The organism is Microbacterium sp. A93, assembly GCF_051842835.1.
In genome coordinates this window covers 624,521-680,252 of the sequence record NZ_JBPXMT010000002.1, presented here as the reverse complement: position 1 = coordinate 680,252, position 55,732 = coordinate 624,521, and the positions used below count along the sequence as shown (strand labels likewise).

The following is a 55,732-nucleotide window of genomic DNA, read 5'->3' as shown; positions in this document are numbered from 1 at the left end:
TCCAGTCCGCCCCAGCATCCGGTCTCATCCCCACTGTTCCCCCACTGTTCCCTCACCGTGCTCGACAAGCTATCCGGTGACGGCCCGCGTGCCCAGCGCCGGCTGTCGGTGGAATGGCCGGCAGGGGCTGTGGAGGACGGGCCGTGGCCCGGGTGGTTCCGTAGACTGGAGGCCAGAGAAGAGCAGGCCGACCATCCCGGAGGGGAACCATGTCCGATCCGGACCCACACCAGCACGGCCAGCACGGTCAGTCATCTGAGTCTTCGGGCGACTACCGCCCCTTCAACGATCCGAAGCACCCGTCGTGGTACTCGGATGCGGCCGGGGCGGCACCGGTGCCGCCCGTTGCCCCGCCGGCGCCGCAGCGATCCGCGGCCCAGGACGCGGCCGCACGCAATCCCTATGCCGATCAGCCGCTGGCCGGCCCCTATGGCAACGGTCAACCGCAGTACCCGATCCACGGCCAGTACCCGGTGATCACCAACCAGCAGCGTCAGCCGGGGAACCCCTACCCGGCCTCCGGCCCGGGTGTCCACAGTGCTTACGGTGGGTCCGGCGCACCGGTCAACGGCATGGCGATCGCCGCTATGGTGCTGGGCATCGTCGGTGTGGTCTCCGGCGGCTTCCTGCTCGTGCCACAGGTTTTGGCGATCGTCTTGGGCCACCTCAGCCTGAACAAGGACCGGCAGAGTCGGGGATTCGCGATCGCCGGCCTGGTCATGGGTTACCTGGTCACCGGGTTCTGGGTCCTCGGGGTCATCGGCTTCATGGGGCTGCTGGCCACCTACTAGCACCGGCCTATGGCCCCGCCACCCGGCAACTCCTGCTCTGCACCCCGCCGCTCTGCCGGCAGGGCGGCCGGATGGCTCAGGGGGCCAGCAGCTGTTCCATCCGGGCCGCCAGCGCCAGCAGCTGCCCCTCGGTTCCCGGACGTCCGATGGCCTGGACGGACCAGTTCATCCCCTCGGTGTCCCGCAGCACGGGCACGGAGACGGCCGGCAGCCCCATCACGTTCACCATGGAGGTGTACGGGGTGAAGCGGCACTGGAATTCGTAGTCTTCCGCCGGCGGCAGCGCCGTGAAGGCGCCGATAGCCGGCGGCGCGAAGGCCAGGACCGGGGTGAGCACCACGTCATGGGCCGCCAGGTGCCGCCGGGCATCGGTGGCCCAGGCCGTGAGCCGCTCCACCGTCTCGGTGATGAGGGACGGGGAGTAGCCCCGGGCCAGTTCCAGGAAGTGCGTGGAGAGCGGGCCCAGCAGCGCTTCGGCTCCCTCCGGCAGCGGTACCCGGGTCAGGGCCGAGGTCCAGACCGTCCGGAAGTCCGAGTGGTAGCCGGGGGCGAAGGCGAGATCGGCCTCGACGACCTCGTGGCCGTCCCGGCCCAGGGCAGCGGCCGCGGCCGTCAGTGCATCCACGGCAGGCCGGGCCAGGGTGATCGCCAGGTCCGGGGAGAAGGGGGACGCGGTGGAGAAGCCGATCCGCAGCGGCCCCGGCTCCGCCTCCAGCGCGCGGGCCAGGCTGCGGCCCTCACCACCGGGGCCGTCCAGCATGGCGTCGTACAGCAGGGCCGCATCGGCCGCATTGCGGGCCAGCGGACCGGAGACCGTGAGGTTGCGCACCGAGTCCTCCTGCAGATCCGTGGGGACGGTGCCGCGGCCCGGTTTCAACCCGACCAGCCCGCAGGCCGCTGCGGGGATCCGGACGGACCCGCCGCCGTCGCTCCCGGGGGCGAAGGGGAGCATCCCGGACGCGACGGCGGCCGCGCCGCCTCCCGTGGACCCACCCGGCGTGCGCGTGGGGTCCAGGGGATTGCGTGCCGGCGCCGAGATCAGGTTCTCCGAGTGGCAGGGCAGAGCGAACTCGGGGACGGTGGTCTTGCCCGTGGACAGGGCGCCGGCGGAGTGCACCGCGTACACCAGCTGATCGTCCTCCTGGGCCGGGGGGGCCTCCGCGGCCACCCGCGAACCGAAGGTGGTGCGCATCCCGGCCACGTCCACCACGTCCTTGAAGGCCAACGGCATACCGTGCAGGGCGCCGGCGGGGCCGGCGTCGGCCAGATGTTCATCCAGTTCCGCCGCCCGCCGCAGGGCGGATTCCGGAGCGAGGGAGATGAAGGCTCCCAGTTCGGGGTTGCGTCGGGCGGTCACGGCCAGGAAGTGCCGGGTGACGGCCACGGCCGACTCCTGCCCGACCGCCAGGGCGTCGCGCAATTGCAGTGCGGTCAGACGGGCCAGATCGGGCCGTTCGGCGTCAGCATCCTGAAAGGTCATGCCTTCCACTGTAACGAGCGCGGCTACCGGCGGGCCCCAGCGGTGCCCGGCCACTGCATCACCAGGGCCACCGTCCGCAGGGACAACACGAAGCCGGCGAACAACACGATGTACCCCATGGCCGTGTACCAGCTCATGTAGCTCGTCATGGCCGGGCCGCCCTCGCCGAAGACGAGCAGCACGATCCCGCCGAGCACGCAGAAGCCGGCCAGGATGGACACCACCACCTGCTGGAACAGCCAGGTGACGTAGCGGCGGTCGTTCTCATGGGCCAGCAGCCGCATGTTGATCGAGATCCGGCCACCCTGCAGGTCGTCCGCGATCCGGTTCACGCGCCGGGGCAGCTGGGACACGATCGGTAGTGCCTCCAGCAGCGCCGTGGTGGCCGACTCCTTGAGGGAGCCCGGCGAGAACCGGCTCTTGAGCAGGTCCGCCCCGATCTCCCGGGCGGCGTTCACCAGCTCCAGGTCCGGATCGATCAGCCCGAGGGTGCCCTCCATCCCACCGAGGGAGCGCATGGCGGCGGCCACGGCCTGGGGGACCTCGAAGCGGTGGCCGAGGATCAGGCCCATCAGGGAGCCGAAGATCCGTGAGGCCGAACCACCCCGCGTCCCGCCGCGGTAGCGCACCAGCAGCTCGCCCACCTCGCGTTCCAGCCGGCGCTCGTCCAGGTCCTCCGGGCGTCCCAGCAGTTCGATGAGGGAGTCGCTGAGCAGCCGGGTGTCATTGCGGTCGATGGCGGCGAAGATCATCACCAGCTGTTGCTGGGACCGGGGGTCCAGCCGGCCGACCGCGCCGAAGTCCAGCAGGCCCAGCCGCGTGTCCTGGCCTTCGCCCAGCAGCATGACGTTGCCCGGGTGCAGGTCCGCGTGGAAGATGCCGTCATCCATGATCTGACGCATCACCGAGTTGGTCAGATCCTGGGCCAGCCGGCGGCGGACGGTGGGGGACAGGGCATGCAGCTGTGGTTGCGCCCTACCCACCGAGGCACCGGGCAGGAAGTCCATGACCAGCAACCGGGTGGAGGAGAATTCCGGGTAGATGGAGGGCACGGTGATGTTCTGGTCCGCCACGGCCGCCGCCATGTCCTGCATGTTGGCCGCTTCCACGGTGTAGTCCAGTTCCTCCTCCAGGGAGCGGGTGAAACCACGGCCCAGCTCCAGGATCCGCAGGGAGCGGCCCCACGTGGTGTTGTTCTGCAGCCAGCGGCAGATGCGGACCACGATGTCCGAATCACGCATGACCTCCTCGACCGCGCCGGGACGCTGGACCTTCAGGACCACCTCGGTGCCGTCCTTCAGGCGGGCCCGGTGGACCTGTGCCACGGAGGCGGCGGCCAGCGGGGTCGTCTCCACCGAGTCGAAGACGTCCAGCGGGTCGCAGCCCAGGGAGGTGGCCAGGGCCTGGCGGATGGACTCCCACGGCTCGGAGGCGACGTCCGACTGGAGGTGCGAGAGCTCCCGGACAAAGGGTGGAGGGAGCAGGTCGGGGCGGGCGGAGAGGTTCTGGCCGAGCTTGACGAAGGTGATGCCGGAAGCCTCCAGGGCGCGGCGCAGGGCTGTGGCCGTGCTGCCCCCGGCCCGTTCATCGGGGTGGCCGGCCTCCCCACGCCGGCCGAAACCGCGCAGGTTGGCGCCCAGCCCGTGGCGGATGAAGGTGGCCACCACCTGGCGGTAGCGGCGGTTGCGGGACCAGGTCTTGCGCAGTCCGGCCATCCACAGGAGGGGGTTCGGCAGGGTGCTGGTGGGCAGCACCATCTCCAGCACCATCAACAGGGCGGTGCCGAGGCCGAAGATCCACAACAGGGCGATGATGATCAGCACCAGCGCCGCCGGGACGGAGACGTCCGAGAGCGCCCCCGAGGTCCCGGCGATCTGGTGGATGACCGCGTCCATCACCACCTGGGTGCTCAGCACCATGATCAGGGCCACCGCCAGTGAGCGGAACCAGCCGACGGGCACCCCGAGGACCCGGCGCACCATGGTGGCGATGAGCCAGGCCATCGCCACGAGGATGACCAGTCCGATCAGCGCGCCGAGGGTGGATCCCACCCAATAACCGACCGTGCCGAGCTCTCCGAGAAAGTTCTCCACGCCGTCAGCCTATTAGGCTGGCCCCATGAGCATGTTCGAAACCGTCAGTGCGGGCGATGTCCCCGAGAACGCCACCATCCTCGACGTGCGGGAGGACGACGAATGGGTCCTCGGCCGCGCCGCCGGGGCCCTGCACCTCCCCCTGGGTGAGCTGCCCGATCGGATCGAGGAGCTGGACCCGGATACCGACTACTACGTGATCTGCCGGACGGGCGGCCGATCCAGCCGGGCCGCCGACTTCATGGTGGCCCGCGGGTATTCCGCCATCAACATCGCCGGCGGCTCCGGGGCCTGGCTCGAGTCCGGCCGGCCCATGGAGGCGGACGGCGGAGCCGAACCGACCGTCAAGTGAGCGTCTCCCGCCCCCGATACGTCTACCTCGGCCCCGAGGGGACCTTCACCGAGGCCGCACTCCTCCAGGTCCCGGGTGCCGAGGACGCCGAGCGGATCCCGGTGGGGTCGGTGATCACCGCCCTGGCACAGGTGCGCTCCGGCGAGGCCGACTTCGCGGTGGTCCCGATCGAGAACTCGGTGGAGGGCGGGGTCACCGCCACCCTGGATGACATCGCGGCGGACGACGACCTACAGATCCAGCGCGAGATCCTGGTGCCGATCAGCTTCGTGTTGCTGGGGCGGCGGAGCATGGAGCTCGCTGACATCCGCACCGTCTCCACGCACACCCACGGCTGGGCCCAGGTGCGCAATTGGGCCGCCGCGCACATCCCGCAGGCCGAGTTCGTGCCGGCCGGCTCCACAGCCGGGGCGGCCCGCGGACTGCTCGAGGACGCCACCTCCTATGACGCCGCCGTCTGTGCGCCCCTGGTGGCCGAGCAGACCGGTCTGCCCGTGCTGGTCTCCGCCATCGAGGACACCGCCGGGGCCGTGACACGGTTCGTCCTCGTCTCCCGCCCGGGCCCCGTCCCGGCGCCGACGGGCTCAGACAAGACCACCGTCGTCGTGCCCCTGCCGGAGGACCACCCCGGCGCGCTGATGGACATCCTGGACCAGTTCGCGACGCGCGGGATCAACCTCTCGCGGATCGAGTCCAGGCCCACGGGGGCCGGGCTGGGCAGCTACTTCTTCTCGATCGACTTCGAGGGGCATGTGGCCGAGGAACGGGTCAAGGCCGCGCTCGCCGCCCTGTACCGGCTGATCCCGGGCATCCGGTTCCTGGGGTCGTACCCGCGCGCGGACAAGATGAAGTACACCGTGCCCGGACATACAAGGGATGCCGCCTACCGGGCGGGCCAGGAGTGGGTGACGGGACTGCTCGGGCGGTGAGGGCCCGGGCTCTCAGCCCGTGCCCCGGCCTGTGACCTCAGGCCGAGACCTCGGGGGCGGCCTCCGGCTTCATGGCAGGGGCCGCCGCGGAGTCCGGCACGTCGGTGGCCGGCACCTGCACGCGGAGGGAATCCGGCTTGACGCGTGCGTCGATCACCTTGACCTCCATGATGGCGTCCCCGTCCAGCTGGGCGGTCATCGGCTCGTGCAGCACCACGCGACAGCGCGTGGCCTGATGGGTCTCCATGACGGGGATCGTGTGCTTGGACTTCGTCACGGTCTTCGCCGCGATCCGGAGCCAGTCACCCACGTGCCGGGGGGAGAGCAGGACCACGTCCAGCAGGCCGTCGTCGAACCGGGCATCCGGGACGAAGTCCATGCCGGCGGTCAGCTCACCGCAATTGGCGACCATGACGGAGCGGACCTTGCGCCTCTGGGGGGCGCCGCCGTCGAGGGAGACGGAGATCTCCTTACGCTGGCCGGGCAGGTGGCGCATGCCGGCCTCACCGTAGGCGAGCCAGCCGGCCTTGGCCTTGAGGTCATCGCGGGTGTCCCCCATGACGTCGGCGTCGATGCCGGCGCCCGCGATCACGAGCGAGGTGTTCTTGGTGACCTCGCCGTTGGTGCCCTCGAGCTTGATCGTGACGGTGTCGATCTCCCGCGTGGCGCCATGGATGGCCGTGTTGATGCTGGCCCGATGGTCGTCCAGGGGCAGCTTGAGGTTCCGTGCCAGCAGGTTGCCGGTGCCCATCGGCACGATCGCCAGGGTCACGTCCGTGCCCGCGAGTTCCTCGGCCACGAACCGCACCGTGCCGTCCCCACCGGCGGCGATCACCACGTCCGCCCCGTCCGCGATCGCATCCCGAGCCATCTGCGCCCCCGGGTCCTCCACGGTGGTCTCAAAGACGGCCAGCTCCGGCAGGCCGGCCTCGGCGACGGCGGCCGTGGCCTGGGCACGGATGCCCGCCGCCCCGGACTTGGACGGGTTCAACACCAGCGCGATGCGCCGGGGATGGTCCATGGCTCGGGCGATCAGGGGGGCGTCCGCGATCTCGCTGACCTGTCCGTCCAGGGCCTGAAGGTGCCCCGTGAGTGCGGCCATGCGCTCCGGCAGGGTGCGCACGTTCCCATGCAGGCTGGTCACCTGTCCGTCCAGGTGGTCCATGCGGCTGCGCAGGCGGCGGTGGCCGGTCCACAGGCCCGTGGCGAAGGCCAGGGCGGCCACCACCAGGACGAGGGCGATGATGGCCAAGGTCATGTCTAGGGGCATGGCGGCAGTCTACGGGCCGGTGATGACGGCGTGGGATGGGGCACGAGGTTAGGCTGGACCTCGTGATCGACGTCAAGCACCTCATCGAGAATCCAGACCTCTACACGGCCTCACAGCGCGCCCGCGGCGCGGACGAGTCCCTGGTGGACCAGATCGTGTCCGCCGACGCGGAACGCCGTGCCTCGATCACCTCCTTCGAGGAGCTGCGCGCGCAGCAGAAGGCCTTCGGCAAGAAGGTGGCCGCCGCGCAGGGGGAGCAGAAGCAGCAGCTGCTGGCGGAGGTCAAGGAGCTCTCCGCCAACGTCAAGACCGCCGAGGCCACCGCGGACGAGGCGAAGTCGCGTCTGGACTCCCTGCAGCGACGGTTCCCGAACCTCATCGAGGATGGTGTGCCGGCCGGTGGCGAGGACGACTTCACCACCGTCAAGACGGTCGGCACCGTCCGTGACTTCTCCGCCGACGGCTTCACGCCGCGCGACCACCTGGAGATCGGCGAGTTGATTGGCGCCATCGACATGGAGCGCGGGGCCAAGGTCTCGGGCTCACGGTTCTACTTCCTCAAGGGTGTGGGCGCCCGCCTTGAGCTGGCCCTCATGCAGATGGGCCTGGACCTGGCCCTGCAGAACGGCTTCGTGCCCATGATGACCCCCACGCTGGTCCGTCCGGAGACCATGCAGGGCACCGGGTTCGACGTGGAGCATGATGACGAGATCTACAAGCTCGAGCGCGACGACCTCTACCTGGTGGGCACCTCCGAGGTGGCCCTCGCCGGCTATCACGCGGACGAGATCCTCGAGTTCGGCGAGGAGCCCATCCGCTATGCCGGTTGGTCCACCTGCTACCGGCGCGAGGCCGGCTCCGCGGGCAAGGACACCCGGGGCATCATCCGCGTGCACCAGTTCAACAAGCTGGAGATGTTCGTCTACACCACCGTCGAGAAGGCAGCCGAGGAGCACGCCCGCCTGCTGGACTGGGAGGAGCAGATGCTCGCCAAGGTGGATCTGCCCTACCGCGTGATCGATACCGCCGCCGGCGACCTCGGCATGAGCGCCGCCCGGAAGTTCGACTGCGAGGCCTGGGTCCCCACCCAGGAGACCTACCGGGAGCTGACCTCCACCTCGAACTGCACCACGTTCCAGACCCGCCGGCTCAACATCCGGGAGCGGCTCGTGAAACCGGACGGCTCCAAGGGCGGGACGCGCATGGCCGCCACCCTGAACGGCACCCTGGCGACCACCCGCTGGCTCGTGGCCATCCTGGAGAACCACCAGAACGCGGACGGCTCCGTGAACGTGCCGGAGGCGCTGCAGCCCTACCTCGGAGGTCTCGAGGTCCTGCCGGTCCTCTAGGTCTGCTTGACTGGAGACATGCGCTTTTCACAGGACGCCGGCACCGAAGACCGGCACGAAGACCGGAACCCGATCACCGGTTCCCTCCAGGCCACCTACCGGCCCACCTCGGATATGACCTCCTCCGGCTCCCGGCCGAACGGGGACGGGGTACGCAAGATGGTCTGCCTGGACGTGGACGGCACCCTCGTGGACCACGACGGCCATATGGACGACGAGGTGCGGGAGGCCGCCCGCGCCGTGGTGGAGGCGGGCCACCACGTGCTGATCGCCACCGGCCGCTCACTGGGGGCCACCCTGCCGATCATCAAGCTGATCGGGCAGGAGCAGGGCTACAGCATCTGCAGCAACGGCGGTGTGACGCTGAGGCTCTCCACGGATCTGGAGGAGGGCTACGAGGTGGTGGACCGCCGGACCTTTGACCCGGGTCCCGCCTTGCGGGCCCTCCGCCACCGACTGCCCAGCGCCAAGTACGCCGTGGAGGACGACCGTGGCCGGTTCCTCTCCACCGAGCGTTTCCAGGACATGAGCTTCGGCGTCCAGGCCGAGGGCGTCACCTTCGAGGAGATGATGGCCGCCAGCGCGACCCGCCTGGTCGTCTTCTCCACGGATTCATCCACCGAGGAGTTCGGTGAGGCCGTGGAGTCCATCGGCCTGCAGGGTGTGACCTACTCGGTGGGTTGGTCCGCCTGGCTGGACATCGCCGCCGCCGGCGTGTCCAAGGCCTCGGGGCTCGAGGCACTGCGGGACCACCTCGGCGTCCACATCGACGACACGGTGGCGGTCGGGGACGGCCGCAATGACATCGAGATGCTGGCGTGGGCCGGCCGCGGGGTCGCCATGGGCCAGGCCCCACCGGAGGTCGTCAAGGTCGCCGACGAGGTGACCGGACACGTCAACGAGCACGGCGCCGCCACGGTCCTGCGCTCGCTGCTCGACTCCTGAGCCTGCCACTTTCAGTCGACTTGGCGTGGGTGGTTGCACCCAACATCCACGCCAAGTCGACTGAAAGCGGAGCCGCGCGGGTCAGCGGGGCAGTTCCACCGCGTCCACCAGGGCCAGCAGCCGCTCGGCCGCCGGTCGGCAGGCGTGCTCCTCGTTCCAGAACGAGCGCTGCACCGCCTTGGACACGGCCTGGGCGGTGATCCCCAGCTCTGCGGCCACCGGCTTCTGCTGGCCCCGCACCCCGGGCACCAGCAGGTCCAGCACCGCCCACTCGGCGTCCGTCCGGGTCAGCACCAGCTGCCCGATCAGCCGCAGCACGGACTGCGCCTCCTCGGCCACCTGCTCGTCGGGGCCGTCCACGGCCACCGGCACCCGCACCCCGGCCTTGGCCGCTTCCTCCACGGCCCGCCGCGCAAAGACCAGACCCGGCCCGCCGACGTCGTGCAGGTTCTGGGTGTCCGGCAGGACGCCTCCTCCACGGCTCGCCGACCGGTCCGGGTCCACCGGGCCCAGGGAACCCACGCCGATCCCCACATTCCAACGCCGGTGCCGCAGGGCAATCAGGGCGGCGTCCACGGCGGAGCGGGCATCCGGGACGACCCCGATCGCCTCGTCACCGACGGAGCGCTGGAAGGGCACCACGGTGCCCACGGGACGCAGGGAACGCAGGAGGTCGCCGACCAGGTCCCCGACCTCCCGCGAATCACGCTGGTTGATCGTCAGGACATAGTTGGGCATAGCCCCGATTCTGCCAGCACGGGAAGAGTCAGGAATCGCGGCCCTGCGGGGAACCCGAGGCGGCCGGATCATCCTCCTCGGTGTCCACGTCGCGGCCCTGCGGCTCGTCCTCGGGCTTCTCCTCACCGACGGCGGCGAAGCGCCGGATGGAGGCCTCCAGCTCGGCCTCGGCGGCCGCACGGCCCTCCCAGCCCTCGGCCTTGACCCACTTGCCGGGCTCCAGGTCCTTGTAGCGGGTGAAGAAGTGCTCGATCTCCTTCTTCAGCCACTCGTCGATGTCCTCGAGCTCCTGGATGTGGTCGAAGCGCTTGTCCGCCGGGACGCACAGCAGCTTGGCGTCCCCGCCGCCGTCATCGGTCATGTTGAACACGCCGATCGGGCGGGCCTCCACGATCACACCGGGCACCAGGTCGAAGCCGGGCAGGAACACCATGGCGTCCAGCGGATCCTCGTCCTCACCCAGGGTGTCCTCGAAGTAGCCGTAGTGGGCGGGGTACTGCATGGAGGTGAAGAGGATACGGTCCAGGCGCAGGCGGCCGGACTCGTGGTCGAACTCGTACTTCACGCGGGATCCGGCAGGGATCTCGATGGTGACGTCATGGATCATGGGAGGTGCTCCTCGGCGCTGCTTCGCGGTGGTCTGTCACTGGTCTGGAGGTGGTTGCCGCGCCGGATGGTGGTGCTGGGCACGGCGTCTAGAATCTAGGGTATCCCGCGCCCGATCAGGAAAGTCCCATCGTGAACCCATGCCCTGCCCCGCGCCGGCCCGTCCGCACCGCGGTGACGGCCCTGCTGGCGGTCACGGCGGCGGTAGGGCTGACAGGATGCACCGTCATCCCCGTCCCGGCGGCCTCCGGAGCACCGGTCGCCGTGAGCAGCCCGGTCACGACGCCGGCCGGCAGCTCCCAGCCCGCCGTCCCCTCGGCCGCGGCCTCCTCCACCAGCTCGCCGACCAGCTTGCCCACCAGCTCGCCGGCCGGGTCCCCCAGCTCGCCGGCAGGGTCCCCCAGTGGTACGGAGGGGCCGATGGCCGCTGTCTCCGCGGCCCTCACCCTGGCGGAGTTCGTGAACTTCCCGGACCTCTCACCCCTGCTGGTCCCCAGCCCGGACCCGGAGACGCTGGCCCCGCTGCTGGACGAGGCGCTGGCCCTGCACAGCGGCACCATGTCCGCCGCCGTCCGGGACAGCCTCACCGGCGAGCTGCTCTACTCCGAAGGCCCGGACCAGCCGGTGGTGCCCGCCTCCGCGGTCAAGATCCTGACGGCGGCAGCCGCCCTGCACACGCTGGGCCCGGACCACCGCTACACCACCGCGGCGGTGGCCCGGCCTCTGGGTGAGGGCCGGACCGCCGTGGTGCTGGACGCCGGCGGAGACGTGATGCTGGGCACCGGCGAGAATGCGGAGGACGCGAACGGCCGGGCCGGGCTGGGGACCCTGGCCGAACAGACCGCGCAGGCCCTCAAGGACCAGGGCGCCGTCGGCACGGTGGCTGTCGGTGTGGACGATTCCGGCTACGGGGGCCCCGGCGAATCCCCGGACTGGAGCCCGGACATCGTGTCCTCGGGCAATGCCTCCACGGTGCAGCCGATCGCCACGTACGGCGGCCGCGCCTACCCCGGCCGGGACACCAACCGGCTGCACGATCCTGCGGTGTTCGCGGCCGAGGTGTTCCGCAACGAGCTCGCCGCCCGGGCGGAGGCTCTCGGGCTGGATCTCGAGGTGGAGGCGGAGGTGGACCGCGCGGCACTGACAGGCGACGGCACGGTGCTGGCGGAGGTGGAGTCCGCGCCGCTGTCCGAGCAGATGACGTACATGTTGCGGACCTCGGACAACCAGGTCGCGGAAGCCACCGGTCGCAACCTCGCACTGGAGGCCGGTGAGGACGGCAGCTTCGAGGGGGCGTCCCAGGCGATCAAGGACGCCTTGGCGGACCTCGGCGTGGACACGGAGGGGTTGAGCCTCGTGGACGCCTCCGGGCTCTCGGAGGCCAACCGCGTCTCGGCCGCGCAACTGACCGCTACCCTGCAGGTCGCGAGTACGTCCCCGGACCTGGAGACCGTGGTCACCGGGCTGCCGGCGGCCGGGGAGGAGGGGACCCTGCAGGACCGGATGGTCGGCACCGCCGCCGTGGACGCGGTCCGGGCGAAGACGGGCACCCTCAGCTCGGTGGCCTCGCTGACCGGAACCGTCCAGACGGAGGACGGCCGGACCCTGCTGTTCAGCTTCATCGCCAACGGCCAGCCGGGCGTGCTGGACAACGCCCGCTTCGCCGTCGACCGTGCCGCCGTGGTGCTGGCCGGGTGTGGCTGCCGGTAGCGCCGCAGCCGGTGGAGACGGGCAGCCGCGGGCCGTAGCGGGACCAGCGGGACGAGGCGTGGGCGCCACGACCAGTCTCTGATGGACTTTGCCATAGCAAATAATCGGCTAGCATGATGGTCATGCCCTCGCCGGAAACCGACCAGCGCCTGGCCAGACAGCGGGCCATCTACGGGACCTCCCTGTCCGAACGCTTCGGCGACCTCATGGCGGCCTACCGGCTGAGTCAGCGGTCCCTGGCCCGCGTGCTGGGCCTGTCCGCCCCCATGCTCTCCCAGCTCATCAACGCCCAGCGCATCAAGATCGGCAATCCGGCGGTCTATGAGCGCTTCGTCATGCTGGAGGAACGCCAGGACGAGGCGGACCTGCAGCGGGTTCTGGACGAGGTCCAGGCCTCCGAACCGGTCCTGACCACGCACAGCACCCGCTCCCGCAGAGTAGAGGCCGGCCCGGCCCCGGAGGCGGACCCCGCGGCCCAGTTGGGACGGCTGGCCACCACCGAGCAGCTGCTGGTCACGGCGGAGGCCGCCCGGACGGCCGGGGCCACCGAACTGGGTGGCCTGTTGGAGCGGGCGGCGGCCGTCAGCGGCTGAGGTCCGCCCTGCGCGCCCTCTGCTGCGTGTGGTGGGATGGGTGCATGGAATCCACCCCCGTCCCAGGCTCCGTCTCAGCTCCCGTCTCGCCCGTGGACTGGGACCTCGCCGCCAGCACGGCGGGCCGGTTGTGCGCCGCCGGCCCCCGCTTCACCCGGCACCAGGCCGAACGTGAAGCCGCCGGGCTGCGCCACGCCGCCGAGGTCTCCGTGGACCACGTCCACCGGATCACCCGGCTGGAGGCGGCCCGGGACCTGCGGGACTCCGAGGTGCTCGTGGTGGACCGACCCACCTGGACCCGGGCCAACGTGCAGGCCTTCTCCACGCTGCTGAGCCCCGCCTTCGAGTACGTCCAGCAGTCCCGGCCGGAGGAGTACGCCCGCGCCACCAACGGGTTCGGCACCACCGCCACCGCCCTGGAGGCCGGGGCCGTGCTGGCCTTCCTGTCCTCGAAGGTCCTCGGCCAGTACGAGCCGTTCTGCGCCCTGCCCGGACCGGACGGCAGCCCCGCCGGCCCGGAGGGCGGCCGGCTGCTGCTGGTGGCACCGAACATCGCCCAGGTGCGCATGGAGCTCAACGTGGACCCGGAGGACTTCCGGCTCTGGGTCTGCCTGCACGAGCAGACCCACCGGGTGCAGTTCGCCGCCGCCCCCTGGCTGCGCGACCACCTCCAGTCCCACCTCATCGAGCTGGTCTCCGGCATGTTCGACAAGGCGGACACCCTGCCCGAACGCCTCTCGGCCCGGCTCCGCGCCCTCGTCCAAGGCCCCGAGGCGGACCCGGCCTCCGTGGAGCAGGGCCGCGGATCCGCCGAGCTCGGCACGGAGGGGCATCCGGCGTCGATGGGACTCGTCGAATTGTTCCAGGACCCGGAGGACAAGCAGCGGCTGGCCCGGATCAACGCCACGATGTCCCTGCTGGAAGGCCACGCCAACGTGGTCATGGATGCCATCGACTCCTCCGTGGTCCCCACCGTCAAGACCATCCGCCAGCGCTTCGACCACCGCACCTCGACCCGGTCCTCCCTGGACCGGTGGATCCGTCGCCTCATGGGCATGGACGCCAAGATGCAGCAGTACCGGGACGGCCAGCGCTTCGTGAAGCGGGCGGTCCGGGACCTCGGCATGGACGGCTTCAACGTGGTGTGGGAGGCCCCGGAGCACCTGCCGAGCGAACAGGAGATCCAGCATCCCGAGCAATGGGTGGCACGTATCCGGGGGTTGGGCTGAGCCCGGTCCCCGAGGGGCCCGCCTCCTGGCCACCGGCGACTCGCTGGCCACAGGCCCTGCACCGCGCCGTCCACGCGCTCGCCGCGGCCACCCACGGACGGACCCTGCCGCTGGTGGCCCTCTCCGGCGGGGCCGACTCCCTGGCGCTGAGCGTGGCTGCCGCTGAGGCCACGCGCACCCGGGCCGCCCCGGCACTGTCGGCCGGCGTGGGTGCCGTGATCGTGGACCACGGCCTGCAGCCCGGGTCCGCCGCCGTGGCTGACCGCGCGGCCGCCGTGGCCCGCGCCCTGGGATTGGCCCCGGTGACCGTGGAGCAGGTGGACGTGCCGACGACGGGGGAGGGCCCGGAGGCCGACGCCCGTGCCGCCCGTCATGCCGCCCTGGAGGACGCCGCCCGCCGGCTGGGCTCGGACGCCGTGCTGCTGGCCCACACCCGGGACGATCAGGCCGAACAGGTGCTCCTGGGCCTGGCCCGCGGCTCGGGCACCCGCACACTCGCGGGGATCCCCCGCAGCCGGGGGGTGCTGCTGCGCCCCCTGCTGGAGTTGACGCGCCCGGACACCGAGGCCATCTGCAGCTGGGCGGGTGTGCGCTGGTGGGAGGACCCCGCCAACGCGGATCCGGCGTATCTGCGCTCGCGGATCCGCACCCGCGTGCTGCCGGCCCTCGAGGACCCGGACCACGGCCTGGGGCCCGGGCTGTCCGCCGCCCTGGCCCGCAGTGCGGACATCGCGGCCGAGGACGCGGCCGCGCTGGAGGCCTGGGCTGGGCGGGAGTTCGACCGTCTCCGGGAGGAGCGGGAGCCGGGCGAGGCACCCGGTCTCCGGCCGGCGTCGGGCCCGGTGTCCCTGCCGATGGGGGAACTGGCCGCGCTGCCGGACGCCATCCGGTACCGGGTGATCGGCTATGCCGTGCTCGCCGCCGGGGGCGAGCGGCCCAGCCGGGAACGCGTGCTGGCCGTCGACCGCCTGGTGGCCACCCGCTCCACGGGGGGATCCTCGGCGGGGCCGGTCGAGTTGGCAGGCGGGATCGTCTCCCACCGTCGGGGCCCAGGCGGGTATGCGAGACTGGTCTTCAGCGCCGTCAGGCCCTGAGTCCGAGTGTGGACCGGGCCGGCCGGAGGCGCCTTCCCGTAGCGAATACACCCCGCAGGAGCAGCCCGCATGGAAGCACAGGACGTGCATGGCGACCTGGATCATGTGCTCATGACCAAAGAGCAGATCCAGGACACCGTCAAGGATCTCGCAGCGCAGATCGACCGAGACTACGAGGGCAAGGACGTCCTGCTGGTGGCGGTGCTCAAGGGGGCGGTGATGATCATGGCCGACCTGTCCCGCGCGCTGCGCTCCCACGTCACCCTGGACTTCATGGCCGTCTCCTCCTACGGCTCCGGCACCCAGTCCTCCGGCGTGGTGCGGATCCTCAAGGACCTGGACGCGGACCTGATGGGCCGGCACGTGCTGATCGTGGAGGACATCATCGACTCCGGGCTGACCCTGTCCTGGCTCAAGACCAACCTCGAGTCCCGCGGCCCCGCCTCCGTGGAGATCTGCGCCTTCCTGCGCAAGCCCGAGGCCATGAAGGTCGAGATCGACTGCAAGTACGTGGGCCGGGACATCCCGAACGAGTTCGTGGTCGGCTACGGCCTGGACTTCGACGAGAAGTACCGCAACCTGGACTTCATCGGGACCCTCGCCCCGCACATCTACTCCTGATCACGGCCCCCGGCCGGCCGCGATGGGGCTGGCCGGGATGGGACTGGCCGGGATAGAGCCCGTACGAGCCGAGGGTCGTGGAGGGTGCCGGCCGTGACGGGAACCCTGAAACGATTGGTCCACCGCCGCCCGAAGTTGCCGCTCTCAGAGTCCGAATCTGCGCTGAGAGCGGCAACTTCCGGCGTCTTGGGGCCGGGAGGGGACCAATCGTTTGACGCTGCCTCGAACGGTCTCGACCTCTGCCCCCAGGCGGTCCCGGAATCGGCCCAGGCCCGTAGGCAGATCAGCGCCCCTGCGCAGCGGCGACGGCCCGCCCGATGAGTTCAAGTGCCGTCCGGAAATCCTCTGCTGAGTCGGCCGAGCCGAAGCGCAGTACGGTCCACCCCTGCCTCAGGAAGGCCTGATCGCGTCGTAGGTCCTTGGCCAGTTGATTCCCCTCGCCGTGGTGCTGGCCCTCGTATTGGATGGCGATGAGCCACTGCGGGTAGCCGAGGTCAGCCGTGGCCGGGAAGTCTGTGGAGTATTGCGCGTCCCAACACTCAACCTGCAGCGCAGGCGCCGGAAGCCCGACTCGGTGCATGGCCAGGCGCAGGAGCGTCTCCTGCGGAGAGTCGGCCCCCACGCGGATGAGCTCCAGAGCGTTGCGTGCCCTGGAGATGCCGGGGACGCCCGGGTGCGCCTGAAGGCATTCTCGCAAGGCCTCCACGGTGGTCCACTGTGTCCTCCGGGTCTCAGCCCAGGCATACGGTTCGCGGACGAGGTGGTCGCCGAGGATGACCAGATCCTGCAGGGACAACAGGGTGGCACAGTCCAGCCAGGTCCGCTCGGGAGAGGTGACCCGGCGCCCGTGGACCAGGACGACCTCGTCCGCGGGCAGGAGTGACCGGTGCGTGATGATCCCGGGGTATCTGAGGCGATGGCGCTCGGGCTGACGGGTGACGTGCACCATGCGGGTGGCCTGGGATTTCTGCGGAAGCCACCAGTCTCGGACCAGGGCCGCGGTGAGGTGGGAGGCGCAGGCATCCGGAACCGTCGCGAGTACGGCCGCCGCGCGCGGGAGGGTCGAGTGGACCGATGGCGTGGGTTCGGATCCCGGACTCCCTGCCGTGTCTGCCGCGTCGACGACGTGTGGTTCGGCCTCCTGTTCGGCCTCCTGTTCGCCCGCTACCGCTAGGTCGTGAACCGGCGCGGTCGGCTCTGGTTGATCCGGGCGCTCCTCGAGCTCCTCCACCGGTGAGGAGCGGCCAGCCCACCGGTACCGGCCGTGGCCGACGCGCTCGATGTCACGCCGGCGGAGCCGTCCGGGACGCACCCCGAGAGCCAGGGCCTCGGCGCGGGTGAACTCGCGGTCCACCAGTGCTTCGGGCAACGGACGGGGGTAACGCACCCCTTCAGTCTCCGGTGATCCGCCGGAGCACGCAGGACTTATCCACAGGTGGTCGCCCCGGCTCCACAGGTGGTCGTGAAGGCGCCCAGCCATTCCTCCGGTTGCGAACGGTTCGGCCTCAGGACTCCACCGTAGACTGACGCCCGGTACCGTGGACGGGTACGGCTGTGCCCTGGTCCGGTGGCTCGCGTCAGTGACCCCGCGCAGCTCCGGCACGCCGCCGTATCCGAAGTGGTCACGCCGTGCCCACCGCGCAGGTCAAAGGTCAGGAGAGTTGTTGAAAGCCAAGAAGGTCTTCAAGGGCCCGATCATCTGGATCGTTTTGGCCGCCGTGTTCCTGATGCTGATCATCCCGGCGCTGACGCAGGGCTCCTCCGCCCGGGTGGACACCAACGTGGGTCTGGTGCTGCTGGATGAGGACAAGGCCGCCCAGGCCAAGATCCAGGACGGTGAACAGCGGGTCGACCTGACCCTGCGCGAGTCCTACTCCCAGGATGGCCGGGATCTCGGCAAGGACGTCTACTTCTACTACTCCACGGCCCGCGCCGAGAACGTCGTGACCGCCATCGACGAGTCCGGACTGGACGGCTTCACGGACGAGCCGGTGCAGAACAACTGGCTGCTGTCCATGCTGGGCTTCCTCGTCCCCTTCCTGTTGATCGGGCTGGTCTTCTGGTTCCTGCTGTCCAGGATGCAGGGCGGCGGTGGCAAGGTCATGCAGTTCGGCAAGTCCAAGGCCAAGCTCATCACCAAGGACATGCCGCAGGTGACCTTCGCCGACGTGGCGGGCGCCGAGGAGGCCGTGGAGGAACTCCATGAGATCAAGGAGTTCCTCGCCGAGCCCGCCAAATTCCAGGCCGTGGGCGCCAAGATCCCCAAGGGTGTGCTCCTCTACGGCCCTCCGGGCACGGGCAAGACCCTGCTGGCCAAGGCCGTGGCCGGCGAGGCCGGTGTGCCGTTCTACTCCATCTCCGGCTCGGACTTCGTGGAGATGTTCGTGGGCGTGGGCGCCTCCCGCGTGCGTGACCTCTTCGAGCAGGCCAAGACCAACTCCCCGGCCATCATCTTCGTGGACGAGATCGACGCCGTCGGCCGCCATCGGGGTGCCGGCGTGGGTGGCGGCAACGACGAGCGTGAGCAGACCCTGAACCAGCTCCTCGTGGAGATGGACGGCTTCGACGCCACCACCAACGTGATCCTCATCGCGGCCACCAACCGTCCGGACGTCCTGGACCCCGCCCTGCTGCGTCCGGGCCGCTTCGACCGGCAGATCCCCGTGGAGGCCCCCGACTCCGAGGGCCGCCACCAGATCCTGTCCGTGCACGCGCAGGGCAAACCCATGGCCCCCGGAGTGGACCTGCGCGCGCTGGCCAAGCGCACCCCCGGGTTCACCGGCGCGGACCTGGCCAACGTGCTCAACGAGGCCGCGCTGCTGACGGCACGGTCCAACGCCCAGCTGATCGATGACCGCGCCCTGGACGAGGCCGTGGACCGCGTCATGGCCGGCCCGCAGAAGCGCTCCCGCCTGATGAAGGAACACGAGCGCAAGGTCACCGCCTACCACGAGGGTGGTCACGCGCTGGTGGCCGCCGGGCTGCGTAACTCGTCCCCGGTCACGAAGATCACCATCCTGCCCCGCGGTCGCGCCCTGGGCTACACCATGGTGGTCCCCGAGGATGACAAGTACTCGATCACCCGCAACGAGCTGCTGGACCAGCTCGCCTACGCCATGGGCGGCCGCGTGGCCGAGGAGATCATCTTCCACGACCCCTCCACCGGCGCCTCGAACGACATCTCCAAGGCCACGGACATCGCCAAGAAGATGGTCACCGAGTACGGGATGAGCGAACGCGTCGGGGCCGTGAAGCTCGGCACCGGCAGCGGTGAGCCCTTCATGGGGCGGGACATGAGCAGCGGCCGTGAATACTCGGAGCAGGTGGCCGGGATGATCGACGCCGAGGTGCGCCAGCTCCTGGACGCCGCCCATGACGAGGCCTACTGGATCATCAACGCGAACCGGGAGATCCTGGACCGGCTGGCCTACGAGCTGCTGGAGAAGGAGACCCTGAACCAGGCGCAGATCGCGGAGATCTTCGCCCAGATCCGCCAGCGTGAGCCCCGCCAGGTCTGGTTGTCCAGCGAGGACCGCCCCGTCTCCTCGCAGCCCCCGATCCTGTCGCCGGCCGAGCGCCGCGCCCTGGCGGAACAGAACGGCGACGCCGGCCCCGGAGCCCCGGAGGACGGCTCACCGCAGGCGGTGGACCCGGAGTCCACCTCGGACTCGCTGAGCCCCACCGTGGACCCCAGCCCGGGCAGCCAGCTGCCCGGCGAGCCGGACGGTGGCACCGGCCGGCCCGGAGGATCGGCGGGCCCCTCGGACCTGCCGCGCACCGACCTGCCGAGCACCGACGTGTCAGGGACCGACCTGCCACGCACTGACCAGGAATGACGAGGACCGGGACCGTGAATGAGAAGCAACGTCAGCCGGGCACTGCCGGCGTGGACCGCCCCCGCATCCAGGCCGCCGTCCGCGAGATCCTGGAGGCCATCGGCGAGGACCCGGACCGGGAGGGCCTGTTGGACACCCCCCGGAGGGTGGCCAAGGCCTATGACGAGTTCTTCGCCGGACTCGTGCAGGACCCGGCCGAGATCCTGGGCACCACCTTCGACATCTCCCACGAGGAACTCGTGCTGGTGAAGGACATCCCGTTCTACTCCACGTGCGAACACCACCTGGTGCCCTTCCACGGCACGGCCCACATCGGCTACATCCCGAATCCGGAGGGACGGGTGACGGGCCTGAGCAAGCTGGCCCGGCTCGTGGAGGTCTACGCGCGGCGTCCACAGGTCCAGGAGCGGCTGACCACGCAGATCGTGGAGGCCCTGATGACCCACCTGAGCCCGCGTGGGGCGATCGTGGTGATCGAGGCCGAACACATGTGCATGTCCATGCGCGGGGTGCGCAAGCCCGGCGCCAAGACGGTCACCTCGGCCGTCCGGGGCCAGCTGCGCGAGGCCTCCACCCGGTCCGAGGCCATGAGCCTGATCCTGCACGGCTGATCCTGCACGGCTGATCCTGCCCGGCTGTGCCCGGCACGGATCCCACCCGCTCCACGAAAGGACCACACCCATGGACTCGATGGCTGCATCGACCGGAACGGGCCCCAACACGGGGCCGATGACGGTGATCCGCAAGATCCGTCGCCGCACCCTGGCTGACCTGCCCACGGACCGCACCCTCGTGATGGGCGTGTTGAACGTCACGGACAACTCGTTCTCGGACGGCGGGGCCTATCTGGACACCGAGTCCGCGATCGAACAGGGTCTGCGCCTGCTGTACTCGGGGGCGGACATCATCGACGTGGGTGGGGAGTCCACCCGTCCCGGGGTGGAGGCCATCGACGCCGTCACGGAGCAGAACCGCGTCCTGCCCGTGATCGAGGCCCTGCTGAAGGCCGGGGCTGTCGTCTCGGTGGACACCATGCACGTGGCCACCGCCGAGGCGGCGCTCAAGCTGGGCGAGGTCATCATCAACGACGTCTCCGGGCTGAACCATGAGCGCCAGATGCCGGAGCTGATCGCCCGCACCGGCGCGACGTACATCCTCATGCACAACCGCGGCAATGCCCAAACCATGGACTCCCTGACCGACTACGAGGACGTGGTCGAGGACGTGGTGCGCGAACTGACCGAGCTCAAGGACGCCTTCCTGGCCGCCGGTGTGCAGCCCGAGCAGCTCATCCTGGACCCGGGCCTGGGCTTCTCGAAGGCCGGTGCCCAGAACTGGGAGCTGTTGCGCGGTCTGGACCGTCTGCAGGCCCTCGGGTTCCCGGTCCTGGTGGCCGCCTCCCGCAAGCGGTTCCTGGGCACCCTGCTCGCCTCCGACTCCGGGGCCGAGCCCGTTCCGGCGGAGCGGGACCACGCCACCGCCGCCCTCACCGCGTTGTCCGCCCAACACCGGGTGTGGGGCGTGCGGGTACACACGGTGGAGCCCTCCCTGCACGCGGTCAAGGCCGCCCGCGCCTGGCTGGGGCCGGCGGCCACCACTGGCCGGACCGGGGCCTGAGGCATGGGGGGCACTGCGGAGTCCCGGGTCGCTCACCATGACCGCATCACGCTCACGGGGCTGAGGGCTCGCGGCTACCACGGTGTGTTCGAGGCGGAGAAGCGGGACGGCCAGGAGTTCACCACGGACGTGGTGGTGCACCTGGACGCCGCCCCCGCCGCCGCCGGTGACGACCTGGCGCACACCGTGAACTACGCGCAGGTCGCCGACACCGTGCTGCGGGTGATCACGGGGGAGTCCCTGGATCTCATCGAGACCGTGGCGGACCGGATCGCCCGAGCGCTGCTGGCCGAGCAGCCGGTGGCCACCGCCGTGGAGGTCACCGTGCACAAGCCGCACGCGCCCATCGAGGCGGACTTCGCCGACGTCGCCGTCTCGGTGTACCGGAGCCGGCCGTGACCGCCACCGGACCGTCCTCCGGGCCGAACGCTGGGCCGAGCGCCGTGCTGGACCTCGCCCCACAGACCCCCGTGGATGCCGTCCTGGCCCTGGGTGCCAATCTCGGGGACGCGGCCGCCACCGTCCAGCAGGCGGTCCGCCAACTGGGGCAGACGCCGGGGATCGAGGTGACCGGGGTGTCCCCGGTGGCCCGGACCCGGGCGGTGGGCGGACCCGCGGGGCAGCCGGACTACCTGAACCTGGTGGTGACCGTGGCGACCCGGCTCTCCCCGAAGGAGCTGCTCGCCGCGGGTCAGGGGATCGAGCAGGCCCACCACCGCACCCGCGACGTCCGGTGGGGTCCCCGCACCCTGGACATTGATGTCATCACCTACGGAGATCTGAGATCTGACGATCCGGTGCTGACCCTGCCCCATCCGCGCGCCCACACCCGCGCCTTCGTGCTCGCCCCGTGGTCCTGGCTGGACCCGGAGGCGGTGCTGTCCGGTGCGCGTGTGGCGGACCTCGCGGGCCAGGCGGACGACGCCGGCTCCGTCACCCGGTTGCCCAGCGCCGAGGATGGTCACGGTGACGAGGTCAACGAGCACGGCGAGACCGGCGAGGCCGACGAGACCGCCGCAGGGCCGTCCGTATGACCGGGATCCGCCCGCTGTGGCTGCTGGTGATCCTGCTGGTGTCCGGCGGGCTGGGCTGGGTGGGCGCCTTGGTCGCGGCGGGTGCGGGGGTGGTGGCGCCGGTGCTGGTGCGGTCCTCCCTGATCACCCTGGGCGCAGTGGCCGTCCTCGTGCTGCTGCTGGGGATCCGCGTCCAGCGGGACAAGAAACGTCCCCTCGCGGCCCGGATGAACCCCCTGGTGGCCACTCGCACCCTGGCACTGGCCCAGGCCGGCTCCTACGGTGGAACCCTGATCGCCGGCTGGCACGGCGGGGTGCTGGTGCACCTGTCCGCCGCCACGGGTTTCGGCACCGCCACGGTGAACGACGCGCTGCTGATGGTGATCGGCGGATTGGTACTGGTTATCGTGGGGTACATCGTGGAACAGTTCTGCCGGGTGCCCCCGGATGACGGGGCGGACGACACCACGGACTCAGAACGCCGGAATGACAGGAACAGCGGGGACGGCGGGGGTCACCGGGGGCGCTCCGGGCCCTCGTACGGCCCCCAGGGGGAAGGCGGCTATGCCAGAGCGAAACGACCGTGACGTACGCGGCTTCGAGGACGTGGAGTGGACCCCGGTCTCCCCGAAGCTCATCTCCGCGCACTACGTGGTGACGGCCATCACCGTGGGAATCGTGACGGCCGCACTGGCCGTCCCGCTGATCCTGCTGCTGACGGGCGTCTGGCCCGGCTACCCGGCGTGGCTGGCCTGGGCGCTGCCGGCGGTGATGCTGGTGTGGGGCGTGGTGGAGATGATCCTCATCCCACGGCGGGTCCGTGCCATGGGCTACGCCGAGCGGGAGGATGACTTCCTCTTCAAGTCCGGTCTCTGGTTCCGCCGCGTGCTGGCCGTGCCCTACGGACGGTTGCAGTACCTGGACGTCAAGGAGGGCCCCGTGCAGCGCCGTTACGGGATCCGCTCCCTCGAGCTGCAGACGGCCTCCGCCTCCACCAACGCCACCATCGAGGGCATCCCGGTGGAGGACAGTGAACGCCTGCGGGACGCCCTGATGGCGCGCGGTCAGGCGAGGCTGGCGGGACTGTGACGGGCGGGCCGGCGGAGGATCCCGCGAAGGAGGCCACCGGGCCGGTGTCCGAACCGGGGGAGGTTCCGCGCGGACGGCCGGAGGCGGCCGACGGGCAGTGGCACCGCGTGCATCCCATCAGCCCCTGGGTCCGGGGCTGGGTGGTGTTGGTGGCGATGCTCTTCTTCGGCACCCAGTCCTTCGGCGAGGACGCCATCCGGGCCCTGCTGGGCCAGGGGGAGTTCCAGGCGGCCCGCGGCCTGTGGATCACCCTCGCCGCCTATGCCGGGGTCTTCGTGATCATGGTGGTGATCTACTACTTCTCCTGGCGCTTCACCAAGTACCAGCTGGCGGAGGAGCAGGTCCTGCTGGACACCGGGGTGATCTTCCGCCAGCATCGGCGGGTGCGCTATGACCGCGTGCAGGCCGTGGACATCCGCCAGCCACTGCTGGCCCGGATCTTCGGCTTGGCCGAACTCAAGTTCGAGGCGGCCGACGGCGGCACCACCGCCATGCAGCTCGCGTACATCAAGGAGGCCGAGGCCCGCATCCTGCGTGCCGAGATCATGGGCCGTGCCGCGGGTATCCGGGCCGGGGTGAGCCCCGAGACGGTGGCGGACCTCGGCCCGGCGGGGGCCTCCTCAGCCGTCGCCGCGGAGGGATCCGACGGGTCCGACCCAGCAGTGACGCCGGGGCCGGGTGCCGTGCGGGCCCCGGGATCCGTCGGTGGCCCGGCCGCCCCGCCGATCCCCGAGGCGCCCGAGCAGGTCATGCTGCAGGTGCCCGTGGGGCGGATGATCGGCTCGCTGGTGCTGTCCACGTCAGTGGTGGTCATGCTGTCCATCCTGATCGTGCTGGTGGCGGCAGCGGCCGTCCTGGACGCGGTGATGCCGCAGGAGGGTGAGGACAACTGGTGGGTGATCCTGTTGTTCACCCTCATCCCCTTCGTGTTCTCGCTCATCGGCGTGGTCTGGGGCGGGTTCAACAAGGGCTACAACTTCACGGTCGCCACCTCTGCCGACGGGATGAGGCTGCGCTACGGTCTGCTGGAGACCTCGCAGCAGACCGTCCCCCCGGGGCGGGTGCAGGCCGTGAGGATCAGCCAGGGCCTGCTCTGGAGGCCCTTCGGTTGGTACAAGATGGTCGTCAATGTGGCCGGGTATGGGCCGTCCCTCGAGGGCGGGGCGGCGGACAAGTCGACCGTCCTGCCCGTCGGGACGATCGAGGATGTCCTGCGGGTCCTCTCCGTGGTGGTCCCGGATCCCGGCCTGGGTCCCGAGCGCCCCGGCACGGGTGCGGAGGCCTCCGAGCGCGACGCGGGGGAGCGGGAGGGTGCCCCGGCGGAGTCCGAGGACGTGCCGGCGGTCATCCGCCAGGGGGTCGTCGGCCTGGGAGACGGGCACGGCTTCACCTGCGCGCCGCGGCGGGTCTGGTGGCTTGATCCGCTGACCTGGAAACGCAATGCCTACCGTTCCACCCGTACCCTGCTGATGCTGCGCTCGGGCCGCTTGGAGCGCCACCTGCAACTGATCCCCCACGAGCGGATCCAGTCCGTGGACCTGCAGCAGGGCCCCCTGTTGCGGAAGCTGTCCGTGGCCACGCTGCAGTTCCACTCCACGCCCGGCCCGGTGGGGCCCCGGCTGATCCACGCGGACGCCCAGGTCGCCGCCCGGCTGTTCCTGCAGGAGGCTGACATCGCCGCCGTCTCCCGGCGCATGCGGGACCGGAACCAGTGGATGCGCCAGGAGGAGCTCGAGCGCTTCGAACAACGGACCCGTCAGGTGGTGCAACAGTGAACCCCACCGCCGGCAGTCCCGGCAGTCCCGGCCGATCCGTCGATCCGTCCCGGTCGGCGCCGCAGAACCGCCCCGGTCGGCTCGGGGTCGGGGTGATCGGCGCCGGCAAGGTCGGCGCCGTGCTCGGAGCCGCCCTGCGCAACGCCGGGCACGCCGTCACGGGCGTCCACGCCGTGTCCGAGGCCTCCCGCACCCGGGCGGAATCCCTGCTGCCCGAGGTGCCGGTCCTCGAGATCCCGGAGATCCTGCGCCGTTCCGAGCTGGTGCTGTTCGCCGTACCGGATGACACCCTGCCGGAGCTGGTCGCGGGGCTGGCGGAGGCCGGCCACTTCCAGGCCGGCCATCTCGTGGTGCACACCTCGGGCCGTCACGGCGTCTCCGTGCTGGACCCGGTGCGTGCCGCCGGGGCCATCCCGCTGGCCATCCACCCGGCCATGTCCTTCACCGGGCTCACCCTGGACCTGGCCCGGCTGCAGGACTGCATGTTCGGTGTGACCGCGGACGCGGTGGTGCTGCCGGTGGCCCAGGCGCTCGTGGTGGAGATGGGCGGGGAGCCGGCGGTGATCCGCGAGCAGGACCGCGGGACCTACCACGCGGCGTTGTCCCATGCCTCGAACCACCTGGTGACCCTGACCGCGCAGTCGGCGCAGCTGCTGGCCTCGATCGGCGTGGAGCAGACGGACCGGATGCTCTCCCCCCTGATGTCCGCCTCACTCGAGAACGCCCTGACCAACGGCGACGGGGCCCTCACCGGGCCGGTGGCCCGCGGGGACGTGGGCACGGTGCGCCGGCACCTGCAGGTGCTGGACGGTCTGGCCGCGGAGGGGATCCCGGCCGACGTCGGGCAGGCCTACCGGGCCATGGCCCGGGCGACCGCCCAGCGTGCCCTGGCCCGTGGGGCCCTGTCAGAGGCCACCGTGGCCGAGCTGCTGGATACCTTGGGCGACTGACCCTCCTCGGGCGGCTCGCCCACGGCGGGCTGCGGACGTCCGGACCGGGTGCACCGGGTGGACCGGGTTGACCCCATCGCCCTGCTAGGTACAGACTGTATCCATTGCTAGGTACAGCGTGTATCGACTGCTCCCAGGGGGATCCATGTCAGCTACTGGTGACGGTTGGCCGGCGGCGTGGTCACGGACCGCGTTGCCGACGGCCATCCTGACGGTCCTCCACGGCTCAGCCCGGCACGGGTACGCCCTCGCCACCGAGCTGGAGGCCCGAGGTTTCGGCCGCCCGCGCGGAGGATCGCTCTACCCCCTGCTGGGGCGCCTCGAGGCCGAGGGGTTGATCGGGTCCACTTGGGAACCGGGCGGGACCGGCCCCGGCCGACGCGCCTACAGCCTCACGGCCAAGGGGCAGCGGCAGCTGGAGCGGGAGCGGACCCAGTGGGCGGCCCTGGCGGCCGCCCTCGGCGCGCATCTCGGGGTCGGGGTGCACCTTGACGCACCCACAGGCGCACCCACCACGGCAGGCATCACCCAGGAGGGGCCATGAAGGACACCACGGAGTACCTGGATCGGCTGGAGTCGGACGTCCGGGATCAGGGGCACACGGGAGCAGACCTGCAGTGGGCACGGGAGGCGTACTTCCGGCTTCTGCTGTCCCGGGTGAAGTCCTCGCCCGCGCAGGGGGAGGTCCGCCGGGCCGCCGCCTCGGCGCGCGAGGACGGACGGCCCGTGGAACAGTTCCACGGGCCTGCCGGCGCGTGGGCTGAGACCGTGGCGCGCGGATGGGTCTCCACGGCACCCGAGCGTTTCGCCGGGTCCACCGGTCCGGCCGAGCCGGCGTGGAACCTACGTTCGGCTGTCTGGGGGATTCCGGCGCTGGCTGCTGCGTTCTCCGTGGTCTTCGCGCTGGTGGGCCTCATCCCCGGAGGGGGGCCGGGGCAGGTGACCCTGGGGTGGGTCCTGCTACCGGGGATGCTCGCCGTGCCCGTGGTGATGGTCCATGCGGTCTATCACGTCACTCTGGGCCGGTTCGGCAACGCCCGGGCCGTGGCCGCGGCGGTGGGCGCCACCGTGGCCTCGGCGCTGGCCATCGCCTGGGCGCTGACTCAGGCCCTGGAGGTGCCCCTGCCCTCCGGTGCCGCGTGGGAGTGGCTCGCGGTGGCCGGTTATGCGGCCGTGGCGGTCGGCGCCTGGCAGCTGGCGAAGCGGGTGTCCGCCAGCGGCGCCGGGCCGGGGCCGGACACTCCGATCCGCGTCCACGAGGCCGGCAGCCCCGTGGACGACCCTGCGTGGGAACGGCAGTTCCGTGCGGCACTGTTCCTGCGCGGCGTGCGCGGCGACCGCGACGTGGACCGGGCAGTCCAGGAGGCCCTGACGCACGCGCAGGCCAGTGGCCGACTGGCCGTGGAGGAGTTCGGCTCACCGTGGGACTACGCCCGGACCCTGGCCGAGGACCCGGTGGTGGGGCCCCGCCGGACCACCCTGTTCCACGCGGGACTGACGCTGCTGTGGGCGGGCCTGTCCGTCTCCTACCTCCTCGATCCCAGTTCGGATATCACCTGGGTGGATGTGCTCTTCCGCGCGGCCATGGTGGTTCTCCTCCTGACCGCCACGGCCTTCCGTGCCTGGGAGTGGCGCCAGGCCGTCCGGATCCGGGCCGAGCGGAGGAGTTGAGGGGGTCGAGGCCTCTAGACTCGCACCGTGACCCCGCTCGACCGCGCCCCCGACCGCACCCCCGTCCCCACCGGCACCGGCCTGACCCTGGAGGACGCCACCGGACCCCTGGCGGCGACGCCCGGCACCGGCCCGCTGCCGGAGGTGCACACCACCCGCGCGGCCTTCCGGGAGGCGCTCGCCGCGAAGGTGCGCGCCGCCGTCGGGAACGGGGTCCTCAAACCCACCGTGGGACTGGTCCCCACCATGGGGGCCCTGCACGGCGGCCACGCCTCGCTGGTGCGTCAGGCTCGCGCGGAGAATGACATCGTCATCGCCTCGGTCTTCGTCAACCCCCTCCAGTTCGGGGACCCCGCCGACCTGGAGCACTACCCGCGCACCCTGGAGGCGGACCGTCAGATCCTCGGCGCAGCCGGCTGTGAACTCGTCTTCGCCCCGGACACCCAGGAGATGTACCCCGGATACCCGGACGCCCCGATCGTCACGGTGAGCGCCGGGCGGATGGGGGAGGTCCTGGAGGGTTCCTCCCGGCCCGGACATTTTGACGGCGTCTGCACCGTGGTGGCCAAGCTGTGGAACATCACCGCGCCACCGGCCCCGGCCCGTCTGCGCAGCTACTTCGGCCAGAAGGACGCCCAGCAGCTGGCCGTGCTGCGACGCCTCCAGGCTGACCTGGACATCGCCGTGGAGATCCGGCCGGTGTCGCTCGTGCGCTCGCCGGAGGGCCTGGCCCTCTCCTCTCGGAACACGCGGCTGTCCCCGGAGTCCCTGGAGGCGGCCCTGGTCCTGCACCGCGCCCTGGCAGGGCTGGCCGAGGACGCCGACGCCGGCCGGCCACTGGATCTCCACGGCGCCCGCGCGCAGGTGCGGGCCGAGCCGCTGGCGGCACTGGACTATCTCGAGGTCGTGGACCACGCGACGCTCGAGCCACTGAGTCCCGAACAGCTGGCCGCGCCCCTGGACCGGGAGGCCCTGGCGTTGGTGGCCGCCACCTTCGAGCCGGTCCGGCTCATCGACAACGTCATCCTGCCCGGTCCCGCGCGCTGAACGGACACCAGGCCGGGCCTTGACGGGGTGAGGCCGGGTGTGTCCAGAGTGGGGGATGACGATGAACGAGACCGCCCACGGCGAGAAGAAGCAGACCGTCACCCGGACCATCGAGGCACCGGCCCGGGACATCTTCCAGATCCTGACCCTGCCGGCCCGCCATCAGGAGTTCGACGGCTCCGAGATGGTCCGCGCGGATGAGAAGTCCCAGCGCATCCAGCAGGTGGGGGACACGTTCGTGATGAACATGCACAACGAGCAGGCCGGGGACTACCAGATGGAGAACCATGTGGTGGCCTATGACGCGAACAAGCTGGTGGGCTGGAAGCCCGCCGCGCCCGGTCAGGAGGCCCCGGGCTGGCAGTGGGTGTACCAGCTGCAGTCCGTGGACCAGGACACCACCGAGGTCTCGCTGACCTACGACTGGTCTCACGTGACGGACCAGGACCTGCTGGCGAAGAACATCTTCCCCGCCATCAGTGAGGAGCAGATGGACGTCTCCCTGGCCCGGCTGCAGTCCCTGGTCTGAGCAGACGGCAGAGAGGCCCCGGGCGGCACCGCTAGGATCGGGGGAACGCCGGACCGGCCCCTACCGGCCCGGCACCCACGGCGACCGGCCCACCCGGGCCGGGCGCCGCCGTCGTGCCCCGGACCCGCCAAGGAGCCCTTCTGTGACTGTGACCAGCCAGCCGACCGCCCGCGAGGACCTCTACCGGCACGTCAACGGTGCCTGGCTCGAGTCCCACACGATCCCCGCGGACCAGGGCGCCTACGGGGCCTTCATGGAGTTGCGGGACGCCTCGGAGCTGGCCGTGAGACACCTCGCCGAGGACGCAGCGGCCACCTTCTGGTCCGGTCCCGGCGCCGGTGGGGAATCCGGGTCCTTCACGGCCGGGGCCGACGACGCCGGCGCCCGCCGCCGCATCGGTGCCCTCTACGCCTCCTTCATGGATGAGTCCGGGGTGCAGGGCCGCGGACTGGAGCCGATCGTGGCCGATCTGGCGCAGATCGAGTCCGTCTCCACGCCGGAGGAGTTCATCAGGCTCTCCGGCCAGCTCCAGCGGGCCGGCGTCAGCGGGCTGATCGGCACCGGTGCCCTGAATGATGCCGGCAACCCCGAGCGGATGCTGCTGCACCTCATCCAGGACGGACTGGGACTGCCGGATGAGTCCTACTACCGTGAGGAGAAGTTCGCGGGGCTGGTGACGGACTACCGCCAGCACGTGGACAACCTGTTCATGCTCGCGGGGATCGGCGGGGACCGGCAGGAGGCCCAGCGGGACGCCGACCTCGTGGTGGACCTGGAGACGAAGATCGCGGCCGCGCACTGGGACGTGGTCAAGGTCCGGGACGCGGTGGCCCGCTACAACCTGATGGACCGCTCCGCGCTGCTCGAGTCCTTCCCGCTGGCCGGACCCTGGCTCGAGGGCGTGGGCGCCGCGGGCGCGCGCAGCGAGGAGGTCGTGGCGTGGCAGCCGGACTTCCTGGCCGCGATGCAGTCGCTGCTGGTGCAGGAGGATCTCGAGACGTGGAAGCGCTGGCTGCAGCTGCAGCTGCTGCGTTCCGCCGCGCCCTACCTCACCGATGCCTTCGTCACGGAGAACTTCGAGTTCTACGGCCGCAAGATCGCCGGCACGGAGGAGGTCCGGCCGCGCTGGAAGCGCGGTGTCTCCTTCGTCAACGGTGCCGTGGGGGAGGACGTGGGGCGGCTGTACGTGGCCCAGCACTTCCCCTCCGGCCACCAGGCCGCCATGGACGAGCTGATCTCCGCCCTGACCGAGGCCTACCGGCGCTCCATCGGCACGCTGGACTGGATGGGCGAGGACACCCGCCAGAAGGCCCTGGAGAAGCTGTCCATGTTCAACCCCATGGTGGGCTTCCCCGTGAAGTGGATCGACTACTCCGCCCTGACCGTGGACCCCGGGGACCTCATCGCCAACGTCCGTGCCGCGAACGCCTTCGAGTTCGAGCGGGACCTGGCCAAGATCGAGACCGGCCCGGACCCGGAGGAATGGCACATGACCCCGCAGACGGTCAACGCCTACTACTCCCCCCTGGAGAACGCCATCGTGTTCCCGGCCGCCATCCTGCAGACCCCGTTCTTCGATCCGGGCCGGCTGGCGGCCGAGAACTTCGGCGCGATCGGTGCCGTGATCGGTCATGAGATCGGCCATGGCTTCGACGACCAGGGGTCCCAGTACGCCGGGGACGGCTCCCTGCAGAACTGGTGGACCGACGCCGACCGCACCGCCTTCGAGGAACGCACCGCCCGGCTGGTGGACCAGTACGAGGTCCTGGTTCCCGCCGAGGCCCCCGGACACCACGTCAACGGCCAGCTCACCCTCGGGGAGAACATCGGCGACCTGGGCGGGCTCGGGATCGCCTACAAGGCCCTGGGGATCTGGCGGGAGGAGCACGCCGACGGCTCCGGCACGGCGGAGGGCGATGCGCGGGAACAGGACCGGGCCTTCTTCGCGTCCTGGGCCGAGTGCTGGCGCCAGCTGACCCGCACGGAGACGGCCATCACCCGCATCACCTCGGACCCGCATTCGCCGAACGAGTTCCGTTGCAACCAGGTGGTGAAGAACCTGGACGCGTTCCACGCCGCCTACGGAACCGAGCCGGGGGACGCCATGTGGCTGGACCCGGTTCAGCGCGTCACCATCTGGTAGACCCGCGCTCCGCGGGCTTCCGCGGGGGCACGTAGACTGGATGACCGTGAGCACGGACAATCCCATCAACAGCACCGACCAGCGCCAGGTGCGCCATGACAAGCGAGCCGAGATCCTGGACTCGGGCCGTGAGGCCTATCCGGTGTCGGTGGCGCGCACGCACTCGCTGCACCAGGTCCGCGTGGCCCATCCTGATCTGGAGCCCGGCGCCGAGACCGGTGAGACCGTGGGGATCGCCGGCCGCGTGGTGTTCCTGCGGAACACCGGCAAGCTGTGCTTCGCCACACTCCAGGAGGGCGGCGTGGGAGGCGTGGGGGACGACGCCGGCGCGGGGGTCCGCCTGCAGGTGATGGTCTCCCTGGCGAACGTCGGTGAGGAATCCCTCGCGGCGTGGAAGCGTCTGGTGGACCTGGGCGACCACGTGGCCGTGACCGGTGAGGTCATCGCCTCGCGCCGCGGCGAACTGTCCATCATGGCCGGTTCGTGGCAGATGGCGTCCAAGGCGCTGCGCCCGTTGCCGGTGCTGCACGCCGACCTCAACGAGGAGACCCGCGTCCGCCAGCGTTACGCGGACCTGATCGTCCGTCCGGAGGCCCGGAAGATGGTGCACGATCGCGCCGCCATCATCCGCTCGATCCGCTCCACGCTCGAATCCCACGACTACGTGGAGGTCGAGACCCCGGTGCTGCAGCTGATCCACGGGGGTGCCCACGCGCGGCCCTTCGAGACCCACCTCAATGCCTTCGACCAGGACATGACCCTGCGCATCGCCACCGAGCTGTACCTCAAGCGCGCGGTGGTGGGCGGGATCGACCGGGTCTTCGAGATCGGCCGGGTGTTCCGCAACGAGGGCGTGGACTCCACGCACTCGCCCGAGTTCACCACCCTGGAGTCCTATGAGGCCTGGGCGGATATGTACGTCATGGCGGAGCGGATGCAGGAGATGATCCTGAAGGCCGCTGACGCCGTGGGCGCCGGCCGGCTGCTCGAGACCCCGCAGGGCACCATCGACCTGGGCGGGGACTGGGCCTGGGTGGAGGTCTACCCCGGACTGTCCGAGGCGGTGGGGCGGGTGATCACCCCGGAGACCACCGTGGAGGAGCTGCGGACCGTGGCCGAACAGCACCAGGTGGGCTTCGACCCGTTCTGGGACGCGGAGAAGCTGGTCATCGAGCTGTTCGGCGAGATCGTCGAGCCGACCCTGATCAACCCCACCTTCGTCTACAACTACCCGCCGGCCGCCCAGCCGTTGGCGCGCCCGCACCGCGATCAGCCCGGCGTCATCGAGGCCTGGGACCTGATCATCGGCGGCATGGAGCGGGGGACCGCGTTCTCCGAGTTGATCGACCCGGTGATCCAGCGTGAGCGGCTCGTCTCCCAGTCCCAGGCCGCCGCCGCCGGGGACGATGAGGCCATGCAGTTGGACGATGATTTCCTACGGGCCTTGGAGTACGGTGCCCCGCCGATGGGAGGCATCGGCCTGGGCATCGACCGCCTGGTCATGCTGTTCACCGGAGTGGGGATCCGGGAGACCATCCTGTTCCCCCTGCTCAAGCCGGAGGCTCCCGGGGGCGCGCACTGATGGCCACCTTCTGGGATTACTTCTCCGTGCTGGCCCCCTCCGTGGGGCTGGCCCTGGTCTTCTGGCTGGTCATGCGCTCCGTGTTCCGGGTGGACACCGGCGAGCGTGAGGCCAAGGCCGTCCTCGAGGAGCGTGAGGCCCGGAAGTGGGCCAGCGAGCGGGCGGAGCGGGGGGCCTACGGGGCTCCTGCGGGCGAGCGGACCACCGCTGCTGGGGAGCGCCCCGCAGCCGAACAAGAATGAATAATACTGCTCATTTAATCTCGTATTGACTATCCTGTGAGTTTGCCGAGAATAGTTCCCTAACGGCCTCGCCGAGTTGAACATTTGCAGCGCGGTCGGAATACTCAGATTCTGAACTTGTAGCAGCGGATCGGATTCTGTATTGCGTGGTGGGGCACTGGAGTTCACCTCCGAGGTGAATGGTGCTCCCAGGTTGAGGAATGACAACAACGAGGGGGAACCTTGGCACAGAAGGTGGAAGTGGTCTTGGTGGACGATCTGGACGGTAGTCCGGCGGATGAAACCGTTCAGTTCTCCTTGGACGGACGCCATTATGAAATCGATTTGTCCACGGAGCACTCCAAGGAACTGCGTGCGAGCCTGAAGACGTACATCCGCAAGGCCCGTGCGGTAGCGCCGCCGGCCCCCGCTAATGAGGCAGCGCGGATCCGTGAATGGGCTGCGGACAACGGTTATGAGGTGTCCCGCCGCGGGCGGCTGCACCGGGACGTGGTCGAGGCGTACCGCAACGCGAAGAAGTAGTCGGCCCCGCGGTCGGCTCTGAAGCACCCGGTATCTGACACGGGCGGCTGTTCTCCCAGTGGCGAACAGCCGCCCGAAGTCGTCTGGCGGTGCGTAGCATCGACACCACAGCCAGCAAGGAGTGTGCCCACATGTTTGAGAGATTCACGGACCGTGCCCGGCGGGTGGTGGTGCTCGCGCAGGAAGAAGCGCGCATGCTCAACCACAGCTACATCGGCACCGAGCACATCCTGCTCGGTCTGATCCACGAAGGCGAAGGAGTGGCCGCCAAGGCGCTCGAGTCGCTCAACATCTCCCTGGGCGCCGTGCGCGAACAGGTTCAGGAGATCATCGGTCAGGGTCAGCAGACCCCCTCCGGTCACATCCCCTTCACCCCGCGTGCCAAGAAGGTCCTGGAGCTCTCCCTGCGTGAGGCGCTGCAGCTCGGACACAACTACATCGGTACCGAGCACATCCTGCTCGGGCTCATCCGCGAGGGGGAGGGCGTTGCCGCCCAGGTTCTCGTGAAGCTGGGTGCTGACCTGAACCGGGTCCGTCAGACCGTCATCCAGTTGTTGTCCGGTTACCAGGGCGGCGCCGGAGGCAAGGAGGCCGCAGGCGCCGGTGTCTCCTCCGGTGGCCAGTCCGAGGGGGCCCCCGCGGGGTCCGTGGTGCTGGACCAGTTCGGCCGCAACCTGACTGCAGCAGCCCGTGAGGGCAAGCTGGACCCGGTCATCGGCCGCGCCAAGGAGATGGAGCGGGTCATGCAGGTGCTGTCCCGCCGCACCAAGAACAACCCCGTGCTCATCGGTGAGCCCGGCGTCGGCAAGACGGCCGTGGTGGAGGGCCTGGCCCAGGCGATCGTCCGCAATGACGTTCCGGAGACCCTGATGGACAAGCAGCTCTACACGCTGGACCTCGGGTCTCTCGTGGCCGGCTCCCGCTACCGCGGTGACTTCGAGGAGCGCCTGAAGAAGGTGCTCAAGGAGATCCGCACCCGTGGGGACATCATCCTGTTCATCGACGAGATCCACACGCTCGTGGGTGCCGGTGCGGCGGAGGGGGCCATCGACGCCGCCTCGATCCTGAAGCCGATGCTGGCCCGTGGGGAACTGCAGACCATCGGTGCCACCACACTGGACGAGTACCGTAAGCACATTGAGAAGGACGCCGCCCTGGAGCGTCGGTTCCAGCCGATCCAGGTCGACGAGCCCTCGGTCGAGGAGACCACGGAGATCCTCCGCGGCCTGCGCGACCGCTACGAGGCCCACCACCGCGTCTCCATCACGGACGGTGCCCTGAAGGCCGCCGCCACCCTGGCCGCCCGTTACGTCTCGGACCGGTTCCTGCCGGACAAGGCGATCGACCTGATCGATGAGGCCGGTGCCCGCCTGCGGATCAAGCGGATGACCACCCCGCCGGAGATCAAGGAGTTCGAGGCCCGCATCGCCGAGGTTCGCGCGGAGAAGGAGGCCGCCATCGACGGCCAGGACTTCGAAGGCGCCGCCAGCCTGCGTGATCAGGAGCAGAGGCTCACGGACGAGCGCAACCAGAAGGAAGAGGAGTGGCGGACCTCCGTCACCGAGGGTGTCGCCGAGGTGGATGACGACCTCATCGCCGAGGTGCTCTCCGCCTCCACCGGCATTCCGGTCTTCAAGCTCACCGAGGAGGAGACCGACCGCCTGCGCAACATGGAGGACGAGCTGCACCGCCGGGTCATCGGCCAGAACGAGGCGATCGCGTCCCTGTCCCAGGCCATCCGCCGTACGCGGGCTGGGCTCAAGGACCCGAACCGGCCCTCCGGATCGTTCATCTTCGCCGGTCCCACAGGTGTCGGCAAGACCGAGCTGGCCAAGGCGCTGGCCGAGTTCCTGTTCGGTGACGAGGAGGCCCTCATCACCCTGGACATGTCCGAGTTCCAGGAGAAGCACACGGTCTCCCGGCTCTTCGGTGCCCCTCCCGGCTATGTGGGCTACGAGGAGGGTGGCCAGTTGACGGAGAAGGTCCGCCGCCGCCCGTTCTCCGTGGTGCTGTTCGACGAGGTCGAGAAGGCCCACGCCGACCTGTTCAACTCGTTGCTGCAGATCTTGGAGGACGGTCGCCTGACTGATTCCCAGGGCCGGGTGGTCGACTTCAAGAACACTGTGATCATCATGACCACGAACCTCGGGACCAAGGACATCTCCAAGGGGGTCATGACGGGCTTCCAGTCCGCCTCGGATACCCAGACCGGATACGACCGGATGAAGGGCAAGGTGCAGGAGGAGCTGCGCCAGCACTTCCGCCCCGAGTTCCTCAACCGCGTGGATGACGTGATCGTCTTCCCGCAGCTGTCCAAGGGCGAGATCGTGCAGATCGTGGACCTCTTCGTGGCCCGCCTGCAGAAGCGGCTGGACGATCAGGACCTCACGATCACCGTGTCTACTCCGGCCAAGGAATTCCTGGCGGACCGGGGCTACGACCCGGCGATGGGCGCCCGTCCGCTGCGCCGGGCCATCCAGCGCCTCGTGGAGGACCAGCTCTCGGAGCGGATCCTCTTCGGGGAGATAACGCCGGGATCCGCCATCAGCGTGGGCGTCGAGGGCGAGGGCGAGACCGGGAAGCTGACGTTCAGTGTGTCCCATCAGCCGGCGGCGCTGGACCCCGCTCCGGAGCACGGGGAGATCGAGGCCTCAGCCGGCGGTCAGTAAGGACCCGATACCGGGACGGTCAGGTTCGGATCAGTGGATTCCCAGCCTGAGGGGTTTGAACTCGAGGGTTCATGCCCCTTAGGTTGGGACTACCGCTCAATGGCGGAACGGAGGGGGACCGTTGAGGTCGTCCGCCGTGTTCCCGATCTAGGAGACGCTCATGTCCTTCGCAGACAACCTCGGAAACCTGGCCAACGAACATGGTGACAAGATCAACGAGACCGTGGACGGTGCTCAGGAGCAGCACGGCGACAAGCTGGGCGAGCACGGCGACAAGGTCAACGGTGCCGTCGATGGCGCTCAGGAGAAGTTCCTCGGCGGTCAGAACGACGGTGAGCAGAACAACGAGAAGTGAGGTGGCCCGGGCGTGAGCCCGGCCCGCCGACGGAACGGCACCTGCGTGCCGGAAGGACCCGTCCCATTCCATGGGGCGGGTCCTTTGCCGTCCGGGGACTGATACCGGTGTCACGGTTCTAGACTGAACCGATGGATTCCACCCAACTTCTCATCCGGCCGGCCCGGACCCACGATGTCCAGGCCATCCGTTCCCTCGTGGAGCCTTTGGCCCAGGAGCGGGTGTTGCTGCAGAAGGAGGCCGTGGCCTACTACGAGGCGATCCAGGAGTTCGTGGTGGCCGAGGCGCCGGACGGCTCGCTGGCCGGCTTCGGGGCACTCCATGTGATCTGGGAGGATATCGCCGAGGTGCGCACCCTGGCCACGGCGCGGGCCTGGCGGGGCCACGGGGTGGGCCACCTGATCCTGGACCAGCTGCTGGCGCGGGCTCGGGCCGTCGGGGTCTCCCGCGTGTTCTGCCTGACCTTCGAAGTGGAGTTCTTCACCCGGCACGGCTTCTCCGTCATGGCTGACCAGACCGCCGTGGACCCGGAGGTCTACTCCGAATTGCTGCGCTCCTTGGACGAGGGCGTGGCGGAATTCCTCGATCTCGCCCGGGTCAAGCCCAACACGCTCGGCAACACCCGCATGATCATGCAGCTGGAGGAATGACCATCTGCTCCCGGGGGGTGCCGCGGCGGCCCGGAAAGTGATTGACTGGCCGGGATGCGCCGGTGTCAGCCGAGCGCACACCGAAGCGAGGAGGATCATATGGGTACCGGAGACCGCTTTGAGAACAAGGCCGAAGAGGTCAAGGGCCAGGCCAAGCAGGGCCTGGGCGAGGCCACGGACAACGACCGACTCAAGAATGAGGGCCGCGCCGACGAGGCGAAGGCCGGAGTGAAGGAGAAGGTCGAGGACGTCAAGGACGCGGCCAAGGACGTCTTCGGCGGAGACAAGTAGACCACTGCTCCACAGAGGCCCGGGATCCCGGACTCAGCCAGGCAGGCTGAGCCGGGGTTCCGGGCCCTCGTCGTCTCGGCACGCCAGTCCGTCGGCGACCAGCCCGGCGGCGCACCGTTCGAACTGGGCGGCATCCGGGGTGTGCGCCCCCAGGGTTCCGGCCTCCGCGGTGCGCGCGGCGATGTCCGCCACGAGGACCCGCCCGGACTCCCGCAACAGGGCCATGATGGCACCCCGGACCTGACGGTCGGTGCCCGCCCACGCCTGGCCGGTGGGCGTGTAGTGCGGTGCGGGCATGCCGGCCGCCCGCCACGCGCACACCTCGGCCACGGGGCACTGTCCACACTGCGGGGACCGCGCGGTGCACACGAGGGCCCCCAACTCCATCACGGACGCGTTCCACCGGCAGGCCTGGTCCGGGTCCTCGGGCATGAGGTCCCGGGCCAGGGCCATCTCGGCCGCGGTGAGGGACTTCTCCGGCAGTGCGCGGCCGGAGACCAGCCGGGCGTGCACGCGGCGGATGTTCGTGTCCACCACCACCTCGGGGCGGTCGAAGGCGAAACAGGCGACGGCGGCGGCCGTGTAGGTGCCGACGCCTGGCAAGGCCAGCAACTCGGCAGCGTCGGCCGGGACCTCGTTCCCGTGCGCCTCGGCGATCTCCGCGGCGGCTGCCTGCAGCCTCAGGGCCCGGCGCGGGTACCCCAGCCTGCCCCAGGCGCGGATGACCTCGGCCGGGGACTCGGCGGCCAGATCCCGTGGGCTGGGCCAGCGGTCCAGCCAGGCAGTCCAGACGGGGAGCACGCGGACCACGGGGGTCTGCTGCAGCATGATCTCGCTGACCAGGATGCCCCACGGGCTGCATTCGGGGCGGCGCCAGGGGAGGTCCCGGCCCTGGGCGTCGAACCAGCTGCTGATGCGCCGGTGCAGCGTGGAGGTCAGGGCCGGCGCAGACATGCCGTCCACTGTAGTGCGCCCGCAGTCCCGGCGTGGCCGGTCCGGGGTAGGCCCTGCGGGTCCATAAGCTGGGGGTATGCCCGCTGAGCCCCGAACCAACGACCTGCTGCGTCCCCAATCCCCTGCGGTGTACCGCCGCCGTCGACTGGTGGCGGTGGTGTTGCTCCTGGTGGTGCTCGTGCTGCTCGTGGGCCTGGTCTGGTGGTTGGCCTCCCTGTTCCGCCCGGCCCCGGATGAGGCCGGAGCCGCCCCGACGGCGAGTGCGAGCCAGTCAGCTTCCCCGGCGGCCACTGACTCCGGGGGCACACCCTCGGGATCGGCGTCCTCGTCTGCTTCCCCGTCCGCCTCGGACTCTGCCTCATCCTCCCCCACCGCGGATGCCGCGGCAGCGGGTGACTGCCCTCCCGGGGACATCGTGGTCTCGGCGGCCACCGACCAGCCGACCTATACGGACGGTGAGGACCCCGTCCTCGAGTTGCGGGTGGACAACACGGGTCAGGAGCCGTGCGAGGCCAACCTCGGCACCTCGCAGCAGGTCTTCACCGTCTATTCGGGCTCGGACCGGATCTTCTCCACCGAGGGCTGTCAGGAGGGTGAGGACGCGATGGTGGAGATCTCCCCGGACGAGCAGGAGCGGGCGCGGCTCACCTGGCCGCGTGTCCGCACCGGTCCTGACTGTGCGAAGATCGACTCGGATCCACGCAGTGGCACCTACCGGCTCGAGGTGTCCCTCGGGGAGTTGAAGGCGCAGCCGGTCTCCTTCAACCTGCAGTGAGGGCCTAGGCGACCCACGCCTTCATGGTCTCCAAGGCCTCGGTCAGCGTGCGGACCTCTGCGACCCGCACCCCCTCGGGCAATTCGCCCAACGGCTCGGGGGACTTGGGCACCACGGCTCGACGGAAGCCCAGCCGGGCCGCCTCACGGATCCTGCGGCCGATGCCGGGCACGGGACGGACCTCTCCTGCCAGACCCAACTCCCCGAACGCGATCAAGCCCTTGGGCACCACCGCATTGAGCTTGGCGCTCGCGATGGCCAGCGCCGCGGCGAGGTCGGAGGCCGGCTCGGTCAGCCGGACCCCGCCCACGGTGGCCACATAGCAGTCATCCTGGTTCAGCGGGAAGCCGGCACGGCGCTGCAGGACGGCCAGGATCATGTTGATGCGGGCGGAATCCAGGCCGCTGACCGTCCGACGGGGACTGCCCTGGCCGGAGGGGGTGAGCAGGGACTGGACCTCGGCCACCAGGGGGCGCCGCCCCTCGAGGGTGACCGTGACGCACGTACCCTCCACGGGGTTCAACGTGCCGGACAGGAACAGCCCGGACGGGTCCTCCAGGGAGATGATCCCGGCGTCCCCGAGGTCGAAGCATCCCACCTCATCCGTGGGGCCATAGCGGTTCTTCACGGCGCGGACCATGCGCAACCGGGAGTGCCGCTCGCCCTCGAACTGGCAGACCACGTCCACCAGGTGCTCCAGCAGCCGGGGTCCGGCGATCGAGCCGTCCTTGGTCACGTGCCCCACCAGGACGGTGGCCATGTTGCGGGCCTTGGCCTCGTTGATCAGGCTCGCCGCCACCTCACGGACCTGGGTCACCCCGCCCGCCGTGCCGTCCACGGACTGGGACTGCAGGGTCTGGACGGAATCCACGACCAGCAGGTCTGGATCCGCCCTCTCGATCTGGCCCAGGGCCCGGCCCAGATCCGTCTCCGCAGTCAAGAAAAGGGTGTCCGCCACGGCGCCGATCCGGTCTGCGCGCAGCCGCACCTGGGCCGCGGACTCCTCCCCGGTCACGTACAGCACCGACCGCGTGGAACCCTCCGGGCGGCGGTGCCGGGCGACTTTCGCAGCCACGTCCAGCAGCAGCGTGGACTTGCCGATGCCCGGCTCGCCCGCCATGAGCACCACAGCCCCGGGGACCAGGCCGCCGCCGAGGACGCGGTCCAATTCAGACACCCCGGTGGTGTGGAAGCGGGCCTGGGAGGCGTCGACCTCGCCGATCGGCACGGCCGGGGTGGCCACGGTGGTGGCCGGGGTCCGGCCGGAGGAGGCATCCGCCCCTGCCTCGGAGACGGTGCCCCAGGACTGGCATTCACCGCACCGGCCCACCCACTTGGCGGTGGTCCAGCCGCATTCGCTGCAGCGGTAGCCGGGATTCGTTCGCTTGGTGGTCTTGGACGCCATGGACCAAGGGTAGTCGGCGGGGCGGACGCGTTAGGTGCCGGCCGCCGTCGTCTGTGGACGACCGGTCTAGAGCCGGGGCAGGTAGGCCACGGCCTCCTCATGGGGGGCTCCGGTGGCCTCGATCAGGTCCACCATCATGGGGCGCAACAACATCACCAGGGCCTCGGAATGCAGGGTGCCCGCACCCAGCTCGGCGGGATCGAGCCGGGCGGCGGCTCCGCCGAGGGCGCCCCGTGCCACGGACAGGGACTTGTGGCGCCCGCCCGCAGACGGCTCCCCGAGTGACCGGCCGAGGATCCCGACGGCGTCGGCGGCCTCGTCGAACCAGTCGGCCAGCAGGGTGGTCCCCTCCTCATCCAGCGCACCATTGTCGATGACGCTGATGACCCGCCGGGCCACGATGCGCAGGCTGCGGATGGCGAGGTCCGATTTCTCGACCGTCAGCGCGGTCTCCTCCAGCTCTGACTTGGACCGGCGCTGGATCGGCGAGAACGTCGCCACCTCCTGGGCATTGCGGACGTCCTTGCGCAGGTTGTCCACGGCCGTCTGCGTGCTGCGGCAGGCCACCAGTCCCATCCACGCCGTCCGCGACTCGTGGGAACGCAGTGCCTCCGAACAGTCGCGCAGTGTCCTCGTCAGGGTGGAGTAGAGGTCGCGCAGCCCGGAGGCGGCGTCCTTGTGCAGGTTGCGGGGTGACAGCAGGGTCACCAGCAGGGCGATGAGTCCGCCCACGATCGCGTCCTGGCTACGCGTGAACGGCCCGCCCTCGGCGGCGGGCAGGAGGACCACCAGGATCGACTGCAGGCTCATCTGCAGGGTGAAGGTGGCGCTGGGGTCGATGAAGCGGGCCACGAGGATCGAGGTGAAGACCACGAGCACCGCCTGCCAGTACCCCTGGCCCAGGGCGGCCTGCATGAGGTCCCCGATGAGGATGCCCAGCGTGCACCCCACGGCCACCTCGATGACCTTGCGGACCTTCGGGTCACGGTTGAAGCCCAGGGCGATGAGTGCGGCGGTGGCCGCGAACAGGGGGTCCTCGTGACCCAGGACGAGTTCGGCGAAGACGTACGCCAGGACCGCGCACAGGGAGCTGACGGCCGCAGGGATCAGGGCGGAGCGGACCCGGGAGGCGCCGGAGCGGGCTCGGCGTGTGCCGAAGGATCGCGCGCGGGTCCACCCCTGCCGGGTTCTGGTCTTGGTTCTCGTCCAGGAGGAGCCGGACGTGGGCTTCTGCTCCATGATCCCTAGCTTAGGCCGGGACCGCTCTGCGCTCCTCCACTTCTCCACTTCTGGCCACCGGGTGAGGTTGCTCACCTTTCCGACGTGGCCCGGGACTGGCCTGGGTAGTGCGACTTCCGCGCCGTTGCAGGGCTTCGGGGCCACCGCGCACCCGCCGACGGCGGCCGGGGTGGAGGGCCGTTAAGGTCGCGTTCACCTCCAACGGCCCCGCACGTCACCTTGCACCCATAGCTTTCTCGAGGAACGAGGTCAGCAGGATCCCTGCCTGCTTCACGCATCACCACCAGTATCGTGGGGGTGACGGCCTCGACCGCACTGTCATCCAACTCGAAAGAGGCACATCTGTGAAGGCTCTCCGCATCGGCCGCTCCGCCGCCGTCCTGTCTGTCGCCGCACTCGCCCTGACCGCCTGTGGCGGCAACGGCGGTTCCACCGACGATTCGTCGGCTGCCGGCTCCGAGGGCGCCTCGGCCGAGGTCTCGGGCACCCTGATCGGTGGTGGCGCCTCCTCGCAGGAGTCCGCCATGACCGCGTGGACCAACGGCGTCACCGAGGTCCACCCGGACCTGACGGTCCAGTACGATCCGGTGGGCTCCGGCGCCGGCCGCGAGGGCTTCCTGGCCGGCCAGTACTCCTTCGCCGGCTCCGACGCCGCCATGGACGAAGAGGAGATGGCCTCCGCCGAAGAGGTCTGCGGCCCCGAGGGCGTCTTCCACGTCCCGTCCTACATCTCCCCCGTCGCCGTCGCCTTCAACCTCGAAGGTGTCGACGAGGTCAACATGGACGCCGAGACCATCGCCCAGGTCTTCGCCGGCGAGATCACCACCTGGAACGATCCGGCTATCGCCGACCAGAACCCGGACGCCGAACTGCCGGACACCCAGATCACCGTGGTGCACCGCGCTGACGAGTCCGGCACCACGGAGAACTTCACCGACTACCTGACGGCCGCCGCCCCGGAGTCCTGGACCTACGACGTCGTCGAGGCCTGGCCCGCGGAGATCACCGCCGAGTCCGCCCAGCAGACCTCCGGTGTGGTCTCCCTGACCCAGACCACTGACGGTGCCATCACCTATGCCGATGCCTCCCAGATCGGCGAGCTCGGCACCGTGGCCGTCAAGGTCGGCGAGGAGTACGTGCCGTACTCCGCCGCGGCCGCCGCGGCCGCCGTCGAGAAGGCTGAGCCGGGCGAGGCCGGTGCGGTCGAGCTCGACCGCACCACCGAGGAGGCCGGCGTCTACCCGATCGTCCTGGTCTCGTACCACATCTTCTGCAACCAGTACCAGGACCAGGAGACCGCTGACACGGCCAAGGCCTTCGGCGAGTACGTGGTGTCCGAGGAGGGCCAGTCTGCCGCAGAGGCCTCCGCCGGCAACGCCCCGATCTCCGAGACCACCCGCGAGTCCGCACTGGAGTCCATCCAGGCCATCTCCGTCCAGGGCTGATCACCGTCCGGTTCCGGCCGGTGGTGAGCACCCGTTGACCCAGCCGCCGACCCTCTGAAGTAGGGTCGGCGGCTGTGTCATGCTTTACACGCCATCCATTCCCGGGATGCGGGGTCCGAGCCCGCACCACGAACTCCGAGGGGAGTCACCGTGACTGAAACTGCCACTGAGCCGGCGAGGGAATCGTCGCTCACGGCACCGCGCGGAGGTGCCGCAGGGGACAAGGTCTTCTCCGGCCTGGCCCTCGCCGCCGGCGTCATCATCCTGATGGTCCTGGCCTTCGTCGCGATCTTCCTCGCGGTGGAGTCGCTGCCGGCCCTGTGGCCGAAGGTCTTCTCGAACCAGGAGACCATCAAGAGTGCGGACACCTTCTGGCAGTACGTCTGGCCGCTCATGGCCGGCACGGTCATCGCCTCGCTCATCGCCATCCTGATCGCCACCCCGGTGGCCGTGGGCATCGCCCTGTACATCTCCCACTACGCCCCCGCCTCGATCTCCACCCCGGTGGGCTACGTGATCGACCTGCTGGCCGCCATCCCCTCCGTGGTCTTCGGCGCCTGGGGCATGACCACGCTGGCGGGTGGGATGGTGCCCATCTACGGTTGGCTGGGTGAGTACCTGGACTGGATCCCGCTCTTCGGCGGGGGCGCCTCGACCACCGGCCGCACCCTGCTCACGGCGGCCGTGGTGCTGGCCGTGATGATCCTGCCGATCATCACGTCCCTGTGCCGCGAGATCTTCATCCAGACCCCCAAACTGCACGAGGAGGCCGCCCTGGCCCTCGGGGCGACCCGGTGGGAGATGATCAGGATGACCGTCTTCCCGTTCGCCCGGGCCGGGATCATCTCCGCCATCATGCTGGGCCTCGGTCGCGCCCTGGGCGAGACCATGGCCGTGACCCTGGTGCTCTCGGGCGGCGCCTTCTCGTGGAGCCTGATCTCCTCCGGCGCCAACCAGACCATCCCGTCCGAGATCGCGCTGAACTTCCCCGAGGCCTTCGGCATGCGCCAGTCTGAGCTGATCGCAGCCGGCCTCATGCTGTTCATCATCACCCTCGTGGTCAACATGATCGCGCGCTGGGTCGTCAACCGGCACAAGGAATTCTCGGGAGCGAACTGATGACTACCCCCATGGCAACCGCTCCGAGGGGCACGGCACCCCGGCCGGGCGGATCGAAGAAGAACTCCCTGACCGCCGGCCAGATGCCGCGCTGGACCTGGATCGCCGTCCTGGTCGGAGCCCTGGTCCTCGCGGCGGGCCTCACCGCCCTGCTCGGCGGTGGCGCCTTCAGCTGGACCGGCTGGCTGATCTTCGCCGCCATCCTCTACGTGGTGGGCATGTACGTCACCACCTACGTCATCGAGACCAAGCGCCGGGCCACGGACGGGATCTGGCGCAACCTCGTGTGGGCGGCGTTCATCCTGGCGCTCATCCCGCTGGTCTCGGTGCTCTGGACCGTGGCCGCCAACGGCCTGCCCACCCTGGTGGCCCATCCGCAGCTGTTGTGGACGGACATGAGCGGGGTCACCGGCGCAGATGACATCGCCACCCAGAGTGAGGGGGCACCCGTGCAGGGCGGTTTCCTGCACGGCCTGGCCGGCACCCTGATGATCACGCTGCTGGCCACCATCATCTCCGTGCCGATCGGCCTGTTGACCTCGATCTACCTCGTGGAATACGGCCGGGACAACCTGTTCTCCCGGGCCATCGTGTTCTTCGTGGACGTGATGACCGGCATCCCCTCGATCGTGGCCGGCCTCTTCGCCTTCGCCGTGGTGGAACTGGTGATCACCACGTTCATCGGGGAGACGCCGCGCCACCTGCAGATGATCAAGATGGGCCTGAGCGCGGCCATCGCCTTGTCGGTGCTGATGATCCCCGTGGTGGTCCGGTCCACGGAGGAGATGCTCCGCGTGGTCCCGAACGAGCTGCGGGAGGCGTCCTTCGCCCTCGGGGTGCGCAAGTGGCGGACCATCTTCAAGGTGGTGCTGCCCACGGCCATGTCCGGCATCGCCTCCGGCATCACCCTGGCGATCGCCCGCGTGACCGGCGAGACCGCCCCCATCCTGGTGACCGCCGGATATGCGGCCGCCACGAACTGGAATCCCTTCAGCGAGTGGATGACCGCACTCCCGGTCTTCATCTACCGCCAGCTGATGAACCCCACCGCCCCGGCCGCCGGCATGCCGTCGGCGGACCGCGCCTGGGCGGCGGCCCTGGTCCTGATCGTCATCGTGATGTTGCTCAACCTGGCAGCCCGCATCATCGCCAAGGCCTTTGCGCCGAAGACCGGCCGCTGAGCCGAGCAGACCGAAAGTCAGAGGAACCCACATGTCAAAGAGCATCGAGGCCATCGACCTCAACGTCTACTACGGCAGCTTCCGGGCTGTGGAGGGCGTCAACATCAAGATCGAGCCGCGGTCCGTCACCGCGTTCATCGGTCCCTCGGGCTGCGGCAAGACCACCTTCCTGCGGACCATCAACCGCATGCATGAGGTCCTGCCCGGGGCGCGTGCCGAGGGGCGGCTGCTGATGGACGGCGAGGACATCTATGCCCCGGGCGTGGACCCGGTCACCGTCCGCACGCAGGTCGGGATGGTCTTCCAGCGTCCGAACCCCTTTCCCACCATGTCCATCCGGGACAACATCCTGGCCGGCCACAAGCTCAACGGACGGCGGATGTCCCGGTCCGAGGCGGACAACATCGTGGAGAAGTCCCTGCGGGGCTCCAACCTCTGGAATGAGGTCAAGGACCGCCTGGACAAGCCCGGCTCGGGACTGTCCGGCGGCCAGCAGCAGCGCCTGTGCATCGCCCGGACCATCGCGGTGGAGCCGGCCGTGATCCTGATGGACGAGCCCTGCTCCGCCCTCGATCCGATCTCCACCCTGGCGATCGAGGACCTGATCAACAACCTGAAGAACGAATACACCGTCATCATCGTCACGCACAACATGCAGCAGGCCGCCCGGGTGGCAGACCGGACGGCGTTCTTCAACATCGCCGGCACCGGCAAGCCGGGCAAGCTCATCGAGTACGACGAGACCTCGGTGATCTTCAACAACCCCGGTGACAAGCAGACCGAGGACTACATCTCCGGCCGCTTCGGCTGAGATTCCCCCCGGGACTGTGCGGGCAGGGACGAAGCGTGATGACTCGTGATCCCTGCCCCACCGTGCATTCGAGGCGGGGTGGGGTCAGAACAGGGGGCTGGCCGCCGCGGCCAGGATCAGCGCGGCCAGGGCGGGGACCACGAGGGTGGCCAGCCAATACCGGACCACCTTCTGGAACTGCGACCACCTGACCGCCGTGTAGCGCTGGTTCCCCCCGGCCCCGATGATGGATGCCGCGGCCGAGTGGGTGGAGGACAGGGGCAGGTGCAGGGCGAAGGAGCCCACGAAGAGCAGTCCCGCGCTGACGATCGAGGCGATTCCGGCGCGCAGGGGGTCGAGGCGGACGAGGGTGTCCGTCAGGGTGTGCGCGATGCGCCAGCCGCCGAACAGCGTGCCGATGGCCACGGAGAACCCGGCGGCGACCGGGACCCACCAGCCCAAGGCCTCGGGCCGGCCGACGGCGGCGACGGCAATGGCGATCATGAAGGTGAGGCGTTGTCCGGCCTGGACGCCGTGTCCCAGGGCGTTGGCGGCCCCGGAGATGGCCAGTGACATGCGGGCGGCGTGGTTGACGCCACCGGGGGCGGCGTCACGCGCGGCCCAGGTGGCGGGGGTGACGAGGACCCAGGACAGGAACCAGGCCAGCAGGGGGGTGAGGACCAGGCCCAGCAGGATGCCGGTGACCAGGGTGGGGGTCCAGATGCCCTCGAAGGAGGCGTGCCCGGTGATGGACAGGGCCAGGCCGGCGCCGACCAGCCCGACGATCAGCGCGTGCGTCATGGAGATGGGCATACCGCGCCGCCATGCGAAGTATCCCCAGGCGATCGCCACGGTGAGGGCGACGAGGGCCATCACCAGCCCGGGGGCGCCGTGGGGGACGACCGGGGGCAGCTCGCGCCACACCGCGGTCAGCAGACCGCCGGAGAGGACGCCGCCGATCAGGTTCATGACGGCGGCGAGCAGGAGCGCGGCCCGCGGGGTCAGGGCGCGGGTACGCACGGGCAGGGCGATGGCGTTGGGTGCGTCCCGCATGCCGTTGAGCAGGCCGTAACCGGCCGCGAGGAGGAACACCAGGCCCAGCAGGACGAGGTCGAGAGGGGGCACGCCGGTCAGGATTCCTGGACGAGGATGCTGCCGACGTGCACCGTGATCTGGCGGACGGCGACGATCGCTGCGTCCACGGCGTGCGCGGCCTCCCGCTGGCGGTTGTAGCTGCGTTGCAGCAGGTCGCCGGTCATGCCGGAGATCCACTCGATCATGACCCGCTCGGCGCGCTTGGAATTGCGTTGCAGCTGGATCCAGGTCTCCTCGAGGGCATCGAGGTCCCGGAACTGGATCACGGCCTCTTGAAGCAGTTCGGCCTGCCGGCCGAGGTTCTCGAGGACGTCCATGGCTTCTGCCGGGAGGCGGAACTGTTCCGTGGCCATGATCAGCAACCCGGCGTTGCAGACCTTCTCCACGGCGTTGTTCAGGCCGTCCGCCATCAGATAGAGGTCCTGGCGTGGCAGCGGGGTGATGTAGGAGCTGCGCAGGCTCGTGAGCAGGGCCATGTGACGGGCGCTGGCGGCGCTGTCGATGTCCTTGAGTTCGGCGTCGATCTCGGCGGCGGTGGCCCTCGAGGCGCCCATCAGTTGGGCCACTTGGTCCACCGCTCCGCCGAGGCCGTCCGCGAGTGCGGTCAGGTGTTCAACGCTTGCGGTGTCCGGGGCGAGCAGGGAAGACAGTGAGAAGTTCATCAATGCACAGGGTATCCCGCCCTGATCCCCGGCGGGAGGATGTGGGGCGGTGCCGGACCGGGAACGCCTCTCGGCGAGTGGCCGCTCAAGGCGGCAGAATATTGGAGCCCGGGGTTACCGCGGCCCGGCACCAGTATCCAGTGTGCGCGGTCCCGTCGGCCGATGTCCACTCCCGGACCCGGTGTCAGCCATCAGCACAAGTGGGGCCCAGCGGGAATATGCGGGAACAAGCGGGAACAAGCGAACAGCGGTGCTCTCAGTCGAGGGCACCCTGCCGCCAGGCGGTGGCGGCCTCCTCCAGCTCCTCGGCGGTTCCCAGCAGTCGCCTGGCCTGGCGGAGCATGGCGGCCGCCTGGGCGGGGTTGCCGGCCTCGAGGGCCTCGGAATGATGTGCCTGCCCCAGGCAGACCACGCGGCAGTAGGCGGCGGCCCGTTCCAGGGCGACTCCGAAGTCCCCTGTGAAGACCCCCGTCAGGATGTGGTCTGTCAGCTGCTTCAGTTCCCGGGCCCCCGGTGGTTCCACGGCGCCCGCCACGGCCCGGGCCACGTGCGCCTCGTGGCCGGCCCGGTACCAGGCGGCCCACTGCCGACCGTTGCGGGCGGTGGCCGTGCTCAGGGCGTACAGGCGCCAGAGGGCACCGCTCAGAGACACGGCGGGGGCATCGGCCCAGAGGCCGGCCACGGTGTCGATGCCCGCTTCGTCGACCAGGCCGACCAGCCGGCGGACTGCAGTGTCGTCCGCGCCGGCGTGTCCGCCGTCGATCAGGGCGCGGGCCAACAGGGCTGCCCCCTCCGCCGTCGCGGCAGGGTCCGCGCCACCCTCGAAGGCGGCGAATTGCTCCGGGGCGAAGGGGCGGGGCCTGTGGTGGCGTACCGTTCCGGCCGCCGTCGAGCTCGGGGACCGGCCGGAACTGTTCCGGAAGGAGGACACGGGGTGGATCACCTTTCCTGGGGGATCGGGAACGGGAGGCGCGCCGTCTGGCGACCTGGCGGCGCGCACCCCACGGTACGCCGTTCGGCCGGGCTGCGTCCGTTACCATGGAATGCGGCCACCGGCCGTTGCAGGGCCCTTAGCTCAGTTGGCAGAGCATCGGACTTTTAATCCGCGGGTCGCGGGTTCGATCCCCGCAGGGCCCACCGCACCGGCTCCCGTTCCGACCAGGGAACGGGAGCCGTCGTGTCTCCGGGCCCCGACCGCGGACTCCTTCCTTGAATGTTGCAGGGATGTCTCGCCAGCCCTTGAAAGATCAAGATTTGATAACTGCTTCGGGTCGGACGGGGGCGGTCGAGGGCGGAGCCGGCGCACGGAACGGCCCCCCTGCGGCGGCCGCGACACGCTGGGGTTCTGCGGTTCTTGCCGCGGTCGTCCCCCGTCGACGGGCTGATGGGACGCTCGATCGGTGGGGGAGACGGCCCCAGGGGCAGGCTTCCGAGAATGCCCCGCACATGCCTACGCTGGTAGGCATGAGTGCTTTCCCCCGGGTGCTCCGCCGCGTCATGATGCTCGGCGGTGCCCTTGTGCCAGCGGCCGCCCTGACGGCTCTCCTCGGCGCACCCGGAGCCATGGCCGCCCCCGTGGTGCAGGCCTCGCCTCTGACGGCCCCTATGATCACCCTGGATTTCGGCGATGCCCTCCCCTCCAATCCCGACCTGTTGCGCCAGATGATGTGGATCAAGTCGGGTCAGGTCCCCGCGGTCTCGGCGGACGGGTTGCGGGTCGCAACGTTCTCCGCTGGACTGAGCCGGTCCGCCCCGCAGGAACTGGCTGAGGACCTGTCCGAGCCGGGCGACGCCCAAGGCCTCCAGGTCGCGGAGACCGTGCAGCGGGCCGCACCGGACGTGGTGCTGCTGACGGACATGGATGTGGACGCCGGCGAGGACGTGGCCCAGTCCTTCCGCACCAACTACCTGGCCGTCGGGACGGGTGGCCAGAGCGGCATCGACTACCCCTATATGTACGTCTCCGAGGTCAACAACGGTGTGGACACCGGAGCGGACCTGGATGACGACGGCATCATCGGCGGCTCAGGCGATGCCTTCGGACCGGGTAGCTTCGCCGGTCAGCACGGGATGGTCCTGTACTCGAAGCACCCTCTGGACACGGACGGGATCCGGACGTTCACGGAATTGCCCTGGGCGGCCATGCCGGACAACGCCATCCCCGAAGGGGTCTACTCCGACCTCGAGCTCTCCGTGCTCCGACTGTCCTCCACCTCCCACTGGGACATCCCGGTGACCGTGGGCGGTGAGACCGTGCACATCCTGGCGGCCCAGCCGAGCCGCGCGGAGGACGGCCCGGCCGGGGCAGAACGCCACCATGACGAGATGCGCTTCTGGTCCGACTACCTGGCGGCCGGGACCGGCCGGGACGAGTACATCGTGGACGACGAGGGCCAGACCGGAGGCCTGTCCACCGACGCCCCGTTCGTGCTGGCCGGTGACTTCGGGCCGCTGACCGGAACGGCGCCCGTGGACACGGACCACCCCTCTGCCGTGGCCGAGATGCTGGCGGCCGAGGTCATCCAGGACCCCCTGCCGGTGTCCCAGGGGGCCGAGAACCTGCGGGCGGGCGAGCCCGCCGCGACCGAGGTGATGGGCCGGCAGAACGGTGAGTGGGTCCTGGCCCGCTCGGACTACCTGCTGCCCTCCGCCACGATCACGGCGGCGGCCTCTGGCGTGTTCTGGCCCGTGCCCGGGCAGCTGGGCTCGCAGCTGACCCGCGCGAACGCACCGGGCGGGAAGCCCGGGGAGCCGAACGAGACCACCCCGAGCGAGCACCGCCTGGTCTGGGCTGATCTGAATCTCCCCGGGATCTCAGACGGGACCGACTGACGGTGGGCGAGCGCGCAACCCTCTCCACCGGCCACCACGTGGTCTGGTCCCGGCCCGCCCCTGAACGCGCCGGCACCGATCTAGTCCTGGTGATCCACGGCTACGGGGCCAACGAGGTCCGTGCGGCCCAGGCCTATTTCAGCATGCTTCCCGAGGGGGCCACGGGCCTGGCGGTGCGTGGCGGTTTTGAGATCGACGCCGGCCGCGCCCCGGTCGCGGCGGGCTCCGATGACCGCGGCGGGGGACCCGGCGGACCCGAGCCGGGCGCCTGGGGCTGGTTCCTGCTGGACTACTTCCTGACCAACGACTTCGCGGAGGTGGTGGCCGCGGCCCACCGCGTGTTCGACCTCCTGGACGCCGAGGAGGTCACCCGCCATGGCTTCGCCCGGGTCGCGCTCCTGGGGCACTCCCAGGGCATGGCGATGGCCTCCACCGCGTACCGGCTGAGGCCGGAGGCCTTCGCCTGCGTGGTGGGGCTCAGTGGTTTCGTCCTGTCCAACCAGTTGCTGGAGACCTTGGACAGCCCGCCGGAGGGACCGGGGCCAAGGCCCTTCTTCTGGGGCCGGGACGTGGGGGACCTGGTCATCAACCCCGACGCCATCGCCTACACCTCCGACTGGCTGGACACCCACACCCGGCTCACGGCGCGGACCTATGAGGGCATGGGACACGGCACCAGCGCCGAGGAGGCCCGTGACGTGCGGATCTTCCTCCAGCACTCCCTGAGGGCGGCCGGTCAGTAGTCGCGCGTCTCATCCCGGCGGATCGACTCGCCGGTGTGCGGGTCCTGCCGCGTCCTCGACTCGCTGACGCGGCGGTTCGCCGAGTTGGCGACCCCCATCTGGATCAGCGACACGATGAACAGCAGGGCCCCGGCGGCGATGAGGATGTAACCCGCGATCGTCAGGTCGAACCCGGCGAGGGAATCCTGGACCGCGAAGCTCAGGATCGCACCCAGCGCCATGAGGATGATGGCAGAACCGAATTTCATGGGTCTCCTTCTGGCCGCTGGGGACAGGTCGGGGTGGTGGTGCTCCGCGTCACCCTACGTGCCGAGACCCGCCCGCTCAATGCGCCGCGCGTCGATGGACGGGTTCCGCTCTGAGCGGGACGACCCGGCGGTGGACCGCAGGAGGGCGCCCCGTGGTGTTTGATGGAGTCAACGCCGTGCCCCGGCGGGGCCGGGGTGCGCTGCATCGACCGGTCGGGACCAGACACAGGAGGGCACCAGCCATGGCCAAGAAATCGATCATCGCGACCGTCGCCGGCAAGAGGGCGACCGACTTCGCCATCACCCGCGCCGTCGACCAGCACGGGAACCCGACCCCGGCGTTCCAGAGGATCGTGCTGAAGGCCGTGGACGTCCAGCGCCCGCTGGTCCTGCGCAACTTGAACCGTCTGCGGCGCAAGCACCCCCAGGACACCCCGGCCCAGCTGGCCGAGCGGCTGGGGAACCAGTACCTGATGGCGGTCATGGGTGAGGGTGCCGCAGCCGGTGGGACGGCCGTGGTCCCGGGTGTCGGTACCGCTGCCGCTTTGGGCCTCTCCGCCGCCGCCACGGTCGCCTTCCTCGAGACCACCGCGTTGTACGCGCAGTCGGTGGCGGAACTGATGGGCGTGTCCACCGGAGACCCCCAGCGGGCCCAGACGCTCGTGATGGCCGTGATGCTCGGCGACGACGGCCGGAAGATCCTGCGTGACTTCTCCAGCCAGGCCAACGGCTCCGGTCCCGGCCCCCTGGGCGGCGCGGTGGCCGCGATCACCGGTGCCTCGGGCATGTCCGATGTGCTGTTCCAGCAGATGAAGCACATGTTCATGAAGAAGTTCATCATCAAGCAGGGCGCGGGGATGCTCGGCCGGCTGGTGCCCTTCGGGATCGGTGCCGTCATCGGCGGTGTCGGCAACCGCGCCATGGGCAAAGGGGTGATCAAGGCCGCACAGAACATCTTTGGGCCCCTGCCGGCGGCCCTGCCCGGCTCTTTGGCCGCCGAGTTGAAGGCCCTTCCGGTGGGGCGGAAGTCTGCGAAATCCTCCAAGGCCCAGGGGGAGGCCGCGGACGACCAGGCTGATGAGGGCGGCCCGGACCCGGACCTGAGAGAGCTGCTCGAGGAAGGCATCCGCGCGGACCTGGACGAGTTGCGGGCAGACGGCACCCTCGCGGAACTGAGGGATGAGGACCCGGAGGCGTTCGCGGCAGACGTGGAGGCGGCCCGCGCCGAGCACCGTCGGAACCGCGGCTGACCCGGACCGCCGGACTAACCGAAGACCAGGGTGGCCACCGTGTAGATGGCCAGCCCGGCCAGGGCCCCGACCACGGAGCCGTTGATGCGGATGAACTGCAGGTCCCGTCCCATGTACAGCTCGATGGTGCGGGAGGCCTGCCGCCCGTCCCAGCGCTGGATGGTCTCGCCGAAGATCCCCACCAGTTCCGGACCATAGCGCCGCGCCAGATACTGGGCGCCATCCGAGGCCCATCCATCCACCCGGGCGGCCAGACCCGGGTCCTCCTGGAGCCGGACACCCAGATCCATCAGGGCCGCGACCAGGGCCCGGTGCAGGTCCGAACCGGTGTCCTGCAACTGGAGGAGGAGCGCGGACTTGGTGGTGGCCCACGCCCGCCCGGCCCACTCGCGCATCCGCGGGTCGCTGAACAGGTCGTTCTTGGCGCGCTCGACCTTCGCCTGGGTCACCGGGTCACGGCGCAGATCGGCCACGAGGTCCGCGAGCCAGCCGTCCACCGAACGCCGCAGCTCATGCTCGGGATCGTCCCGCACGGCCGCGAGGTACTTCAGGGCCTCGGCGTGGACGCGTTCCGCCAACAGCTGGTCCACGATCTCCGGCACCCACTGCGGGGACCGCTGCCGGACACTGGTGAGGAAGAACTCCGGGTGCCGTGCGACCCAGTCCCCGGTCCGGGTCACCAGCAGGTCCACCACCTTGTCCTGATGCCGCTCGGCGGTCACCTTGCCCAGCACCTCGGAGAGCGTGGGAGACCACTCGGGCTCCACCATGTGCTCCTGGACGAGGTTGGCCAGCAGGTCCCGCACCAGGACGTCGTCCATCGCGTCCAACAGGCCCTCGGCGGAGGCGGTGACCTCGGCGGCCACCCGTTCCGCATTCGGCGCCTGGAGTAGCCACGCCCCCGCACGGCCTGCCAGCTTCAGCCCGGCCAGCTTCTCCCGGGCCACGTCCCCGTCCAGGAAGTTCTCCTGCACGAAGGAACCGAGGGACTCGCCGATCATGTCCTTCTTGCGCGGGATGATCGCGGTGTGGGGGATCTTCAGGCCCATCGGGTGGCGGAAGAGTGCGGTGACCGCGAACCAGTCCGCCAGGGCGCCCACCATGCCGCCCTCGGCCGCGGCCCGCACGTACCGCAGCCACGGGTAGTCCTCCTGCAGGGCGAAGGAGACCACGAAGATCACCGCCAACAGCACCAGCAGGCCGGTGGCCACGGTCTTCATCCGGCGCAGAGCCGCTGCGCGCTCGGCATCCGTGGTGACGGTGCCGGAGGTGTCCCCCACCGGGGGACCGGCGGACGCGCTGGGACGGCCGGGGCCGGCGTCGGGCATGGGGTTCTGCATGGGCCCTCCGATGAGGAGTCAAGGTGTCAGCACAAGTTAACCAGCCCGTCGCCCCGGGGACGGCGCGCCGGGCGGGATGGGCGCGTAACCTTCACGGTGTGTCCGTACTCCACGCTCCCGACACCGATCCGCACCTCTCCGGCTCACCCTCCGGCGCATCGCCGCGTGGACCCCTCGTGATCGCCCATCGCGGGTCCTCCGCGGTCTTCGCCGAGAACACCCGGGCGGCCTTCCTGCACGCCCTCGCAGAAGGTGCGGACGGGGTGGAGGTGGATGTCCACCTGACGCGGGACCGGCAGGTGGTGTGCCTGCATGACCGGACCCTGGAGCGCACGTCCAACGGCTCCGGGCCGGTGGCGGACCACACCCTGCCCCAATTGCGCCGCCTGGACTTCCACAGCTGGAAGGGGGCACGGATCCCCGGCCGCTACGGTTCCGCCTCCGCCCAGTTGCTGACGCTGCCGGACCTGATCGAGCTGCTGGCCGAGGCCGGGCGTCCCATGAAGCTCGCCCTGGAACTCAAACATCCGAGCCCCTACGGCCACGAACTCGAGGAACGGGTGGTGACCGTGCTGCTCCGCGCCGGGTGGGACCCGGAGACCTCCCGCCTGGGGGCGGTGGAGGTCTCCTTCATGAGTTTCTACGCGGGCTCGCTGCAGTACCTCGGGCCGACCGTGGACCCCGAATACCTGTGCCAGCTGCTGACCGTGGTGCCGGCGGAACCGGTGCCCGGCCGGTTCCCCAGGGGCCCGCTCGGCCGGGCCGCCGTGCGGGCCGCCCTGCGCCAGGCGGAGGCCGATGCCGAGCGGCTGATCTGGGAGGGTCGTGCCGGGATCGCGGGTCCCGGGGTGGACTACGTGCGCCAGAACCTGG

General features: G+C 70.1%; 55 protein-coding genes and 1 tRNA gene (1 of these 56 only partly in view). 41 read left to right on the top strand and 15 right to left on the bottom strand.

Going from position 1 to position 55,732, the window contains the following annotated elements; all coding sequences use genetic code 11:
• Positions 1–209: 209 nt before the first annotated feature.
• A complete protein-coding gene (locus ACSU1G_RS07445) occupies positions 210–791 on the top strand; it encodes a DUF4190 domain-containing protein (RefSeq protein ID WP_439279279.1) in 582 nt (193 codons plus the stop codon).
• 76 nt (positions 792–867) lie between these two features.
• Here the strand turns inward: ACSU1G_RS07445 and ACSU1G_RS07440 are convergent, their stop codons facing one another.
• Entirely contained in the window at positions 868–2,271 is a 1,404-nt protein-coding gene (locus tag ACSU1G_RS07440) for an amidase (RefSeq protein WP_439279278.1), read from the bottom strand.
• Positions 2,272–2,294: 23 nt separating this feature from the next.
• Positions 2,295–4,364: an ABC1 kinase family protein gene (locus tag ACSU1G_RS07435; protein ID WP_439279277.1), complete on the bottom strand. Its 2,070-nt coding sequence runs from the start codon at positions 4,362–4,364 to the stop codon at positions 2,295–2,297.
• A 25-nt stretch (positions 4,365–4,389) separates the two neighbouring features.
• Here ACSU1G_RS07435 and ACSU1G_RS07430 point away from each other — a divergent pair, with 25 nt between their 5' ends.
• Positions 4,390–4,716 carry a rhodanese-like domain-containing protein gene (locus tag ACSU1G_RS07430; protein ID WP_439279276.1) on the top strand — a complete coding sequence of 109 codons (327 nt, stop codon included), beginning with the start codon at positions 4,390–4,392 and terminating at the stop codon, positions 4,714–4,716.
• The gene (pheA, locus tag ACSU1G_RS07425) at positions 4,713–5,645 is read left to right on the top strand and encodes a prephenate dehydratase (protein WP_439279275.1); all 933 of its coding nucleotides are present in this window, start codon (positions 4,713–4,715) and stop codon (positions 5,643–5,645) included. Before ACSU1G_RS07430 ends, pheA begins: the two co-directional genes overlap by 4 nt.
• 37 nt (positions 5,646–5,682) lie before the next feature.
• Here the strand turns inward: pheA and ACSU1G_RS07420 are convergent, their stop codons facing one another.
• Complete coding sequence (locus tag ACSU1G_RS07420) at positions 5,683–6,915, bottom strand: diacylglycerol/lipid kinase family protein (RefSeq protein ID WP_439279274.1); 1,233 nt, start codon at positions 6,913–6,915, stop codon at positions 5,683–5,685.
• A gap of 62 nt (positions 6,916–6,977) precedes the next feature.
• Between ACSU1G_RS07420 and serS the strand changes: the two genes are divergently transcribed.
• A complete protein-coding gene (gene serS / locus ACSU1G_RS07415; RefSeq protein WP_439279273.1) occupies positions 6,978–8,264 on the top strand; it encodes a serine--tRNA ligase in 1,287 nt (428 codons plus the stop codon).
• A 114-nt stretch (positions 8,265–8,378) separates the two neighbouring features.
• Complete coding sequence (locus tag ACSU1G_RS07410) at positions 8,379–9,209, top strand: HAD family hydrolase (RefSeq protein ID WP_439279415.1); 831 nt, start codon at positions 8,379–8,381, stop codon at positions 9,207–9,209.
• 81 nt (positions 9,210–9,290) lie between these two features.
• Here the strand turns inward: ACSU1G_RS07410 and ACSU1G_RS07405 are convergent, their stop codons facing one another.
• The 3 genes from ACSU1G_RS07405 to ACSU1G_RS07395 form a co-directional block, all read right to left on the bottom strand.
• A complete protein-coding gene (locus ACSU1G_RS07405; RefSeq protein ID WP_439279272.1) occupies positions 9,291–9,947 on the bottom strand; it encodes a hypothetical protein in 657 nt (218 codons plus the stop codon).
• A 28-nt stretch (positions 9,948–9,975) separates the two neighbouring features.
• Entirely contained in the window at positions 9,976–10,554 is a 579-nt protein-coding gene (locus ACSU1G_RS07400) for an inorganic diphosphatase (protein ID WP_439279271.1), read from the bottom strand.
• A gap of 115 nt (positions 10,555–10,669) precedes the next feature.
• Positions 10,670–10,999 (bottom strand): hypothetical protein, encoded by a 330-nt coding sequence (locus ACSU1G_RS07395; protein WP_439279270.1) that lies wholly within the window; start codon positions 10,997–10,999, stop codon positions 10,670–10,672.
• Between ACSU1G_RS07395 and dacB the strand changes: the two genes are divergently transcribed.
• The 5 genes from dacB (at position 10,974) to hpt (ending at position 15,800) form a co-directional block, all read left to right on the top strand.
• Positions 10,974–12,263: a D-alanyl-D-alanine carboxypeptidase/D-alanyl-D-alanine endopeptidase gene (gene dacB / locus ACSU1G_RS07390; RefSeq protein ID WP_439279269.1), complete on the top strand. Its 1,290-nt coding sequence runs from the start codon at positions 10,974–10,976 to the stop codon at positions 12,261–12,263. The two genes, ACSU1G_RS07395 and dacB, sit on opposite strands and share 26 nt — an antisense overlap.
• A gap of 122 nt (positions 12,264–12,385) precedes the next feature.
• Complete coding sequence (locus ACSU1G_RS07385; RefSeq protein WP_439279268.1) at positions 12,386–12,856, top strand: DNA-binding protein; 471 nt, start codon at positions 12,386–12,388, stop codon at positions 12,854–12,856.
• Positions 12,857–12,900: 44 nt separating this feature from the next.
• Positions 12,901–14,085, top strand: a complete 1,185-nt coding sequence (locus ACSU1G_RS07380; RefSeq protein ID WP_439279267.1) for a zinc-dependent metalloprotease — start codon at positions 12,901–12,903, stop codon at positions 14,083–14,085.
• A complete protein-coding gene (gene tilS / locus ACSU1G_RS07375) occupies positions 14,055–15,179 on the top strand; it encodes a tRNA lysidine(34) synthetase TilS (RefSeq protein ID WP_439279266.1) in 1,125 nt (374 codons plus the stop codon). Before ACSU1G_RS07380 ends, tilS begins: the two co-directional genes overlap by 31 nt.
• Positions 15,180–15,248: 69 nt before the next feature.
• Positions 15,249–15,800, top strand: a complete 552-nt coding sequence (hpt, locus tag ACSU1G_RS07370; RefSeq protein ID WP_439279265.1) for a hypoxanthine phosphoribosyltransferase — start codon at positions 15,249–15,251, stop codon at positions 15,798–15,800.
• Positions 15,801–16,083: 283 nt separating this feature from the next.
• Here hpt and ACSU1G_RS07365 read toward each other — a convergent pair whose 3' ends face one another.
• Positions 16,084–17,187 carry a hypothetical protein gene (locus tag ACSU1G_RS07365; protein ID WP_439279264.1) on the bottom strand — a complete coding sequence of 368 codons (1,104 nt, stop codon included), beginning with the start codon at positions 17,185–17,187 and terminating at the stop codon, positions 16,084–16,086.
• 277 nt (positions 17,188–17,464) lie between these two features.
• Between ACSU1G_RS07365 and ftsH the strand changes: the two genes are divergently transcribed.
• The 21 genes from ftsH to ACSU1G_RS07260 all read left to right on the top strand — a co-directional run bounded on the left by ftsH (position 17,465) and on the right by ACSU1G_RS07260 (position 37,781).
• Positions 17,465–19,636, top strand: a complete 2,172-nt coding sequence (ftsH, locus tag ACSU1G_RS07360; protein WP_439279263.1) for an ATP-dependent zinc metalloprotease FtsH — start codon at positions 17,465–17,467, stop codon at positions 19,634–19,636.
• Positions 19,633–20,247 carry a GTP cyclohydrolase I FolE gene (folE, locus tag ACSU1G_RS07355; protein WP_439279262.1) on the top strand — a complete coding sequence of 205 codons (615 nt, stop codon included), beginning with the start codon at positions 19,633–19,635 and terminating at the stop codon, positions 20,245–20,247. The genes ftsH and folE overlap by 4 nt, the downstream gene beginning before the upstream one ends.
• Positions 20,248–20,317: 70 nt before the next feature.
• Positions 20,318–21,253 carry a dihydropteroate synthase gene (folP, locus tag ACSU1G_RS07350; protein ID WP_439279261.1) on the top strand — a complete coding sequence of 312 codons (936 nt, stop codon included), beginning with the start codon at positions 20,318–20,320 and terminating at the stop codon, positions 21,251–21,253.
• 3 nt (positions 21,254–21,256) lie between these two features.
• Positions 21,257–21,652: a dihydroneopterin aldolase gene (gene folB, locus ACSU1G_RS07345; protein ID WP_439279260.1), complete on the top strand. Its 396-nt coding sequence runs from the start codon at positions 21,257–21,259 to the stop codon at positions 21,650–21,652.
• 71 nt (positions 21,653–21,723) lie between these two features.
• Positions 21,724–22,287 (top strand): 2-amino-4-hydroxy-6-hydroxymethyldihydropteridine diphosphokinase, encoded by a 564-nt coding sequence (gene folK, locus ACSU1G_RS07340; protein ID WP_439279414.1) that lies wholly within the window; start codon positions 21,724–21,726, stop codon positions 22,285–22,287.
• On the top strand, positions 22,284–22,853 hold the full coding sequence (locus ACSU1G_RS07335) for a DUF3180 domain-containing protein (protein WP_439279259.1): 570 nt from the start codon (positions 22,284–22,286) through the stop codon (positions 22,851–22,853). The genes folK and ACSU1G_RS07335 overlap by 4 nt, the downstream gene beginning before the upstream one ends.
• Complete coding sequence (locus tag ACSU1G_RS07330) at positions 22,831–23,355, top strand: PH domain-containing protein (RefSeq protein WP_439279258.1); 525 nt, start codon at positions 22,831–22,833, stop codon at positions 23,353–23,355. The genes ACSU1G_RS07335 and ACSU1G_RS07330 overlap by 23 nt, the downstream gene beginning before the upstream one ends.
• Before the next feature lie 44 nt (positions 23,356–23,399).
• The gene (locus ACSU1G_RS07325; protein WP_439279257.1) at positions 23,400–25,130 is read left to right on the top strand and encodes a PH domain-containing protein; all 1,731 of its coding nucleotides are present in this window, start codon (positions 23,400–23,402) and stop codon (positions 25,128–25,130) included.
• Positions 25,127–26,080 (top strand): Rossmann-like and DUF2520 domain-containing protein, encoded by a 954-nt coding sequence (locus tag ACSU1G_RS07320; protein ID WP_439279256.1) that lies wholly within the window; start codon positions 25,127–25,129, stop codon positions 26,078–26,080. The genes ACSU1G_RS07325 and ACSU1G_RS07320 overlap by 4 nt, the downstream gene beginning before the upstream one ends.
• 145 nt (positions 26,081–26,225) lie before the next feature.
• Positions 26,226–26,624 (top strand): PadR family transcriptional regulator, encoded by a 399-nt coding sequence (locus ACSU1G_RS07315; RefSeq protein WP_439279255.1) that lies wholly within the window; start codon positions 26,226–26,228, stop codon positions 26,622–26,624.
• Positions 26,621–27,751: a hypothetical protein gene (locus tag ACSU1G_RS07310; RefSeq protein WP_439279254.1), complete on the top strand. Its 1,131-nt coding sequence runs from the start codon at positions 26,621–26,623 to the stop codon at positions 27,749–27,751. Before ACSU1G_RS07315 ends, ACSU1G_RS07310 begins: the two co-directional genes overlap by 4 nt.
• A 27-nt stretch (positions 27,752–27,778) precedes the next feature.
• A complete protein-coding gene (gene panC / locus ACSU1G_RS07305; RefSeq protein ID WP_439279253.1) occupies positions 27,779–28,798 on the top strand; it encodes a pantoate--beta-alanine ligase in 1,020 nt (339 codons plus the stop codon).
• 61 nt (positions 28,799–28,859) lie between these two features.
• On the top strand, positions 28,860–29,327 hold the full coding sequence (locus tag ACSU1G_RS07300; protein ID WP_439279252.1) for an SRPBCC family protein: 468 nt from the start codon (positions 28,860–28,862) through the stop codon (positions 29,325–29,327).
• A 142-nt stretch (positions 29,328–29,469) separates the two neighbouring features.
• Positions 29,470–31,470, top strand: coding sequence for a M13 family metallopeptidase (locus ACSU1G_RS07295; protein WP_439279251.1), 2,001 nt, complete (start codon positions 29,470–29,472; stop codon positions 31,468–31,470).
• Between the two features lie 40 nt (positions 31,471–31,510).
• Positions 31,511–33,052 (top strand): lysine--tRNA ligase, encoded by a 1,542-nt coding sequence (lysS, locus tag ACSU1G_RS07290; protein ID WP_439279250.1) that lies wholly within the window; start codon positions 31,511–31,513, stop codon positions 33,050–33,052.
• Entirely contained in the window at positions 33,052–33,294 is a 243-nt protein-coding gene (locus tag ACSU1G_RS07285; RefSeq protein WP_439279249.1) for a hypothetical protein, read from the top strand. Before lysS ends, ACSU1G_RS07285 begins: the two co-directional genes overlap by 1 nt.
• Before the next feature lie 222 nt (positions 33,295–33,516).
• Entirely contained in the window at positions 33,517–33,816 is a 300-nt protein-coding gene (locus ACSU1G_RS07280; protein WP_439279248.1) for a histone-like nucleoid-structuring protein Lsr2, read from the top strand.
• Positions 33,817–33,947: 131 nt separating this feature from the next.
• Positions 33,948–36,485, top strand: coding sequence for an ATP-dependent Clp protease ATP-binding subunit (locus ACSU1G_RS07275; RefSeq protein WP_439279247.1), 2,538 nt, complete (start codon positions 33,948–33,950; stop codon positions 36,483–36,485).
• A 160-nt stretch (positions 36,486–36,645) separates the two neighbouring features.
• Positions 36,646–36,840 carry an Rv0909 family putative TA system antitoxin gene (locus ACSU1G_RS07270; protein WP_439279246.1) on the top strand — a complete coding sequence of 65 codons (195 nt, stop codon included), beginning with the start codon at positions 36,646–36,648 and terminating at the stop codon, positions 36,838–36,840.
• Positions 36,841–36,971: 131 nt separating this feature from the next.
• The gene (locus ACSU1G_RS07265; protein ID WP_439279245.1) at positions 36,972–37,490 is read left to right on the top strand and encodes an amino-acid N-acetyltransferase; all 519 of its coding nucleotides are present in this window, start codon (positions 36,972–36,974) and stop codon (positions 37,488–37,490) included.
• 99 nt (positions 37,491–37,589) lie between these two features.
• On the top strand, positions 37,590–37,781 hold the full coding sequence (locus ACSU1G_RS07260; RefSeq protein ID WP_439279244.1) for a CsbD family protein: 192 nt from the start codon (positions 37,590–37,592) through the stop codon (positions 37,779–37,781).
• Positions 37,782–37,814: 33 nt separating this feature from the next.
• Here ACSU1G_RS07260 and ACSU1G_RS07255 read toward each other — a convergent pair whose 3' ends face one another.
• Positions 37,815–38,735, bottom strand: coding sequence for an A/G-specific adenine glycosylase (locus ACSU1G_RS07255; protein WP_439279243.1), 921 nt, complete (start codon positions 38,733–38,735; stop codon positions 37,815–37,817).
• Between the two features lie 76 nt (positions 38,736–38,811).
• Between ACSU1G_RS07255 and ACSU1G_RS07250 the strand changes: the two genes are divergently transcribed.
• Entirely contained in the window at positions 38,812–39,510 is a 699-nt protein-coding gene (locus tag ACSU1G_RS07250; protein ID WP_439279242.1) for a hypothetical protein, read from the top strand.
• A 4-nt stretch (positions 39,511–39,514) separates the two neighbouring features.
• On the opposite strand, the gene radA is transcribed toward ACSU1G_RS07250, so the two are convergent.
• Together radA and ACSU1G_RS07240 are read right to left on the bottom strand one after the other, a co-directional pair.
• On the bottom strand, positions 39,515–40,915 hold the full coding sequence (radA, locus tag ACSU1G_RS07245; protein ID WP_439279241.1) for a DNA repair protein RadA: 1,401 nt from the start codon (positions 40,913–40,915) through the stop codon (positions 39,515–39,517).
• Between the two features lie 66 nt (positions 40,916–40,981).
• Positions 40,982–42,154: an FUSC family protein gene (locus ACSU1G_RS07240; RefSeq protein ID WP_439279240.1), complete on the bottom strand. Its 1,173-nt coding sequence runs from the start codon at positions 42,152–42,154 to the stop codon at positions 40,982–40,984.
• A 344-nt stretch (positions 42,155–42,498) separates the two neighbouring features.
• Between ACSU1G_RS07240 and pstS the strand changes: the two genes are divergently transcribed.
• The 4 genes from pstS to pstB all read left to right on the top strand — a co-directional run bounded on the left by pstS (position 42,499) and on the right by pstB (position 46,710).
• Entirely contained in the window at positions 42,499–43,599 is a 1,101-nt protein-coding gene (gene pstS / locus ACSU1G_RS07235; protein WP_439279239.1) for a phosphate ABC transporter substrate-binding protein PstS, read from the top strand.
• 150 nt (positions 43,600–43,749) lie between these two features.
• The gene (pstC, locus tag ACSU1G_RS07230; RefSeq protein ID WP_439279238.1) at positions 43,750–44,718 is read left to right on the top strand and encodes a phosphate ABC transporter permease subunit PstC; all 969 of its coding nucleotides are present in this window, start codon (positions 43,750–43,752) and stop codon (positions 44,716–44,718) included.
• Complete coding sequence (pstA, locus tag ACSU1G_RS07225; protein WP_439279237.1) at positions 44,718–45,899, top strand: phosphate ABC transporter permease PstA; 1,182 nt, start codon at positions 44,718–44,720, stop codon at positions 45,897–45,899. Before pstC ends, pstA begins: the two co-directional genes overlap by 1 nt.
• Positions 45,900–45,930: 31 nt before the next feature.
• On the top strand, positions 45,931–46,710 hold the full coding sequence (gene pstB / locus ACSU1G_RS07220) for a phosphate ABC transporter ATP-binding protein PstB (RefSeq protein ID WP_439279236.1): 780 nt from the start codon (positions 45,931–45,933) through the stop codon (positions 46,708–46,710).
• Positions 46,711–46,794: 84 nt separating this feature from the next.
• On the opposite strand, the gene ACSU1G_RS07215 is transcribed toward pstB, so the two are convergent.
• The 3 genes from ACSU1G_RS07215 to ACSU1G_RS07205 form a co-directional block, all read right to left on the bottom strand.
• The gene (locus tag ACSU1G_RS07215) at positions 46,795–47,814 is read right to left on the bottom strand and encodes an inorganic phosphate transporter (protein ID WP_439279235.1); all 1,020 of its coding nucleotides are present in this window, start codon (positions 47,812–47,814) and stop codon (positions 46,795–46,797) included.
• Between the two features lie 5 nt (positions 47,815–47,819).
• The gene (locus ACSU1G_RS07210; RefSeq protein WP_439279234.1) at positions 47,820–48,446 is read right to left on the bottom strand and encodes a hypothetical protein; all 627 of its coding nucleotides are present in this window, start codon (positions 48,444–48,446) and stop codon (positions 47,820–47,822) included.
• A gap of 256 nt (positions 48,447–48,702) precedes the next feature.
• Entirely contained in the window at positions 48,703–49,377 is a 675-nt protein-coding gene (locus ACSU1G_RS07205) for a hypothetical protein (protein ID WP_439279233.1), read from the bottom strand.
• 133 nt (positions 49,378–49,510) lie between these two features.
• On the opposite strand from ACSU1G_RS07205, the gene ACSU1G_RS07200 reads away from it, so the two are divergent.
• From ACSU1G_RS07200 to ACSU1G_RS07190, 3 genes are all read left to right on the top strand, one after another.
• Positions 49,511–49,583, top strand: a tRNA-Lys gene (locus ACSU1G_RS07200).
• Positions 49,584–49,910: 327 nt separating this feature from the next.
• Positions 49,911–51,278, top strand: coding sequence for an endonuclease/exonuclease/phosphatase family protein (locus ACSU1G_RS07195; RefSeq protein WP_439279232.1), 1,368 nt, complete (start codon positions 49,911–49,913; stop codon positions 51,276–51,278).
• Between the two features lie 2 nt (positions 51,279–51,280).
• Entirely contained in the window at positions 51,281–52,021 is a 741-nt protein-coding gene (locus ACSU1G_RS07190) for an alpha/beta hydrolase (protein WP_439279231.1), read from the top strand.
• Here ACSU1G_RS07190 and ACSU1G_RS07185 read toward each other — a convergent pair.
• Positions 52,015–52,269 carry a DUF6458 family protein gene (locus ACSU1G_RS07185; RefSeq protein WP_439279230.1) on the bottom strand — a complete coding sequence of 85 codons (255 nt, stop codon included), beginning with the start codon at positions 52,267–52,269 and terminating at the stop codon, positions 52,015–52,017. The genes ACSU1G_RS07190 and ACSU1G_RS07185 overlap by 7 nt on opposite strands.
• A gap of 242 nt (positions 52,270–52,511) precedes the next feature.
• Between ACSU1G_RS07185 and ACSU1G_RS07180 the strand changes: the two genes are divergently transcribed.
• A complete protein-coding gene (locus tag ACSU1G_RS07180) occupies positions 52,512–53,519 on the top strand; it encodes a hypothetical protein (protein ID WP_439279229.1) in 1,008 nt (335 codons plus the stop codon).
• A 14-nt stretch (positions 53,520–53,533) separates the two neighbouring features.
• Here ACSU1G_RS07180 and ACSU1G_RS07175 read toward each other — a convergent pair whose 3' ends face one another.
• Positions 53,534–54,859: a DUF445 domain-containing protein gene (locus ACSU1G_RS07175; protein WP_439279228.1), complete on the bottom strand. Its 1,326-nt coding sequence runs from the start codon at positions 54,857–54,859 to the stop codon at positions 53,534–53,536.
• 98 nt (positions 54,860–54,957) lie between these two features.
• Here ACSU1G_RS07175 and ACSU1G_RS07170 point away from each other — a divergent pair, with 98 nt between their 5' ends.
• Positions 54,958–55,732, top strand: the 5' portion of a protein-coding gene (locus tag ACSU1G_RS07170; RefSeq protein ID WP_439279227.1) for a glycerophosphodiester phosphodiesterase family protein. Its footprint extends 179 nt past the window's final position; the window shows 775 of its 954 coding nt (coding positions 1–775); the start codon lies at positions 54,958–54,960; the stop codon falls past the right edge of the window.

What these genes read in the sequence shown, in the direction of transcription:
- ACSU1G_RS07380 (WP_439279267.1), top strand. Translation starts at nt 12,901, where the DNA reads ATGGAATCCACCCCCGTCCCAGGCTCCGTCTCAGCTCCCGTCTCGCCC.
- radA (WP_439279241.1), bottom strand. Translation starts at nt 40,915, where the DNA reads ATGGCGTCCAAGACCACCAAGCGAACGAATCCCGGCTACCGCTGCAGC.
- ACSU1G_RS07385 (WP_439279268.1), top strand. Translation starts at nt 12,386, where the DNA reads ATGCCCTCGCCGGAAACCGACCAGCGCCTGGCCAGACAGCGGGCCATC.
- ACSU1G_RS07315 (WP_439279255.1), top strand. Translation starts at nt 26,226, where the DNA reads ATGTCAGCTACTGGTGACGGTTGGCCGGCGGCGTGGTCACGGACCGCG.
- ACSU1G_RS07420 (WP_439279274.1), bottom strand. Translation starts at nt 6,915, where the DNA reads ATGCCCCTAGACATGACCTTGGCCATCATCGCCCTCGTCCTGGTGGTG.
- ACSU1G_RS07400 (WP_439279271.1), bottom strand. Translation starts at nt 10,554, where the DNA reads ATGATCCATGACGTCACCATCGAGATCCCTGCCGGATCCCGCGTGAAG.
- ACSU1G_RS07270 (WP_439279246.1), top strand. Translation starts at nt 36,646, where the DNA reads ATGTCCTTCGCAGACAACCTCGGAAACCTGGCCAACGAACATGGTGAC.
- ACSU1G_RS07300 (WP_439279252.1), top strand. Translation starts at nt 28,860, where the DNA reads ATGAACGAGACCGCCCACGGCGAGAAGAAGCAGACCGTCACCCGGACC.
- ACSU1G_RS07260 (WP_439279244.1), top strand. Translation starts at nt 37,590, where the DNA reads ATGGGTACCGGAGACCGCTTTGAGAACAAGGCCGAAGAGGTCAAGGGC.
- ACSU1G_RS07175 (WP_439279228.1), bottom strand. Translation starts at nt 54,859, where the DNA reads ATGCAGAACCCCATGCCCGACGCCGGCCCCGGCCGTCCCAGCGCGTCC.
- ACSU1G_RS07445 (WP_439279279.1), top strand. Translation starts at nt 210, where the DNA reads ATGTCCGATCCGGACCCACACCAGCACGGCCAGCACGGTCAGTCATCT.
- ACSU1G_RS07440 (WP_439279278.1), bottom strand. Translation starts at nt 2,271, where the DNA reads ATGACCTTTCAGGATGCTGACGCCGAACGGCCCGATCTGGCCCGTCTG.
- ACSU1G_RS07255 (WP_439279243.1), bottom strand. Translation starts at nt 38,735, where the DNA reads ATGTCTGCGCCGGCCCTGACCTCCACGCTGCACCGGCGCATCAGCAGC.
- ACSU1G_RS07310 (WP_439279254.1), top strand. Translation starts at nt 26,621, where the DNA reads ATGAAGGACACCACGGAGTACCTGGATCGGCTGGAGTCGGACGTCCGG.
- ACSU1G_RS07430 (WP_439279276.1), top strand. Translation starts at nt 4,390, where the DNA reads ATGAGCATGTTCGAAACCGTCAGTGCGGGCGATGTCCCCGAGAACGCC.
- dacB (WP_439279269.1), top strand. Translation starts at nt 10,974, where the DNA reads ATGGCCGCTGTCTCCGCGGCCCTCACCCTGGCGGAGTTCGTGAACTTC.
- folE (WP_439279262.1), top strand. Translation starts at nt 19,633, where the DNA reads ATGACGAGGACCGGGACCGTGAATGAGAAGCAACGTCAGCCGGGCACT.
- ACSU1G_RS07265 (WP_439279245.1), top strand. Translation starts at nt 36,972, where the DNA reads ATGGATTCCACCCAACTTCTCATCCGGCCGGCCCGGACCCACGATGTC.
- pstB (WP_439279236.1), top strand. Translation starts at nt 45,931, where the DNA reads ATGTCAAAGAGCATCGAGGCCATCGACCTCAACGTCTACTACGGCAGC.
- ACSU1G_RS07185 (WP_439279230.1), bottom strand. Translation starts at nt 52,269, where the DNA reads ATGAAATTCGGTTCTGCCATCATCCTCATGGCGCTGGGTGCGATCCTG.
- hpt (WP_439279265.1), top strand. Translation starts at nt 15,249, where the DNA reads ATGGAAGCACAGGACGTGCATGGCGACCTGGATCATGTGCTCATGACC.
- ACSU1G_RS07180 (WP_439279229.1), top strand. Translation starts at nt 52,512, where the DNA reads ATGGCCAAGAAATCGATCATCGCGACCGTCGCCGGCAAGAGGGCGACC.
- ACSU1G_RS07335 (WP_439279259.1), top strand. Translation starts at nt 22,284, where the DNA reads ATGACCGGGATCCGCCCGCTGTGGCTGCTGGTGATCCTGCTGGTGTCC.
- lysS (WP_439279250.1), top strand. Translation starts at nt 31,511, where the DNA reads ATGACCGTGAGCACGGACAATCCCATCAACAGCACCGACCAGCGCCAG.
- ACSU1G_RS07410 (WP_439279415.1), top strand. Translation starts at nt 8,379, where the DNA reads ATGACCTCCTCCGGCTCCCGGCCGAACGGGGACGGGGTACGCAAGATG.
- ACSU1G_RS07250 (WP_439279242.1), top strand. Translation starts at nt 38,812, where the DNA reads ATGCCCGCTGAGCCCCGAACCAACGACCTGCTGCGTCCCCAATCCCCT.
- ACSU1G_RS07330 (WP_439279258.1), top strand. Translation starts at nt 22,831, where the DNA reads ATGCCAGAGCGAAACGACCGTGACGTACGCGGCTTCGAGGACGTGGAG.
- ACSU1G_RS07195 (WP_439279232.1), top strand. Translation starts at nt 49,911, where the DNA reads ATGAGTGCTTTCCCCCGGGTGCTCCGCCGCGTCATGATGCTCGGCGGT.
- ACSU1G_RS07210 (WP_439279234.1), bottom strand. Translation starts at nt 48,446, where the DNA reads ATGAACTTCTCACTGTCTTCCCTGCTCGCCCCGGACACCGCAAGCGTT.
- ACSU1G_RS07405 (WP_439279272.1), bottom strand. Translation starts at nt 9,947, where the DNA reads ATGCCCAACTATGTCCTGACGATCAACCAGCGTGATTCGCGGGAGGTC.
- pstA (WP_439279237.1), top strand. Translation starts at nt 44,718, where the DNA reads ATGACTACCCCCATGGCAACCGCTCCGAGGGGCACGGCACCCCGGCCG.
- ACSU1G_RS07240 (WP_439279240.1), bottom strand. Translation starts at nt 42,154, where the DNA reads ATGGAGCAGAAGCCCACGTCCGGCTCCTCCTGGACGAGAACCAAGACC.
- folP (WP_439279261.1), top strand. Translation starts at nt 20,318, where the DNA reads ATGGACTCGATGGCTGCATCGACCGGAACGGGCCCCAACACGGGGCCG.
- tilS (WP_439279266.1), top strand. Translation starts at nt 14,055, where the DNA reads ATGGGTGGCACGTATCCGGGGGTTGGGCTGAGCCCGGTCCCCGAGGGG.
- ACSU1G_RS07275 (WP_439279247.1), top strand. Translation starts at nt 33,948, where the DNA reads ATGTTTGAGAGATTCACGGACCGTGCCCGGCGGGTGGTGGTGCTCGCG.
- ACSU1G_RS07285 (WP_439279249.1), top strand. Translation starts at nt 33,052, where the DNA reads ATGGCCACCTTCTGGGATTACTTCTCCGTGCTGGCCCCCTCCGTGGGG.
- folB (WP_439279260.1), top strand. Translation starts at nt 21,257, where the DNA reads ATGGGGGGCACTGCGGAGTCCCGGGTCGCTCACCATGACCGCATCACG.